Origin of the sequence: Streptomyces sp. NPDC020362, from assembly GCF_040642095.1 — a bacterium.
In the GTDB taxonomy this organism is placed as follows: Bacteria; Actinomycetota; Actinomycetes; order Streptomycetales; family Streptomycetaceae; genus Streptomyces.
This window is the reverse complement of record NZ_JBFAET010000013.1, coordinates 57,169-98,401: the sequence shown is the minus strand read 5'-3', so window position 1 is coordinate 98,401 and position 41,233 is coordinate 57,169. Positions and strand designations below refer to the sequence as shown.

Sequence of the window (41,233 nt, the reverse complement as noted above, 5' to 3'; positions counted from 1 at the left end):
CCCGCGGGGGGGGGCCCCCCCCCCCTCGGGCGCCCCCCCCGCCCCTCGCGCGCGTCCGCGCCTCCCCCGGGGCAGAATGCCGGTGTGAACGCCGACAGCAGCACGGCCCCGCCGCTGCCCCCGCAAGCCGTCCCGTACCCGGCTCCGTCCGCCTCGGTGGGGCGGCGGCTCGCCGTCCCGGCCGGGCTGATCGCGGCCGTCGCCGGGGCCTTCGCCTACGTCGGCACCGTCGATCCCAACGAGCCCGGCCACTACCCGGTGTGCCCCCTGTACCGGTTCACCGGCCTGTACTGCCCGGGCTGCGGTGGACTGCGCAGCGCGCACGCCTTCGTGCACGGAGACTTCCTCGCCGCCCTGCAGGACAACGCGGCGGGCGTGGCCGCCTACCTGGGCTTCGCCGTGCTGTGGAGCGTCTGGGTGGTCCGCGCGGTGCGGGGCAGACCGATGCGGTTCGAGCCGGGGCCGGCACAACTGTGGGCCGTCGGCGCGCTGCTGCTGGTCTTCACGGTGGTCCGGAACCTGCCGTTCGGCGGCTGGCTGCATCCCTGATCGTCCACGGAATGTCCAGGTAATGGGACCGAAATGGAGCGGATGCAGGGCCTTCGTGCAGCTCCGGATACCATCGTAGTGACCAAGGGTTTTCAAAGCCCGGAGGAACAACCGTCTGAAAGGGGGCCGCTCGCGTGAGCGTGCTCGACGAGATCATCGACGGAGTCCGTGCCGACCTCGCGGAGCGGCAGGCACGCGTCAGCCTCGACGAGCTCAAGGAGCGTGCGGCGAAGGCCCCCGCCGCCAAGGACGGGGTGGCCGCGCTCAAGGGCGACGGGGTCAAGGTGATCTGCGAGGTCAAGCGCTCCAGCCCCTCCAAGGGCGCGCTGGCCGCGATCGCCGACCCGGCCGGGCTCGCCGCGGACTACGAGGCCGGCGGCGCCGCCGTCATCTCCGTGCTCACCGAACAGCGCCGCTTCGGCGGCTCGCTGGCGGACCTTGAGGCCGTCCGTGCGCGCGTGGACATCCCGGTGCTGCGCAAGGACTTCATCGTCACGTCGTACCAGCTGTGGGAGGCCCGGGCCTACGGGGCCGACCTCGCGCTGCTGATCGTCGCCGCCCTCGACCAGCCGGCCCTGGAGTCGCTGATCGAGCGTGCGGTGTCCATCGGACTCACCCCGCTCGTCGAGGTGCACGACGAGGAGGAGGTCGAGCGGGCCGTGGACGCGGGTGCGCGGATCATCGGCGTCAACGCGCGCAACCTCAAGACGCTGGAGGTCGACCGCGGCACCTTCGAGCGGATCGCGCCCGAGATCCCCGAAAGCATCGTGAAGGTCGCGGAGTCCGGTGTGCGCGGACCGCACGACCTGATCGCCTACGCGAACGCGGGTGCGGACGCGGTCCTGGTCGGCGAATCCCTCGTCACCGGGCGCGACCCGAAGGCCGCCGTCTCCGACCTGGTCGCCGCGGGCGAGCACCCCGCGCTGCGGCACGGCCGGGGCTGACCCGCCGATAGGCTGGCCTGCGATGATGCTTCCGATCACCCCGGCGACGCGGGATCCCTATGCCCGCCTCGCCCGCGGCTGCCGGCCCCGAGGCTGCCGTGCCCCCGCACGACGGGTGCACGGGCGGCGGGTCCGCTATGTGATCGGTGACGAGCCCGGTCAGGTGAACGGCATGCGATGGCGCTGCAACGCGCGCGTGTCACCCTCGGTGAGCTGAACCGCCCCGGCCTGTGATCGCCGGTTGCCCGTGAGGAGCGACGGCAACACGTGGGGCCCGGACCGACCGGCACCGCCGGGAGGGCCACGGCCGCCCCGGCACCCGCCGACTCCGCCGTCGGAGCCGACCACCGTTTCGACGGGCGGCTCGCGACTGCCGGAGACGGAGAACCCCGAACGCCCCGAACGGGCCCACGCCCCACGCCACTTCACGAGACCCGTGGTCGCGGCGCGGCTCCTCGTTCGGCGGGATCCCTGGATTGCGGCCGCGGATTCCCGTTCGGCGGGGTGCCTGGCACACGGTCCTGGTTTCCCCGTTCGCGGGATCTCCGGGCTCGCGGCCTCGGTCCCTCGCTCGGCGGGATTCCCGGCTCGTGGTCGTGGTTCCTGGTCCGGTGGGGTTCCTGGCTCGCAGCTGTGGTCTCCCGTTCGGTGGGGTTCCTGGCTCGCAGCCGTGGTCTCCCGTTCGGTGGGGTGCCCGGCTTGCAGCTGGGGTTCCTCGCTCGGTGAGGTGCCCGGCCCGCGGTCGTGGTTTCCCCGTTCGGCGGGGTCGCCCGGCTCGCAGTCGTGGTTCCCGTTCGGCGAGGCCCTGCCCGCAGGGCCAGGGCCTCCGTGCCGGGAGGGCCATGTCCCGCCCCTGCCGACGGCAAGGGCGGGCGGGTGGGAAAGGCACTGTGAGGGCAGCACGCGCCTGTCGTATGTACCCCAAGTCCTTCAACCGGGGCCCAGCCCCTGCGAGGTATCCGTATGCCCAGCGAGTTCTTCATCCCCGACCCCACCGGTCAGGTGCCCAGCACCGAGGGCTACTTCGGCGCGTTCGGCGGAAAGTTCATCCCGGAGGCCCTCGTCGCCGCCGTGGACGAGGTCGCCGTCGAGTACGACAAGGCGAAGGCCGACCCCGAGTTCGCCCGTGAGCTCGACGACCTGCTCATGAACTACACCGGCCGGCCCAGCGCCCTCACCGAGGTGCCGAGGTTCGCCGAACACGCCGGCGGCGCCCGCGTCTTCCTCAAGCGGGAAGACCTCAACCACACCGGCTCCCACAAGATCAACAACGTCCTCGGCCAGGCCCTGCTCACCAGGCGCATGGGCAAGACCCGCGTCATCGCGGAGACCGGCGCCGGCCAGCACGGCGTCGCCACCGCCACCGCCTGCGCCCTCTTCGGCCTCGACTGCACCATCTACATGGGCGAGGTCGACACCCAGCGCCAGGCCCTGAACGTGGCCCGCATGCGCATGCTCGGCGCCGAGGTGGTCGCCGTGAAGTCCGGCAGCCGCACGCTCAAGGACGCCATCAACGAGGCGTTCCGGGACTGGGTGGCGAACGTCGACCACACCCACTACCTGTTCGGTACGGTCGCCGGCCCGCACCCCTTCCCGGCCATGGTCCGCGACTTCCACCGGGTCATCGGCGTCGAGGCGCGACGGCAGCTCCTGGAGCGCGCCGGGCGGCTTCCCGACGCCGCCGTCGCCTGCGTGGGCGGCGGCTCCAACGCCATCGGCCTCTTCCACGCCTTCATCCCCGACGAAGGCGTCCGCCTGATCGGCTGCGAACCGGCGGGCCACGGAGTGGAGACCGGCGAGCACGCGGCCACCCTGACCGCGGGCGAGCCCGGCATCCTGCACGGCTCCCGCTCCTACGTCCTGCAGGACGAGGAGGGCCAGATCACCGAGCCGTACTCCATCTCGGCCGGCCTGGACTACCCCGGCATCGGTCCGGAGCACTCCTATCTCAAGGACAGCGGCCGCGCCGAGTACCGCGCGGTCACCGACGACGCCGCCATGCAGGCCCTGCGCCTGCTGTCGCGCACCGAGGGCATCATCCCGGCCATCGAGAGCGCCCACGCCCTCGCCGGTGCCCTGGAGGTCGGCAAGGAACTGGGCAAGGACGGGTTGATCGTGATCAACCTGTCCGGCCGCGGCGACAAGGACATGGACACCGCCGCCCGCTACTTCGGCCTCTACGACACCGACGCCGAGGTGGCCGCCAACGCAGCCGACACCGCCGAGATCGAGGGGGACGCCAAGTGAACGGCGCTGCATTCATTGGTGGAAAGGGCCGGCTGCTGAGCGACACCCTCGCCGGCACGAAGGCCGAGGGGCGCTCCGCCCTCATCGCCTACCTCCCGGCCGGGTTCCCGACCGTGGACGGCGGCATCGAGGCGATCAAGGCCGCCTTCGACGGCGGCGCCGACATCGTCGAGGTCGGCCTGCCGCACAGCGACCCGGTGCTCGACGGCCCGGTCATCCAGACCGCCGACGACATCGCCCTGCGAGGCGGTGTGAAGATCGCCGACGTCATGCGCACGGTCCGCGAGGCCCACGCGGCCACCGGCAAGCCGGTGCTCGTCATGACGTACTGGAACCCCATCGACCGCTACGGCGTCGAGCGCTTCACCGCCGAGCTGGCCGAGGCCGGCGGAGCGGGCTGCATCCTGCCCGACCTGCCGGTCCAGGAGTCGGCGCTGTGGCGGGAGCACGCCGAGAAGCACGGTCTCGCGACCGTCTTCGTCGTCGCGCCCAGCAGCAAGCACGAGCGGCTCGCCCAGATCACCGCGGCGGGCAGCGGTTTCGTCTACGCGGCCTCGCTGATGGGCGTCACCGGCACCCGCGCGTCCGTCGGGGCGCAGGCCCAGGACCTGGTCGAACGCACCCGGGCCACGGGCACCCCGCTGCCGGTCTGCGTCGGGCTGGGCGTCTCCAACGCGGCCCAGGCCGCCGAGGTCGCGGGCTTCGCCGACGGTGTCATCGTCGGCTCGGCGTTCGTGAAGCGGATGCTGGACGCCCCGGACCACGCCTCCGGCCTCGAAGCGGTGCGCGGGCTCGCCGGGGAGCTGGCGAAGGGTGTTCGCGGAAAGGCGTAACCGACCGTAGTTGCACGCTCTTCTTTCGTAGTGTTTCGTGACTGTCCGTAGTTGTTCGCAACGGAAGATTCGGTCACTCGAACGAGTGGACCTCGGGCCGGGGAGGCGCGCTGCGCCTCCCCGGTTCGTTCTGGGGGTGTGAGCGAGAAGAACCGTGACGGAAAGCGCACCGCCCGGGAGCGGCTGGCGGTCGAGCGCGACAAGCAGAAGGCCGCGGACAAGCGACGGCGCACGCTGATCGTGGGCGCGAGCGTCGTCTGCGTCCTTGGCCTCGCGGCGGTGATCGGCGTGATCGCCGCGAACGCGGGCAAGGACAAGGGCGGCAGTGCGGGCCCCGTCGTGGCGCCCTCCGGAGCGCAGGGCAAGGACAGCCTCGCGATCCCGGTCGGCAAGGACGGCGCCAGGGCGACGCTCACCATCTGGGAGGACTTCCGCTGTCCGGCCTGCCAGGCCTTCGAGACGGCGTACCGGTCCACGCTCCACGAGCTGGAGGACGGGGGCAAGCTCAGAATCGAGTACCACCTGGTCCGGCTGATCGACGGCAACCTCGGCGGCACCGGCTCGCTGCGCGCGGCCAACGCCGCCGCCTGCGCCCAGGACGCCGGAAAGTTCCGCGATTTCCACGACGTGCTGTACGCGAACCAGCCCAAGGAGACCGACGACGCCTTCGCGGACAACGACAAGCTGATCCAGCTGGCCGGCAAGGTGAACGGCCTCGACACCCCCGCGTTCCGCAAGTGCGTCAATGACGGCGCCCACGACAACTGGGTGAACAAGTCGCAGAAGGCCTTCCAGTCCGGCGGCTTCACCGGCACGCCCACCGTCCTGTTCAACGGCAAGAACATCTACCAGGACCAGACGCTGACCCCGGCGAAGCTGAAGCAGCTGGTGGAGCAGGCCAACCAGGGGTAAGCGTTTCTCACGTCCCCGTTATGTACCCGTTGCCGGGCTGCTTGCCGCCCTCCCGGCCCGGCACGGTAGCGTCGACCTTGCCATGAACCTTGCCTACATTCCCAGCCCGTCGCACGGGGTGCTCTACCTCGGGCCCATTCCGCTGCGCGGTTACGCCTTCTGCATCATCATCGGCGTCTTCGTCGCCGTCTGGCTCGGCAACAAACGCTGGATCGCCCGGGGCGGGCGGACCGGCACGGTCGCCGACATCGCGGTCTGGGCCGTCCCCTTCGGCCTCGTCGGAGGCCGGCTCTACCACGTGATCACGGACTACGAGCTGTATTTCAGCGAGGGCCGTGACTGGGTGGACGCCTTCAAGGTGTGGGAGGGCGGCCTCGGAATCTGGGGCGCCATCGCCCTGGGCGCGCTCGGCGCGTGGATCGGTGCGCGGCGCCGGGGCATCCCGATGCCCGCCTACGCCGACGCCGTCGCGCCCGGCATCGCCTTCGCGCAGGCCATCGGCCGCTGGGGCAACTGGTTCAACCAGGAGCTGTACGGGCGCGAGACGCATGTGCCCTGGGCGCTGCACATCACCTCCTCCGAGGGCGGCCGGGTGCCGGGCTACTACCACCCGACGTTCCTGTACGAGTCGCTGTGGTGCATCGGCGTCGGCTTCCTGGTCATCTGGGCCGACCGTCGCTTCAAGCTGGGTCATGGCCGGGCGTTCGCCCTGTACGTCGCCGCGTACTGCGTGGGCCGCGGCTGGATCGAGTACATGCGGGTCGACGACGCCCACCACATCCTGGGCCTCCGCCTCAACGACTGGACCGCGCTGATCGTTTTCCTGCTGGCGGTGACGTACATCGTGGTGTCGTCGAAGAAGCGCCCGGGCCGGGAAGCAGTCGTCGAACCGGGTGTCTCCGACGGTCCGGCCGAGGACCGGACCGAGGCCGACGCGAAGACCGAAGCCGGCGGGGCGACGGACGCCGACGGGGCGACGGAGTCAGGCGGGGCGACGGAGGCCGACGGGAAGGCCGCGGTGGAGGAGAACGCCGGGGACAAGGCCGAGGCCGAGCCAGAGGCCGTGGAGGCGGAGGACGAGGCGGAGTCGGCGAAGAAGAGCTGACCGCCGCGCCGTACGACACCGAGGGCGCCAGGACCACGCGGCGACAGCCGCACATGGACAGGTCCGGGCGCCCTCGGTGCGTGTCCGGGGCATGGGGTGCCGACCGCGGCGAGTCCGCCACCGCCGGCCACTGCCGGCCACCGCCGGTCGTGGTGGCGGGCCGCCGCTGCGGGTGGGCAGAGGCAGGCGCTGAACCCGCGAGGTCGGCGAGGTCATTCTCTGTGTGTCGGCGACGTCATTCTCCGCGGCCGGCGAGGTCACTCTCTGCGAGCCAGCGACAAGGTCCGCCGGGCCGTCGCCACCACCGCGGCGTCGATGAAGCGACCGTCGGGGAGCGCCTGGGCGCCCTCGTTCGCCGCCGCTGCCTTGATGATCGTTTCCGCTTCCTCGATCTCCGCGGACGTGGGGAGGTACGCCTGCTGGATCACCGGGAGCTGGCGCGGGTGGATCGCCGCGCGGCCCAGGAAGCCGAGGGCGCGGCCGTGGGCGCAGGAGGCGGCGAGGCCGTCCAGGTCACGGATGTCGGGGTGGACGGACTGGGGCGGCGGGGCGAGGCCCGCCGCACGGGCGGCGACGACCACCCGGGAACGGGGCCAGTCGAGGCCCGCGTCGGCCCGGACGCCCAGGTCGGCCCGCAGATCGGCCTCGCCGAGGGAGACACCGCGCAGGGACGGGTGGGCGGTGGCGATCGCGTACGCGTGCTCGATGCCGAGGGCCGATTCCAGGAGGGCGTACAGGGGCAGCGGTGTGGCCACGGCGACCTGCCTGATCTGGTCCGCGCAGGTCACCTTCGGCAGCCGTAGCCCGGACACCCCCGGCAGTGCGGCCAGTGCCGTGAGGTCCGCGCACGCCCAGGGCCCGTCCAGTGCGTTGACGCGGACGTGGACCGGGACCGGCTGCGGCTCACGCAGGCGTTCGGCGGTGGCCGTCCGGGCGTACTCCTTGCGGTCGGGGGCGACCGCGTCCTCCAGGTCGATCACCACCACGTCGGCGCTCGCGGCCAGCGCCTTGGTCACCACCGGCGGCCGGTCGCCGGGGACGTAGAGCCAGGTGAGCGGGAACGGCGTCATACGGCGCCCTCCGCGCGCAGGGCCCGCAGACGGGCCGGGGTGAGGCCCAGCTCGGTGAGCACCGCGTCGGTGTCGGCGCCGTGCGGGCGCCCGGCCCAGCGGATCGCGCCGGGTGTGGCGGACAGCCGGAAGAGGACGTTCTGCATGCGCACCGGGCCCAGCTCCGGGTCGTCGACGGTGGTGACCGTGTCCAGGGCCTGGTACTGGGGGTCGGCCATGACGTCCCGGACGTCCTGGACCGGGGCCACCGCAGCCTCCGCCCGCTCGAAGGCCGCGAGGACCTCGGCGCGGGTGCGGGCCGCGATCCAGGAGCCCACCGCCTCGTCCAGCACGTCGGCGTGCGCGGCACGCTCCGTGCCCGTGGCGAACCACGGTTCCTCGATCAGCTCCGCACGGCCCACCAGCCGCAGCACCCGTTCCGCCACCGACTGCGCTGAGGTCGAGACGGCGACCCAGCGTCCGTCGGCGGTGCGATAGGTGTTGCGCGGGGCGTTGTTGGCGGACCGGTTGCCGGTGCGTTCCTGGACGTGTCCGAGCTGGTCGTACCAGGTGGGCTGGGGGCCGAGGACGGCGAGGATCGGCTCGATGATCGCCATGTCCACGACCTGCCCCGTGCCGGTCCGGTCACGGGCCGCCAGGGCCGTCAGCACGGCGTACGCGGTCGCCAGGCCCGCGACGGAGTCCGCGAGCCCGAAGGGCGGGAGCGTCGGCGGCGCGTCCGGTTCGCCGGTGAGCGCCGCGAAACCGCTCATCGCCTCGGCGAGCGTGCCGAAGCCGGGCCGGTGGGCATACGGGCCGAACTGGCCGAAGGCCGTGACCCGGGCCAGGACCAGCCGCGGGTTGGCGGCGGACAGCTCCGCCCAGCCCAGCTCCCACTTCTCCAGGGTGCCGGGGCGGAAGTTCTCGATCACCACGTCGGCGGTCTCCGCGAGGCGGAGCAGCACCGCGCGGCCGCCGGGCTTGGACAGGTCGACGGTGATGGCGCGCTTGTTGCGGCCGAGCACCTTCCACCACAGTCCGACGCCGTGCTTCGCCGGGCCGTGGCCCCGGGACGGGTCGGGCCGCTCCGGATGCTCCACCTTGATCACCTCGGCGCCGAAGTCACCGAGCAGGGTGGCGGCGATGGGGCCGGCGAAGAGGGTCGCCAGGTCGAGGACCCGCAGGCCGTCGAGGGCCCTGATCCCCGGGTGCGCACGCGCGGTCGTCCGCGATGGTGCCGTCGTGGGCGTCGTGGGCGTCGTGGGCGTCGTGGGCGTCGTCGTGCTCGCGCTCGTGCTCGCGCTCGTGCTCATGCGGTGTACTGCGCATCGATCTCCGAGCGGTACGGCATCGACGCCGACGCTCCCTCCCGCTGCACGGACAGGGCCGCGGCGGCGGCCGCCCAGGACAGGGCCTCCCGCACCGGCTTCTCCTCGGCGAGGGCCACCGCGAGCGCGCCGACGAAGGTGTCGCCCGCGCCGGTGGAGTCCAGGGCCTTCACCCGGGGCGCGGGCACCACCAGGCGCTCGGCGCCCCGGGCCAGGTACAGGCTGCCGGTCGCGCCGAGCGTGACGACGACCTCCGGGACCAGCTCCAGCAGGACGGCGGCCGCCTCGCCCGGGTCGGTGCGGCCGGTGAGGGTGACCGCCTCGTACTCGTTCGGGACCAACAGGTCGATGGCGGCGAGGAGTTCGGGCGGGAGCGGCTGGGCGGGGGCCGGGGTGAGGACCGTACGCACACCGTGCCGACGGGCGGCCTGCGCGCCCGCGACGACCGCGGCCAGCGGGATCTCCAGCTGGAGCAGCAGGGCGTCCGCGGAGGCGATCAGTCCCTCGTCGCCGGGGGAGAGGTGGTCGACGGTGCCGTTGGCGCCGGGGATCACGACGATGGAGTTGCCGCCCTCGTCGTCCACCACGATGTGCGCGGTGCCGGACGGACCCTCGACCGTGCGCAGGAAGTCGGTGTCCACGCCGGAGTGTTCGAGGGTGTCGCGCAGGCGCAGGCCGAAGGCGTCGTTGCCGACGGCGCCGATCACCGAGACCGTGGCGCCGGCGTGGGCCGCGGCGATCGCCTGGTTGGCGCCCTTGCCGCCGGGGATCGTACGGAACTCCCGGCCCGTCACGGTCTCGCCGCGCTGTGGGGCCTTGGTGACGTAGGTGACGAGGTCCATGTTCGTGCTGCCGAGGACGGCGATGTGGGTCATGGGCGGATCGCCTCCAGGTGGGTGAGGTGGGCGAGGGTGTCGAAGCCGGTGCCGTCGAAGTCGGCGACAGTGGTGGCGAGGCGGTTCTTCAGCGGGGCCCGCCAGCGGTCCGGGAGCGCGCGCGGGGTGCCGGCGAGGAGGCCGGAGATGCTGCCCGCGGTCGCACCGTTGGAGTCGGTGTCCCAGCCTCCCGACACCGCACGGCAGACGGAGCCGGTGAAGTCGCCGTCCGCGTGCGTGAGGGCGGCGACGACCAGGGCGGTGTTGGGCAGGGCGTGGACCCAGTGGTGGGTGGGGGAGTGGGCGGCGTGGAGTTCGTCCACGACGTCGTCGAAGTCCCGGTGCCTCGTGGCCACTCGCAGAGCGTGGTCGATCGCCTTCGCCAGGCGGGAGCGGGGCGGGACCACGGTGCGGCCGGTGCGCAGGCAGGCGTGGACGTCCTGGCTGCCCGTGGCCGCCTCGGCTAGGACGGCGGCCGTGAACATCGCCGCGTAGACGCCGTTGGCGGTGTGGGTGAGGACCGCGTCGCGGTGGGCCTGCTCGGCGGCGGCCGCCGGGTCGCCCGGGTTGGTCCAGCCGTGGATGTCGGCGCGGATCAGGGCGCCGATCCATTCCCGGAACGGGTTGCGGTGGCGGGCGGTGTGCGGGGGTTCGATGCCGGTGAGGAGGTTGCGGAAGGCGACGCGTTCGGCGGTGAAGGTGCGGCCGGGCGGGAGTTCCTCCAGCCAGAGCCTCGCCACGTCGGCGGTGGTGAAGGTCCTTCCGTGGCGCTGCAGCAGGAGGAGGTTGAGGAGGGGGTAGTTGAGGTCGTCGTCCTCGGGCATGCCGTCGATGTTCTCGGCGAGGGAGGACGGGGCCGAGCGGCGGTTCCAGGGGTAGCGGGCGAGGAGGTCCTCGGGGACACCCCGTGCCGTGAACCACGTGGACAGGGGCCAGTTGCCGGTGGACCGCGCAAGAGCGCGGATGCCGTCCAGCGGGAGCTTCTCCACGGGCTTGCCGAGCAGACAGCCGATGGCCCGGCCCAGCCAGGCCGCTTCGAGGGCGAGCGGGGCGGGCGCCGGGCGGGGGGCGCCCGGAGGCTCGGGCCAGTCGGGGCACAGCGCCCTGATCCCCGCCAGGTCCGTCGGCTCCTCCTCGGCCAGCGCGCTGGGCAGGTCGGCGAGTTCGTCCAGCAGGTCCTCCGCCAGCAGGCGCAGATAGCGGGACGCCCGTGCCGGTGAGGCGCCGGCGCGGTCCGGGGCGTCCGGACCTCCGGCCGCGCGCCACCGGGCCTCGATCCTCGACGGCTGACGGCCGTCCAGACGGGCCTGGCGGAGTTCGTGACCCAGCAGGTCCTCCGGCTGGACCCAGGTCAGTCGGAGCATGGCGTGCCTCCGAGCGCCGCGAAGGCCTGCTCGTGTGCGCGCCGGCGGTGTACGTCCCGTTCGAAGACCTCGCGCGTGACCTCCGTCAGCGTGCGGGCCGGTTCCCACAGGTCGAGACGGCTCGCCTCCGCCACCGTCTTCGCCCAGTCCTCGGGCACCGGCGAGCCCAGGGCGCCCGCGAGGGCACCGGCCATGGTGGCGATCGAGTCGCAGTCCCGGCCGTAGTTGACCGAACCCAGGACCGCCTGGCGGAAGTCGCCGCCGGTCAGCAGCACCATGCCCAGGGCGACGGGGAGTTCCTCGATGGAGTGCAGACGGGAAGGGCGGCGGGCGCCGAGGGAGGGAGCGCGGTAGTCGGGGCCGACCGTGTCGTACGGGGCCACCGCCGCGCGCAGCCGGGCCGGGGCCGACTCCAAGTCCCTGCAGCCGCGGGCCGCTTCGCAGACCTTCTCGATCGCCGTGCGCGTGCCGTCCCGCGCCAGGGACAGACAGGCGGTCACGACCGAGTGAGGGGTCGCGCCCGGTGCGCAGGCGGCGGCGACGGCCGCGGCGAAGACCCCGGCCGCCTCCCTGCCGTACGACGACTGGTGCGCGCCCGCGACGTCCAGCGCCTCGGCGTACGCGGCGGCCGGGTTGGCCGCGTTGACCAGGCCGACGGGGGCCATGTACATCGCCGCGCCGCAGTTGACGATGTTGCCGACGCCCGCTTCCCGCGGATCCACGTGACCGTAGGCCAGCCGCGCCACGAGCCACTTCTCGGCGAGGAACAGGCGCTGCAGCGGCAGCGCCTCGGCCTCCAGCTCCGGGATCCAGCGCGGGGTGGTCATCAGGTCCGGCACCAGGTGGTCGGCGACGGCGTACGCGTCCAGGTGGTCGCGGACGCGGTCGTAGACCCGCACCAGCGCGTGGGTCATCAAGGTGTCGTCGGTGACGTGGCCGTCGCCCTTGTGGTATGGGGCGATGGGGCGGGCGGTGCGCCAGGCGTCGCCGTGCCAAGGGCCGACGATCCCGTGGACCCGGCCGCCGTGACGGTCGGCGATCTGCTCGGGGGAGTAACCCTCGACGGGGCCGCCGAGCGCGTCGCCGACGGCGGCTCCGACCAGGGACCCGGTGATCCGTCCGTCGAGACCGTTCAGACCCGCTCCGCTGCTTTCTTCTCCTATGGGCGTCATGCCCCGAATCATCCTCCTGGTCGGGCCCGTTGTGCGGCTTCCAGGAGTCCGGCGAGTTCCACCAGGTCGGTGCCGGTGAGGCGGGGCAGGGCGCAGCCGGACAGGGTGCGGCAGGCGTCCCGCCAGGAGGTCGGTACGGCCGCGCCGCCGCCCAGGGCGCCGGTGAGGGCGCCCGCGAGCGCGGGGGCCGAGTCGGCGACCCGGGACAGACAGGCGGCGGCGGGGACGGCCTCGGCGATACGGCCCCGCGCTGCCGTGACCAGGGCGAGGGCGACGGGGACGGTCTCGGCGGCGGCGATGCCGTAGCTGTAGACGTGGTCGACGATCTGGTGTTCCAGGGGCGGGACGAGGGCGAAGGCCGACTCGCCCTCCTCGGCCAGGGCGAGGGCGTGGCGGGTGTTGCGGCCGATCTCCGTCCGTGCGGGGAGTTCGGCGAGAGCGGCCGCCACACAGGTGTCCGGGTCGGCTCCGGTGAGGGCGAGCGCGAGGGCCGCCGCCATCGCCCGGGCGCCGTGCACGCCGTCGCCGTCCTGGGTGTAGCGGGCGTCGAACTCGGCGAGGTCGGCGGCGCGCCCGGGGTCGCCGGGGTGGGCCACGGCGAGGACGCAGGCGCGTACGCAGGCCGCGTCGTCGAAGTAGTGCGGGTTGTCGTGGCCGGTGGCGGGTGGGCGCAGCCCGGCGGCGAGGTTGCCGAGGCCGGCCCGGACGGAGATGCGGGCGCGCAGGGGGAGGACCGCGGACTCGATCTCGGGGGCGCGGTCGGCCGCCGCGGCGACCTCCGCGGCCACGGCGGTCCATGTGAGGTCGATGGCGGTGCGCATACGGCGGTCCCGGCTCAGGTCGCCGAGTACGTCGTCGTCGCCGGCCCGCAGGACCGCCTCCGCGGCGAACGCCGCCCACTCGGCGTCGTCGGAGGGGCCCAGGCGGAGGGGCTCGGGGGGCTGGTTGAGCGCGATCGGTACGGGGAGGGTGGTGGTGGCGTTGGTCTCGGCGAACGTGTCCAGTTCGCGGGTGAGCCTGCGCGTCCACTCGGGCATGCGGGCGGCTCGGTGCCGGGCGGCGGGCCAGCCGGCGGCGTCGCCCGCGGCGAGGCCGAGGAGGAGGCCTTCGATACGACGCGTCATGAGAGGGGCTCGCTGTCCGGATGCCCGGAGTTCCCCGCACCCACCAGGGGACTCCGCCCCCTGGCCCCCCGCCCCTCCACCCACCCACCACCGGACTCGCCCGCTTGAGGGGCGGAAGCGGAGGGGGCCGGTGCCTCGGTCGGGTGAGGGGCGGGAGCGGAGGGGGCCGGTGCCTCGGTCGGGTGAGGGGCGGATGTGAGGGGGGCGGGCGTCTCGGTCTGGTGAGGGGCCGATGCGAGGAGGACGGGTGCTTCGGTCGGGCGGGAGGCAGGGCCGAGGGCAGCGGGCGCCCCGGTCGGTTGTGGGGTGGGAGGGGGTGGTGGGGTGCGCTCGGCAGGCTGGGAGGTGGGTGAGTCGGGTGAGTCGGGTGAGTCGGATGTGGTCGGCTCGGTCGGCCGGGAGGCGGGTCCGAGGAGGGCGGGCGGCTCGGCCGGTTGAGGGGCGGGTGTGAACGGGGCGGGTGTTGCGGTCGGGTGGGCGGCGGGTCCGAGGGCGGCGGGCGGCTCGGTCGATTGAAGAGTGGGCGTGAAAGGGGCGGGCGTCTCGGTCGGTTGCGAGGTGGGCTCGGGGACGGGGGGTCGCTCGGTCGGCCGGGAGGCGGGGCCGAGGAGGGCGGTCGGTGCGGCCGGTTGAGGGGCGGGTGCGAACGGGGCGGGTGCTGCGGTCGGGTGGGAGGCGGGGCCCGGGACGGCGGGTGGCTCGGTCGGGTGGGGGGTGGGCAGCAGCCCCTCCGGCAGGAACCCCGGCACCACCACGCCCGCCCCCCACTTGCCGCCCTCCTCCGGCACCAGCAGTTCCGCCACGTCCAGGATGTGGTGGCCGGCCATGGACGGCAGGCAGCGGCCCCGGGCCGGGCCGATGGCCGAGGCCCATTCCGGCGGGATGGACGCAAGGCCCTGCGTCGCGCCGGACAGGGCGCCGGCCACCGCCGCCGTCGTGTCCGCGTCGCGGCCCATGTTCACCGCCGTGAGGACCGCCTCCCGGAAGTCGCCGTCGGCCGCTGCGTACGCGCCGAAGGCTAGGGCGACCGCCTCGGGTGCCAGGTCGGTCCACGGGTAGCCGCCGATCACCACCGCGGAGCGCACCGCGCGTTCGCCGCGGTGGGCCACGGTCACCGCACGGCGCAGCGAGCGGGCCGTCCAGGAGTCGTCGGGGACGACGGCGAGGGCCGAGGCGATCACCAGCGCGGGCGAGGCGCCCGCCATCGCGGCCGCCACTCCCGCCGCGACCGCCTGGCCGCCGTAGATGCCCTCGCCCTCGTGGCTGACCGAGCCGTCGATCGCCACCAGCCGCGCCGCTTCGGCGGGGCGGCCCGCCGCGAAGACGCCGAAGGGCGCCGCCCGCATCGCCAGGCCGTCGCTCCAGGCGTGGCGGTGCTGCGCGGAGATGGGGGCCGCAAGGCCCCGGCGCAGGTTCTCCAACGTGCCGCGCTCACTGAAGCCCGCGCCGCGGAAGGGGCCCTCGGCCCGGTCGGCGATCCATTCGTGCCAGGCGGCCTCGACATGGGCGGGGGTGAGCGCCGAGCCGTGCCGGGCCAGCAGCAGACCCGAGAAGATCGCGTACTCGGTGTCGTCCGTGCCGCACGGCCGCTCGGTGACGTATCCCGTGATGCGGCCCCAGCGGGCGTGGATCTCGGAGGGCCTGAGGTTCTCCGCGGGTGCCCCGAGCGCATCGCCGACGGCCAGGCCGAGCAGTGCGCCGCGGGCCCGTTCACGGGGTCCGGCGTCGCCCCCGGGCGCCGCGAGCGGGGGAGTGCAGGCAATCGATGCCATGGGCGGCCTCTCCTTCGGGCAGGGGCCTGGGAGCCCCTTTGCGGATGTGTCCCACGGACTCGGACCGCGCGAGCCTCTGTGGGGTCCGCATCACCCGCTCGGCATGTGAGCGGTACTAATCACTAATGAGCGCCCAACGGTAAACCCGCAGGTTAGCCGAGCCTTTCCTTGCTGGCGCCGGGGAAATTATGGGCGTAGATTCTGTGATGTCGAAAAGTAGAACTCGTCCAAAGTTAGCTTTGGCTAAGCTTCCTGGGGGACCCCGCATGGCCATCATCGAAACCGAGGCCGCGCTGCACGAGGCGCACCGTGACAACCACACGCACCGCGACGTCAACGGCGGCTGGCTGCGCCCCGCCGTCTTCGGTGCGATGGACGGCCTGGTCTCCAACCTCGCCCTGATGACCGGAGTGGCCGGCGGATCCGTCAGTCACCAGACGATCGTCATCACCGGGCTCGCGGGGCTCGCCGCCGGTGCCTTCTCCATGGCGGCCGGCGAGTACACCTCGGTCGCCTCCCAGCGTGAACTCGTCGAGGCCGAACTCGACGTCGAGCGGCGCGAACTGCGCAAGCACCCGCAGGACGAGGAGGACGAGCTCGCCGCACTCTATGTGGCCCGCGGGGTCGAGCCGGAACTGGCCCGCGAGGTCGCCCGGCAGCTGTCCAGGGACCCTGAGCAGGCACTGGAGATCCACGCCCGCGAAGAGCTGGGCATCGACCCCGGTGATCTGCCCTCGCCACTGGTCGCCGCCGTGTCCTCGTTCGGGTCGTTCGCGCTCGGCGCCCTGCTGCCCCTCCTGCCCTATCTGCTGGGTGCGGCCGTCCTCTGGCCGGCCGTGCTCCTCGCACTCGCCGGGCTCTTCGGCTGCGGTGCGGTCGTGGCCAAGGTGACGGCGCGCACCTGGTGGTACAGCGGGCTCAGGCAGCTCGCGCTGGGCGGGGCGGCGGCCGGTGTGACGTACGCCCTGGGCAGCCTGTTCGGAACGGCCGTAGGATAGCGCGACGGCTACTTATGCGTTAGGCCGCATAAGCAGCCGTTACTCGCTGGTTTCGAATGCTTAACCACCGGGCATGAGCCGTAAGCGCTGTGGGCAATGACGCCTGCGGTGCATCGCGGGATGAGCGAAGCCGCTCCCCCGCCCCCCTTCGGGCCGTCGGACGCCGATCTGATCGATCTTGTCCCGTTCGGTCCCCCCAACTTTCCGCCACCCGTGTGCGGCACCGCCGTGACCCCGCGGCGCCTGTCGTCACCCGTATGGCGTCCGCATGTTGGAACGCAGTATCCGGTTCCCGGGAATGACTCCATCATGTAATCTCAACGAAATTTCGCCACATCGCAGAGGGCCAACGTCGTCCCTCGGCACCTGCCACATGCCACATGACGACGACGGGAGAGCCGATGCGTACGCCGCGCCAGCCGTCCCAGCATTCCGAGAATGGCCAGAACTGGTCGTTCATGGATGCTCGCCCTGCTGCACAGGGTATGTACGACCCCCGCAACGAGCACGACGCCTGTGGCGTCGGCTTCGTGGCCACCCTCACCGGCGAGGCGAGCCACGCGCTGGTCGAGCAGGCGCTCACGGTTCTGCGCAACCTGGAGCACCGCGGCGCCACCGGCTCCGAGCCGGACTCCGGCGACGGAGCAGGCATCCTCTCCCAGGTGCCGGACGCCTTCTTCCGTGAGGTGGCCGCATTCGAACTCCCCGCGGCGGGCTCGTACGCCGTCGGTATCGCCTTCCTCCCGGAGGACGGGACCCAGGACGCCGTCTCGAAGATCGAGACGATCGCGTCCGAGGAGGGTCTGACCGTCCTCGGCTGGCGCGAGGTCCCCGTCGCCCCGGAGCTGCTGGGCGCGACCGCCCGCTCCACCATGCCGGTCTTCCGCCAGATCTTTGTCGCCGACGGCGCCAGCGAGGGCATCGCGCTGGACCGCAAGGCCTTCGTGCTGCGCAAGCGCGCCGAGCGCGAGGCAGGCGTCTACTTCCCGTCGCTCTCCGCCCGCACGATCGTCTACAAGGGCATGCTGACCACCGGCCAGCTGGAGCCCTTCTTCCCGGACCTGTCCGACCGCCGCTTCGGCTCGGCCATCGCGCTCGTCCACTCGCGCTTCTCCACGAACACCTTCCCGTCGTGGCCGCTCGCGCACCCCTACCGCTTCGTCGCGCACAACGGTGAGATCAACACCGTCAAGGGCAACCGCAACTGGATGCGCGCCCGCGAGTCCCAGCTGGTCTCCGACCTCTTCGGCGACCGGAACCTGGAGCGGATCTTCCCGGTGTGCACGCCGGACGCCTCCGACTCGGCGTCCTTCGACGAGGTGCTCGAACTCCTGCACCTCGGCGGCCGCTCGCTGCCGCACTCCGTGCTGATGATGATCCCGGAGGCGTGGGAGAACCACGACTCCATGGACCCGGCCCGGCGCGCCTTCTACGGCTACCACTCCACGATGATGGAGCCCTGGGACGGCCCCGCCTGCGTCACCTTCACCGACGGCACCCAGGTCGGCGCAGTCCTCGACCGCAACGGTCTGCGCCCCGGCCGCTACTGGGTCACCGACGAGGGCCTGGTCGTCCTCGGCTCCGAGGTCGGCGTCCTCGACATCGACCCGGCCCGGGTCGTGCGCAAGGGTCGTCTGCAGCCCGGCAAGATGTTCCTCGTCGACACCGCCGAGCACCGCATCGTCGAGGACGACGAGATCAAGGCGGCCCTCGCCGCCGAGCAGCCCTACGCGGAGTGGCTGGAGACCGGCGAGATCGAGCTGGGCGACCTGCCCGAGCGCGAGCACATCGTCCACACCCACGCCTCGGTCACCCGCCGCCAGCAGACCTTCGGCTACACCGAGGAGGAGCTGCGCGTCATCGTCGCGCCGATGGCCAAGGCCGGCGCCGAGCCGATCGGTTCCATGGGCACCGACTCGCCGATCGCGGCCCTCTCCGAGCGCCCGCGACTGCTCTTCGACTACTTCACCCAGCTGTTCGCGCAGGTCACCAACCCGCCGCTGGACGCGATCCGCGAGGAGCTGGTCACCTCGCTGCGCTCCTCGCTCGGTCCGGAGGGCAACCTGCTGGAGCCGACCGCGGCGTCCTGCCGCAGCGTGACCCTGCCCTTCCCGGTCATCGACAACGACGAGCTGGCGAAGCTCATCCACATCAACGCCGACGGCGACATGCCCGGCTTCAAGGCCGCGACCCTGGCGGGCCTGTACCGGGTCTCCGGTGGCGGCAACTCCCTCGCCGCGCGCATCGAGGAGATCTGCGCCGAGGCCGACGCGGCCATCGAGAACGGCGCCCGCCTGATCGTCCTCTCGGACCGCCACTCCGACGCCGAGCACGCGCCGATCCCCTCGCTGCTGCTCACCGCGGCCGTCCACCACCACCTCATCCGCACCAAGCAGCGCACCCACGTGGGCCTGCTGGTCGAGGCCGGTGACGTCCGCGAGGTCCACCACGTCGCCCTGCTCATCGGCTACGGCGCCGCCGCCGTCAACCCGTACCTGGCGATGGAGTCCGTCGAGGACCTGGTCCGCGCGGGCACCTTCCTCTCGGACATCGAGCCCGAGAAGGCCATCCGCAACCTGATCTACGCCCTCGGCAAGGGCGTCCTGAAGGTCATGTCCAAGATGGGCATCTCCACCGTCGCCTCCTACCGTGGCGCCCAGGTCTTCGAGGCCGTCGGTCTCGACGACGCCTTCGTGGAGAAGTACTTCAACGGCACGGCCACCAAGATCGGCGGCGTCGGCATCGACGTCATCGCCAAGGAGGTCGCCGCCCGCCACGCCAAGGCGTACCCGGCCTCCGGCATCGCTCCCGCGCACCGCGCGCTGGAGATCGGCGGCGAGTACCAGTGGCGCCGCGAGGGCGAGCCGCACCTGTTCGACCCGGACACGGTCTTCCGCCTCCAGCACTCCACGCGCACCGGCCGCTACGACATCTTCAAGAAGTACACCGAGCGGGTGAACGAGCAGTCCGAGCGGCTGATGACGCTGCGCGGCCTGTTCGGCTTCGAGTCCGGCCGTCAGCCGATCTCCATCGACGAGGTCGAGCCGGCGAGCGAGATCGTCAAGCGCTTCTCCACCGGCGCCATGTCGTACGGCTCCATCTCCAAGGAGGCGCACGAGACCCTCGCCATCGCCATGAACCAGCTGGGCGGCAAGTCCAACACCGGTGAGGGCGGCGAGGACCCGGAGCGTCTGTACGACCCCGCGCGGCGCAGCGCCATCAAGCAGGTCGCCTCCGGCCGCTTCGGCGTGACCTCGGAGTACCTGGTCAACGCCGACGACATCCAGATCAAGATGGCCCAGGGCGCCAAGCCCGGCGAGGGCGGTCAGCTGCCCGGCCACAAGGTCTACCCGTGGGTCGCCAAGACGCGTCACTCGACGCCGGGCGTGGGCCTCATCTCCCCGCCGCCGCACCACGACATCTACTCCATCGAGGACCTGGCTCAGCTGATCCACGACCTCAAGAACGCGAACCCGCAGGCGCGGATTCACGTCAAGCTGGTCTCCGAGGTCGGCGTCGGCACGGTCGCCGCGGGTGTCTCCAAGGCGCACGCCGACGTGGTCCTGATCTCCGGTCACGACGGCGGTACGGGTGCCTCCCCGCTGACCTCCCTGAAGCACGCGGGCGGCCCCTGGGAACTGGGCCTGGCCGAGACCCAGCAGACGCTGCTGCTCAACGGCCTGCGCGACCGGATCGTGGTGCAGACCGACGGCCAGCTCAAGACCGGCCGTGACGTGGTCATCGCCGCGCTGCTCGGCGCCGAGGAGTTCGGTTTCGCGACCGCGCCGCTCGTCGTCTCCGGCTGCGTCATGATGCGTGTCTGCCACCTGGACACCTGCCCGGTCGGCATCGCCACCCAGAACCCGGTCCTGCGCGACCGCTTCGCCGGCAAGGCCGAGTACGTGGTGAACTTCTTCCGGTTCATCGCCGAGGAGGTCCGCGAGCTGCTGGCCGAGCTGGGCTTCCGCTCCATCGAGGAGGCCGTCGGCCACGCCGAGGTCCTCGACGTGGCGCGGGCCGTGGACCACTGGAAGGCGCAGGGCCTGGACCTGGAGCCGCTCTTCCACGTGCCCGAGCTGTCCGAGGGCGCGGTGCGCCACCGGATCGTCGCCCAGGACCACGGCCTGGAGAAGGCCCTGGACAACGAGCTGATCAAGCTCGCCGCGGACGCGCTGGCCGCCTCCGAGGCCACCGAGGCACAGCCGGTGCGCGCCCAGGTCGCCATCCGCAACATCAACCGCACGGTCGGCACCATGCTGGGCCACGAGGTGACGAAGAAGTTCGGTGGCGCGGGCCTGCCCGAGGACACCGTCGACATCACCTTCACCGGTTCGGCCGGCCAGTCCTTCGGGGCCTTCCTGCCGCGCGGCGTCACGCTGCGCCTGGAGGGCGACGCCAACGACTACGTCGGCAAGGGCCTGTCCGGCGGCCGGATCGTCGTCCGCCCGGACCGCGCGGCCGACCACCTCGCCGAGTACTCGACCATCGCGGGCAACACCATCGCCTACGGCGCCACCGGCGGCGAGCTGTTCCTGCGCGGCCGGACCGGCGAGCGGTTCTGCGTCCGCAACTCCGGCGCGCTGGTCGTCTCCGAGGGCGTGGGCGACCACGGCTGCGAGTACATGACCGGCGGTCGCGCGGTGGTCCTCGGCGAGACGGGCCGCAACTTCGCGGCCGGCATGTCCGGCGGTATCGCCTACGTCATCGACCTCGACCGCGACAACGTCAACGTCGGCAACGCCGAGTCGGTCGAGGCGCTGGACGACACGGACCGGCAGTGGCTGCACGACGTGGTGCGCCGCCACGCCGAGGAGACCGGTTCGACGGTCGCCGAGAAGCTGCTCGCCGACTGGGACACGGCCGTGCAGCGGTTCAGCAAGATCATCCCCAGCACCTACAAGGCAGTGCTCGCCGCCAAGGACGCCGCCGAGCGAGCGGGTCTCACCGAGACCGAGATCACCGAGAAGATGATGGAGGCGGCGATCAATGGCTGACCCGAAGGGCTTCCTGAACCACGGCCGTGAGGTCGCCACGTCCCGCCCCGTCGCCGAGCGGGTCAAGGACTGGAACGAGGTCTACGTCCCCGGCTCCCTGCTGCCGATCATCAGCAAGCAGGCCAGCCGCTGCATGGACTGCGGCATCCCGTTCTGCCACAACGGCTGTCCGCTGGGGAACCTGATCCCCGAGTGGAACGACTACGCCTACCGCGAGGACTGGGCGGCCGCCCAGGAGCGGCTGCACGCGACCAACAACTTCCCGGAGTTCACCGGTCGCCTCTGCCCGGCCCCCTGCGAGTCGGCGTGTGTGCTCGGTATCAACCAGGCGCCGGTCACCATCAAGAACGTCGAGGTCTCGATCATCGACAAGGCGTGGGAGACCGGGGACGTCGCCCCGCAGATCCCCGAGCGCCTGTCCGGCAAGACGGTCGCGGTCATCGGCTCGGGCCCGGCGGGCCTGGCCGCCGCCCAGCAGCTGACCCGGGCCGGCCACACGGTCGCCGTCTACGAGCGCGCCGACCGCGTCGGCGGCCTGCTCCGCTACGGCATCCCCGAGTTCAAGATGGAGAAGCGGCACATCAACCGCCGTATCGAGCAGATGCGCGCGGAGGGCACCCGCTTCCGCACCGGCATCGAGATCGGCCGCGACCTCAAGGCGACGGACCTGAAGAAGCGGTACGACGCCGTGGTCCTGGCCGTCGGCGCGACGACCGCCCGCGACCTGCCGGTGCCCGGCCGCGAACTCAAGGGCATCTACCAGGCGATGGAGTTCCTGCCGCTGGCCAACAAGGTCCAGGAGGGCGACTACGTCACCACCCCGATCTCGGCCGAGGGCAAGCACGTCGTCGTCATCGGCGGCGGCGACACCGGCGCCGACTGCGTGGGCACCGCCCACCGTCAGGGCGCTGCCTCCGTCACGCAGCTGGAGATCATGCCCCGTCCCAACGACGAGCGGCACGCGACCGGCCAGCCCTGGCCGACCTTCCCGATCCTCTACAAGGTCACCTCGGCCCACGAGGAGGGCGGCGAGCGCATCTACTCGGCGTCCACGACCCACTTCGAGGGCGACGAGGACGGCAACGTCCAGTGGCTGCACCTGGCCGAGGTCGAGTTCGTCGACGGCAAGCTGACCCAGAAGCCGGGCACCGAGCGGAAGATCCCGGCCCAGCTGGTCACCCTCGCCATGGGCTTCACCGGCACCGACCGGGAGAACGGCCTGGTCGAGCAGTTCGGCCTGGAGCTGGACGAGCGCGGTAACATCGCCCGCGACGCCGACTTCCAGACCAACGTGCCGGGTGTGTTCGTCGCCGGTGACGCCGGCCGCGGACAGTCCCTGATCGTGTGGGCGATCGCGGAGGGCCGCTCGGCCGCCCGCGGTGTCGACCGCCGCCTGAGCGGAGCCAGCGACCTGCCGGCACCGATCCGCCCGACGGACCGCGCGCTGGCGGTCTGACGGGTCACCCACAGACGTCCCGTACAAAGGCGTACGGAACACAGACGGCGCCTGCCCACCAAGTCCCCGACCGGACGGATGGGCAGGCGCCGTTGCACGTCCGGCCCCGCTGCGCGGTCGATCCGGTACCACTCGCCGTGGGCGACGCCCTCGGGCAGGCAGCCCGCCGGCACGGTGCCCAGCACGTCGAACCGGTACTCGACCGAGGGGCAGGGCGGCTGATCATCTACGCTCGGCCCGGGGACACGGGAGACGAGGGGGAGCCGGGCATGGCTGCAATCAGTCTGCGCAAGGTGGAGGAGACCGCGCCCGCGCTCGCCGGGCCGTACCGGGAGGCAGGGGTCTGCCTGCGCAAGCACGGCCTGGACGGACTGCGGGCCGCCGTGTACCTGGTGGTCGACTACTCGGGTTCGATGAAGCCGTACTACAAGGACGGCAGCGTGCAGGCGCTCGCCGACCGGGTGCTGGGCCTGTCCGCGCATCTGGACGACGACGGCCGGGTACCGGTGGTCTTCTTCTCCACGGACGTCGACGCGGTCACCGACATCGCCCTCGACGGCCACGAGGGCCGGATCGAGCAGATCGCGGCCGGGCTCGGGCACATGGGCAAGACCAGCTACCACCTGGCGATGGACGCCGTCATCGACCACTACCTGGACAGCGGCGCCACGGACCCCGCGCTGGTCGTCTTCCAGACCGACGGCGGCCCCATCAACAAGCTCGCCGCGGAGCGCTACCTGTGCAAGGCGGCCAAACTGCCGCTGTTCTGGCAGTTCGTCGGCTTCGGCGACCCGGAGAGCCGGCAGTTCGAGTTCCTGCGGAAACTGGACGAGCTGGCGGTGCCCGGCAGGCGCATCGTGGACAACGCCGGCTTCTTCCACGCGGGCCAGGACCCACGGCGGGTCTCCGACACCGACCTGTACGACCGTCTCGTCGGCGAGTTCCCCCACTGGCTGGCGGCGGCACGCGCCGCGGGCGTCGTACGGCCGGCCTGAGCCATGCGCCGACGCCGTCCCCGATCCGCCTGAACTGATCCTCGGTGAGGGAGGGTTCGAGGGCGCCGACGTTCTCCGCCGGATGGGCGGGTGAGGAGCAGGGTCTGCTCGTCGCCGGCCGCACTCCCGGCGGCCGGCGCGTGTACGACGGCGGGGCGCCCGCGACCGTACGCCCCTTCCGCACCCTCCTGGAGGCGGGACTGCCCACCCGGGTGATCCGGGAGGTGCCGGACTGCGTGCGCGGCAGCGAGGCGGAAGCCGAGCCCTGTCCGACGCCGATGCTGCTGGAGCAGGTGCAGGGTCCCGAGGACCGCATCGCCCGGCTGGAGGGCGCGCGGACCTCGCTCACCAGGCTCCCCTGGTCTACTCGCCTCCCGGTCCGGTCGCGTCGTCGAGAACCACGTCCCGGCACTCCTCCGGCGTGCCCCACGCCGTGCGCAGGGCGCGGGCCCTGGTCAGCCACAGGGACAGGTCGTACTCCGTCGTGTACCCGATCGCGCCGTGCAGCTGCAGCGCCGCGCGCGCGGTCGCGTACGCCGCCTCGCACGCCGTCAGCTTGGCGGCGGCCGCATCCGCGGGACGCAGGGACACCGCCGCCCCGAAGAGCAGCGGGCGGGCGAACTCCAGGGCGGTCTTCGCGTCGGCGAGGCGGTGCTTGACCGCCTGGAAGGAGCCGATGGGCACGCCGAACTGCGTGCGCTGCTTCACGTACGCCACCGTCCGGTCGAGCAGGGCGAGGCCCACACCGAGGGCCTGCGCGGCGGTGGCGAGGCGGGCCCAGGTGAGGGCATGGGCGTTCGGCGGGCCGGGGGCGAGGAGTTCCCCGCCGGGGGCCAGCGCGGTCAGACGGCGGGCGGGGTCGAGACCGGGGCGGACCGGGCCGGGGCCCGGGGACAGGTACAGGCCCTCGCCGGTCGGGGCGAGGTGGAGCGTGGCCGCATCGCCGTCCAGGGCGTAACCGCTGGGTGCCGCCACGGTCGCCAGGGTGTCGCCCGCCGCGAGAGAAGGCAGGAACCGCTTGGCCGCCCGGTCCTCGCCGAGCAGCACGGCCGCCGCGACCGTCTCCACCAGCGGCCCCGGCACCGCATGTCTGCCCAGCTCCACGAAGGCGACGGCCAGTTCCACCGGGTGCGGCCCCAGCCCCTCGTACTCCTGCGGCACCGCGAGAGCGAACACCCCCGCCGCTGCGACACGGCGCCACAGCGCACGGCCGCTCGCATGGTCGCCGCGGCTCCAGTCCCGGATCACCGCCGGGGTGTCCGCCGCCGTCAGCATCGCGTTCAGCGAGCCGGCGAAGGCGCGCTGCTCGGCGTCGAGGAGGAAGCGCATCAGCGGCGTCCCTTCGGCAGGCCGAGCAGTCGCTCGGCGACGATGTCGCGCTGGATCTCGTTGGTGCCGGCGTAGATGGGTCCGGCGAGGGAGAAGACGTACCCCTCCGTCCAGGCCGTGTCCGCCAACTCACCCTCCTTGCCCAGCAGATCGAGCGCCGTCTCGTGCAGCGCGAGGTCGTACTCGGACCAGAACACCTTGTTCATGCTGGACTCCGGGCCGAGCGAGGCGCCGTCCAGGAAGCGGGAGGCGGCCGCATAGGTGAACAGCTGGTAGGCACGGGCGCCGATCACCGCGTCGGCCACCCGGGCACGCGCCTGCCCGGGGCGGCCCCGCGCCGTCCACAGCTCGAGCAGCCGGGCGGCGGAGGCGAGGAAGCGGCCGGGGGAGCGCAGGGTGAGGCCACGCTCGTTGCCCGCCGTGGACATCGCGATCCGCCAGCCCTGCCCGGGCTCGCCGATCACGTCCTCGTCCGGCACGAACACCTCGTCCAGGAACAGCTCCGCGAAGGCCGGTTTCCCGTCCAGGCGGCCGATCGGGCGGACGGTGACGCCGGGGGCGCGCAGATCGAACATGAGGTAGGTGAGCCCCTGGTGGGGCTTCGCGGTGCCGGGGTCGGTGCGGAACAGGCCGAAGGCCCGGTCGGCGAAGGCCGCCCGCGAGGACCAGGTCTTCTGCCCGGTCAGCAGCCAGCCGCCGTCCGTCCGTACGGCCCTGGAGGTGAGCGAGGCCAGGTCGGAGCCCGCCTCCGGCTCGGACCAGGCCTGCGCCCAGACCACCTCGCCGGAGGCCATCGGGGGCAGCACCCGCGCGCGCTGCTCCGCGGTGCCGTGGTCTAAGAGGGTCGGGGCGAGGAGGCTGACGCCGTTCTGGCCCACCCGGCCGGGCGCCCCCGCCGACCAGTACTCCTCCTCGAAGACCAGCCACCCGATGAGGGAGGCCGCACGGCCGCCGTACTCCTCGGGCCAGGACACCACCGACCAGCGGTCCGCGGCCAGTTCCGCCTCCCACGCGCGGTGTGCCGCGAAGCCCTCCGCGGTCTCCAGGGAGGGCAGCGGGGTGCGGGGCACGTGTTCCTGCAGCCAGGTGCGGGCCTCGGCGCGGAACTCCTCGTCGGCCGGAGCATGGGTCAGGTCCACGGTCGCCGTCACCAACCTTCCCTAACAAGTGTTTGGTAGATTAGCGTGGCCCTATGACAAGCGTCGAGAGTCCGGCGTACGAGCCCGGGCACGGACTGTTGCAGGGCCGCACGGCCGTCGTCACCGCGGCGGCCGGCGCGGGCATCGGCGGGGCGACCGCGCGCCGCTTCCTGGAGGAGGGCGCCGGGGTGCTGATCAGCGACGCCCACACACGCCGCCTGAAGGAGCACGAGGCCCGGCTGGGCCGGGAGTTCCCCGGCGCGGTGACGGCGCTGCCCTGCGACGTCACCGACGAGGCCCAGGTGCGGGCGCTGTTCGAGGCGGCCGTACAGGAACACGGAAGACTCGACATCGTCGTCAACAATGCGGGGCTGGGCGGGACTTCGGACCTCGTCGACATGACCGACGAGCAGTGGTCCCGCGTCCTGGACGTCACCCTGAACGGCACCTTCCGCTGCACCCGGGCGGCTCTGCGCGTCATGCGGGACACCGGCGGCGGGGTGATCGTCAACAACGCCTCGGTGGTCGGCTGGCGCGCCCAGGCCGGGCAGGCCCACTACGCCGCAGCGAAGGCCGGGGTGATGGCGCTGACCCGGTGCGCCGCGATCGAGGCGGCCGCCTACGGGGTGCGGGTCAACGCGGTGGCGCCCAGCCTCGCCATGCACCCGCACCTGGCGAAGGTCACCTCGGCCGAACTGCTCCGGGAACTGACCGGGCGGGAGGCCTTCGGGCGGTACGCCGAGCCCTGGGAGGTGGCCAACGTGATCGTGTTCCTCGCCTCCGGCTACTCCTCGTACCTCACCGGCGAGGTCGTCGCCGTCAGCAGCCAGCATCCCTGACGACGGGCAGACCACAATGGGTTCGTGCCGACCAAGAAGAAGCCCCAGGTGACCGCCCCGAAGAAGCCCACGGCGGCCGCCGCCCAGGCGCGCCGCAGCGAACTCCTCGACACCGCGGCCGAGGTTTTCGCCGAACAGGGCTACAACGCCACCACCGTCCGGACCATCGCCGACCACGCCGGGATGCTCGCGGGCAGCCTCTACTACCACTTCGATTCCAAGGAGTCGATGCTGGAGGAGATCCTGCGCACCTTCCTGGACGAGCTGTGGGACGGCTACGACACCGTCCTGGCCTCCGGACTCGGACCCCGCGAGACCCTTCGGGCCCTGGTCACCGAGTCCTTCCGGGAGATCGACCGGCACCGCGCCGCCGTCGCGATCTACCAGAAGGAGAGCAAGCAGCTCGTGGCGCAGGACCGCTTCGCCTTCCTCGCCGACTCGCAGCGCCGGTTCGAGAAGGCGTGGCTGTCCACGCTGGAACGCGGAGTCGCCGAGCGCGTCTTCCGCGCCGACCTGGACGTCCGGCTCACCTACCGGTTCGTCAGGGACACGGTGTGGGTCGCCGCGTCCTGGTACCGGCCCGGCGGACAGCACAGCCCGGAGGAGATCGCCCGGCAGTACCTGTCGATGGTGCTGGACGGGATCGCCGTACGCGAATGACATCACGCTCAACACCCCTTTTCCTGTGAGGGAGTCGCCATGGCCGAGGCCTACATCGTCGAAGCGGTCCGCACGCCCGTCGGGCGGCGCGGGGGAGGGCTCGGCCGGGTCCATCCGGCCGACCTGGGCGCGCACGTGCTCAAGGCGCTCGTGCAGCGGGCCGGGATCGACCCGGCCGCCGTGGAGGACGTCGTCTTCGGCTGCCTGGACGCGGTCGGGCCCCAGGCCGGGGACATCGCCCGCACCTGCTGGCTGGCCGCGGGTCTGCCCGAGGAGGTGCCGGGCGTCACCGTCGACCGGCAGTGCGGCTCCTCCCAGCAGGCCGTGCACTTCGCCGCACAGGCCGTGCTCTCCGGCACTCAGGACCTGGTGGTCGCGGGCGGGGTGCAGAACATGTCCCAGATCCCCATCGCCTTCGCCTCCCGGCAGGCCGCCGCTCCCCTCGGCCTGACCGACGGCCCCTTCCTCGGCAGCACCGGCTGGCGTGGCCGCTACGGCGACCAGCCCGTCAACCAGTTCGCCGGTGCCGAGATGATCGCCGCCAAGTGGGGCATCAGCCGCGAGGACCAGGAGGAGTTCGCCCTGCGTTCGCACCGGCGGGCGGTGTGGGCCGTGGACTCGGGCCGCTTCGAGCGCGAGACCGTCCCCTACGGCGAGGTCAGCGTCGACGAGGGCCCGCGCCGGGACACCTCCCTGGAGAGGATGGCCGCGCTGAAACCCGTCCTCGACGGCGGCACCATCACCGCGGCCTGCTCCTCCCAGGTCTCCGACGGGGCCGCGGCCATGCTGCTCGCCTCCGAGCGGGCGGTACGGGACCACGGGCTGCGCCCACGCGCCCGTGTCCACCATCTCTCCGTGCGTGGCGAGGACCCCATCCGCATGCTCTCCGCGCCCATCCCGGCCACCGCGCACGCCCTGAAGAAGACCGGCCTGGCCATCGACGCCATCGACCTCGTGGAGATCAACGAGGCCTTCGCACCGGTCGTCCTCGCCTGGCTGAAGGAGACCGGAGCGGACCCGGAGAAGGTCAACGTCAACGGCGGAGCGATCGCCCTCGGCCATCCGCTCGGCGCGACCGGCGTCCGGCTGATGACGACCCTGCTGCACGAACTGGAGCGCACCGGAGGCCGGTTCGGCCTCCAGACCATGTGCGAGGGCGGCGGCCAGGCGAACGTGACGATCATCGAACGCGTGTGACCGGAACGGCGACAAGCGGGGCCACCCACTTCGGCGGACGGAGTCCGGCGCAGGCTCCCGAAGCCTGGGAGGCCCCCTGGGGCCGGGCAGTGCGAGGAGGGGACGTCGGGGAGGACGGTGCCGTGTGCGAGGGCGGCGGCCGGGCGCACGTGACGATCACCGAACGCGTCTGAGCCCCTCCAGCCCCGCCAGCACCTCCTCCGCCTCCTTCACGATCCGCTCCACCAGTTCCGCGCACGACGGCAGGTCGTCGATGACCCCGGCGACCTGCCCGGAGGCCATCACACCGAGGTCCGTACGGCCGTCTACCATCGCCGACTTCAGCAGCATCGGCGTGTTCGCGGCCAGCAGCACCTGGCTCCAGGACAGCTCCTTGCCGTGGCGCAGGGCCAGCCCGTCGCGGACCATCTGCTGCCAGGTGAGCCCGGACAGCCGCCGGAAGCCCGCCGCCCGCCGCACGGCGTGGACCAGGGCCGGTATCCGTCCGGACCGCTCCAGGGCGTCCACCAGTTCCGTGCGCAGCATCCGGTGGGGCAGCCCGTCCACCGCCCGGGTGACCGTGACGTCCCGGACCGTCGCCGCCAGATACCTCGCCTTCACCGCGTCGGGCACCGTCGAGTCCGAGGTGAGCAGGAACCGCGTCCCCATCGCCACTCCGGCCGCCCCGTACGCCAGCGCCGCGACCAGGCCCCGTCCGTCGAAGAAGCCGCCCGCCGCCACGACCGGTATCGGCACGGCGTCCACCACCTGCGGCAGCAGTACGGACGTCGCCACCTCGCCGGTGTGCCCGCCGCCCTCGCCGCCCTGCACGATCACCGCGTCCGCACCCCACGCGGCCACTTTCTCGGCATGGCGCCGCGCCCCGACGGACGGGATGACCACCACACCGGCCTCCTTGAGCCGGGCGATCAGCTCGGCCGAGGGGGCCAGTGCGAACGAGGCCACCCTGACGCCCTCGTCCAGCATGATCTGCACGCGATCGCTCGCATCGGCCGCGTCGGCCCGCAGATTCACCCCGAACGGAGCGTCCGTGCGCGACCGGACCTCCCGTATCGCGGCCCGCAGCCGGTCGGGGGACATCGTCGCGGAGGCCAGGATGCCGAGGGCCCCCGCGTTCGCCGCCGCCGAGACCAGCCGCGGGCCGGCCACCCAGCCCATCCCGGTCTGCACGACCGGATGGCGGATCCCGGTGAGCCGGGTCAGCGCGGTCTCCATCACCGGCTCGCCCCCTCGGGCACCTCACGCGTGCGGGCCCCGTCCGGATCCAGCTCCTCACGGATCAGCCGCAGCTCCTGCGCGGTGGGCTCCCGGGTGCAGGGCACCTCGTCCGGCTCGGTGAGCATGAAGCCGGTCGCCTCCCGCACCTGCTCCACACCCACCCCCGGATGCAGCGAGGCCAGCCGCATCGAGCGGTCGGGGGTGGCGAAGTCGAAGACACCGAGATCGGAGACGACCCGGGGGATGCGGTGGAAACGGGCCGTGCTCCCCAGCCGGGCCGCCCGGTCGTACCCCACCCCGCACACCATGTCGACCCGCTCCACGAACACCCGCCGGGAGTGCCTCGGGATCCAGTAACTCGTCGGATTGTTCAGCGTGTTGAGCGGCGCTCCGCGCACCCCGAGCAACTGCCGCCCGGGCCGTTCCCAGTCGCCGATGCAGGAGATGTTCTGGTTGCCGTGACGGTCGATCTGGCTCGCGCCCATCATCACGTGCCGCCGCCCGCCCGCGACCAGGGTCAGATGCTGCCGGTAGGGGAGCCAGCCCTCGGGGGTGCCGTCCGGGCGGACCAGCAGTGCCTCGCCGTCGGTGAGCAGCAGGTCCGGCGCGAAGGTGAGCCGGGCCAGCCGCGCGCCCAGCGAAGGGATCAGACCCATCGGGCTCGCCAGGATCTCCCCGGCGCCGCGCCAGGCGTCGGCGCAGGCGATCACGCAGTACTCGGCGCGGGTGGGCGGGAGATGAGGTGTGCGGGTGGGCGGGAGATGAGGTGTGCGGGTGGGCGGGAGATGAGGGGGGTCGGTGGGGAGGGAATCGCTCATTGGTCTCGCTCCTTCTGCCAGGCCCGCACCGAGGACCGGTACGCCTCCTCGTCCCCGGACAGGAACCGCTCGGCGAACTTCGGCCAGGGCGTGGACGTGTACAGCCGCTGGAACGCCTCGTCCCGGCCGTAGTCCGGCGCGCAGGAGGTGAAGTGCGCGCCGTTCGGTGCCTCGACCACGCCGGTCACCGCGAGCCGCTTCAGGAGCAGCGACTGCGGGGCCGTCTCCTTGGTCAACTCGGCCGTGTCGACGATCCGTTCACAGGAGACGTAGGCCGCGTCCGCCGCCTCGCAGAACAGGTCGTCGAAGTACGGGTCCGGGCCCAGGTACTGCCCGTTGCCCAGCCGGTCGGCGCGGTTGACGTGCACCAGGACGGCGTCCATCCGCAGGGCGGGCATGGCCACGAACGTCTCCCCGTCCTCGTACGGCGAAGTGACCGTCCTCAGGTCCGGGTTGACCCGCATGACGTCCGAGCCGGTACCTGCCCGCACCGGCAGGAAGGGCAGCCGTTGGGCGGCCGCGTGCAGCCCCCACATGAACATCCCCTCGTCCACCTCCGTCAGCTCGAAGTCCCCGCGCTCGCGAGCCGCCCGGTAGTGCGGTTCGAGCGGGATCGAGTCGAGGGTGACGAAGGCGGTGACCAGCTTGCGGATCCGGCCGGCCGCGGCCAGCATGCCGATGTCCGGGCCGCCGTAGGAGACGACCGTGAGGTCCCCGATCCCGGCTCGCAGCAGGGCTCTGACCAGCGCCATCGGCTTGCGTCGTGAGCCCCAGCCGCCGATGCCCAGGGTCATGCCGCTGGAGAGCCGGGAGACCGCCTCCTCGGCGGTCATCGTCTTGTCGCCCACCTAAGCACCCTCCTTCCCGAACGTGTCGCGGACCCGGTCGGCCAGTCCGCTGAGGTTGGCCTCGAACGTGAAGCCCTGTTCGAAGCGGTAACTGCGGCGCACGTCGACGGGATCGATCCCGTTGATGGCGGCCTTGGCCATGCGCAGCAGCCGCCCGTCCTTGACGGCGATCTCGCGGGCCAGCTCCAGCGCGGCCGTCCGCAGCTGTGCGCGCGGCACCACCCGCCACACCGAGCCGTGCGCGTGCAGCTCGGCGGCGCTCGCCGTGCGTGACGTGTAGTACAGCGTGCGCATCAGGTGCTGCGGGACCAGCCGGGCCAGATGCGTGGCGGCGCCCAGCGCGCCCCGGTCCAGCTCCGGCAGTCCGAAGGCGGCGTCCTCGCTCGCCACGATCGCATCCGCGTTCCCCGCCAGGCCTATCCCGCCGCCCAGGCAGAATCCCTGGACTGCGGCTATCAGCGGTGTCTCGCACTCGTAGACCGCGGCGAAGGCCTCCGCGCAGCCCTGGTTGGCGCCGATCAGGGCCTCCTGCCCGCGCGCCTGTATCTCCTTGATGTCCACGCCCGCGTTGAACCCGCGCCCCTCGGCGGCCAGCACCACGCACCGCACGTCGGGGTCGCGGCCCGCCGCGCGCACGGCCCCGGCCAGCTCGAACCAGCCCTGGACCGGCAGTGCGTTCACCGGCGGATAGTCGACGGTGACTACGGAAATCCCCTTTTCCGGGACCGACATGGAGACACCCATGGACGCATCAGCTACCTTCGCACTCAACGCCTTTCCACCAAACATTTGTTAGGTGTGAGGCTTCGAAGCTAGCAGTCGCCGAAGACGAGCGGGAGGTCCTGTGGAAAACTCCGCACGCTCCGCAGGCGGGCCTGTGGAGGACTCCGCACGCTGCGCGGACGGGCCTGTGGACGACGCGCTGCGCGGCAGAACCGTCGTCGTCACCGGTGGCACCCGGGGAGTCGGGGCGGGCATCGCACGGGCCTTCGCCGCATCCGGCGCCCAGGTGCTGGCCTGCGCCCGACGTCCTCCCGAACAGCCTCTCGACGGCGTGGAGTTCGTCCCCCTCGACCTGCGCGATGCGCCCGCGGTCCGCGCCTTCTTCGGGGCGCTTCCCCGGCTCGACGTGCTCGTCAACAACGCCGGCGGCACCCCGTACCGGCGGCTGGCCGACGCGGACGCCGAGCGGCATGCCCGGGTCATCGAGCTGAACCTTGTCACCCCGCTGACCGCCTCGCTGGCAGCCCACGAGCACCTGCGCCGCGCCCGGGGCTCGGTCGTGATGGTCGGCAGCGTCAGTGGCGGACGACCCTCGCCCGGCTCGGCCGCCTACGGAGCGGCCAAGGCGGGTCTGGAGAACCTGGCGGCCTCCATGGCCGTGGAGTGGGCCCCGGAGGTCCGCGTCAACACACTGGTCGTCGGCATGGTCCGCACCGAGCTGTCCCCTCTGCACTACGGCGGCGAGGACGGCCTCGCCGCCGTCTCCCGCACCGTCCCGCTCGGACGGCTGGCCACCCCCGCGGACGTCGGCACGGCCGCCGTCTTCCTCGCCTCCGACGCGGCCGCATACATCAGCGGGGCGAGCCTGCTCGTGCACGGGGGCGGGGAGCGGCCCGCGTTCCTGGACGCCGCAACCGCCAACAGGGAAGACGACCGTCAAGGAGGCCTGGGATGAGCGGAATCTGTGCAGGGCGGGTGGTCGTCGTCACCGGCGCCGGACGGGGGCTGGGCCGCGCCCACGCCCTTGCCTTCGCCGCCGAGGGTGCCCGGGTCGTCGTCAACGACCTGGGCGTCGGACTGGACGGGGTTCCGGGGCCCGGAAGTCCGGCGGGGGCCGTCGTCGCCCGGATCCGGGACGCGGGCGGGGAAGCCGTCGCGCACGGCGGCGACATCGCGACCACCGAGGGGGCCGCCTCGCTCGTCCGGACCGCCGTCGAGACGTACGGCCGGCTCGACACCCTCGTCAACAACGCCGGTTTCCTGCGCGACCGCATGCTCGTCAACCTCGACGAGGACGACTGGGACGCTGTGCTCCGGGTCCACCTCAAGGGCCACTTCCTGCCCCTCAGGCACGCCGCCGCGCACTGGCGGGCCGAGACCAAGGCCGGGCGCACCCCGGTGGCCCGGATCGTCAACACCAGCAGTGGGGCGGGTCTGCTGGGGTCGGTCGGGCAGGGGAACTACAGCGCCGCCAAGGCCGGGATCATCGGGCTGACCCTCGTCGCGGCGGCCGAACTGGCCCGCTACGGCGTCCAGGTCAACGCCGTCGCCCCGGCCGCCCGTACCCGCATGACGGAACGCACCTTCGCCGAGACCATGGCGGCCCCGGCCGCCGGCTTCGACGTCATGGCTCCCGAGAACGTCTCCCCGCTCGTCGTCTGGCTCGGCTCCGCCGCGAGCGAGGGGGTGACCGGCCGGGTCTTCGAGGCGGAGGGCGGCCGGATCACCGTCATGGAGGGCTGGCGCCCGGGCCCCGCCATCGATCGCGGCGCGCGCTGGACACCGGCCGGGGCAGGGGACGCTGCGCTGAAACTGCTGGCCGAGGCGGAGGTGCCGGGGGCGGTGTACGGGGCCTAGCCCCGGCAGGGCCACCCGCCCGGCCCGCCAGAGCCGCCTGCCCGGCCCGGCAAGCCACCCGCCCGGCCCGCCAGAGCCACCCGCCCGGCCAGGCAAGCCACCAGCCCGGCCCGCCAGAGCCACCCGACCGACCCGCCTGCCCGGCCTGCCCGACCGGCCGCACAGGCCCTGGAGGCCGGGGAGTTCAGCCGGTCAGGCGGGTTGCGGCCGCGCGCTGACGCTCGCTCATGACGGACAGGAAGCGGATGACGGTGTTCAGCTCGTCCGTGCTGAACTCCTCGCAGGCCTCGACGACGTCGCGTGCCCAGTCCTCGAAGAACACGGCCAGTTCGGCGATCTTCTCCTGGTTCAGCTCGACGAGCACCCGGCGCTTGTCCGTCGGGTGCTTGACCCTGCGCACAAATCCCTTGCCCTCCAGCCGGTCCAGCAGGCCGGTGACGGAGGCGGGGGCGAGTCCGGTCAGCTCGGCCAGTTCCTTGGCGGTGAGCGGTCCGCCGCGCTGGAGGTAGTCGAGGGTCTTCTCCTCCGTGGCGTTCAGTCCCTGCTTGGCGGCGATCGCCGAGTGGAACATGACCGTCACGGCACTGTGGTTCCGCCCGACGTCCATGAGGTGCCGCAATGTCTCGGCGCGCTTGCCGTCTGCCTCGGTCATGGAGCCAGGCTAACAAATATTTCGTTCGGTCGAACAAAGGACTTGCGATCACATCCGTCCCGGTGGAAGTCTTTCGTTAGTCCGAACGAAATAAATCTGGAGCAGGGGAGACGTCCGTGTCCACGATCCTCACCGCACACCCGCCCACCACGCAGGAGCCGAACCCGCGCCGCTGGGCCGCCGCCGTCGTGATGATGATCGCGGCGCTGATGGACCTGTTGGACGGCACGATCGTCAACGTGGCGGTCCCGTCCGTCGGCCGCGATCTGCACGCGTCGCCGAGCGATCTGCAGTGGCTGGTCTCCGCCTATCTGCTCGGCTTCGCCGCGGCCCTGATCGTCTCCGGTCACCTCGGCGACCGCTTCGGCCGCCGCCCGCTCTTCCTCGTCGGTACGGCCGGCTTCGGACTGGCCAGTCTGGCCTGCGGTATCGCCCAGACGCCGGGACAGCTGATCGCCGCGCGGGCGGTGCAGGGGGTGCTGGCCGCGGTGCTGGTGCCGCAGGTGCTCGGTTCCTTCCGCACGCTGTTCCGGGGCAAGGAGCGCGGGGCCGCCTTCGGGATGTACGGAGCCGTCGCCGGCTTCGCCTCCGCGGTCGGGCTGCTGCTCGGCGGGGTGCTCACCGATGCCGACCTGTTCGGCTGGGGCTGGCGCTCGGTGTTCCTGGTGAACGTCCCGGTGGCGGTGGGGACTTTCGTGGGTGGCCTGCTGCTGGTGCCGGCCACGCGGGAGCGGTCGGCGGGTCGGCCGGACGTGCTGGGCAGCCTGTTGCTGGCCGGCGGGCTGGTCGCGATCGTGCTGCCGCTGGTGCAGGGGCGGGAGAACGACTGGCCGCTGTGGGGCTGGGCCTGCCTCGCCGCCGGAGTGGCCGCGGTCGTCGGGCTCGGACGGTACGAGGCGCGACGGCACCGGCCGGGGACGGTGCCGCTGCTGCCCGCGCGTGCCTTCGGGCTCCCGGCGTTCTCGGTGGGCGTGGTGGTCCAGTTGCTGTTCTCCGTCGGCATGCAGGGGTTCTTCCTGGTCTTCGCGCTCTGGCTGCAGGGCGGTGAGGGGTACACCCCGATGCAGGCCGGGCTGGTGACCGTGGCCTTCTCGGCCGGAGGGTTCCTGACCGCGCCCGCGGCGGACGGTCTTGCCGTGCGGTTCGGGCGGACGGTGCTGGGAGCCGGGGCGCTGATGATGGCGGGCGGCTTCGGCTGGGTGTGGGCGGCGGTGGACGCCTCGCCGGCCGTGCACACCGGGGCGTGGCCGCTGGCGCCGGGGCTGCTGATCGCCGGGGCGGGCCTCGGGTTCCTGGTGGTGCCGCTGGTGAACGTGGTGCTGTCGGCCGTGCCGGGCGAGCTGGCCGGCGGGGCGTCCGGGATCTTCTCCACGGCTCAGCAGTTCGGGGGAGCGCTGGGAGCCGCTGTGGTCGGGACGGTGTTCTTCGGGCACGCGGGGGAGGGCCCGAGCCGGGCACTCGCGGCCGCGATGCCGTGGGTGGTGGGGGTGTTCGTGGTGTGCGGGGTGCTGTGTGCGGGACTGCCCCGGCGTGCGGTGGCGGGGCATGCGGGCGGGCCCGAGGTGCCCGGTCCCGATGTGGCCGGCTGTGATGCCCCCCGATGCGGCCGGCCGGGGTGTGCCCGGTGTGCGAGGTGATGTCCCGGGTGTGCGGGGCTAGGGCGGGGCCGCCCAGCGCCCGCGGCAGCGGGCAGGAGCACGCTTGCACTCTTCGGGGGGACTGCTGAGCTCGTGCAGGCGTCTTCCGGTGGCTGGAGCTGGACAGGCAAGGGCGCCGATGGAGCATCCGGCACTGCCGTCGACGGGGCGTGTTACGCGACCGCGGAAGAAGCAGCGGCCCATGCGGGCGCATTCCTCAAAGAACACGCCCTCGGTACTGTCGGCCAGTCCTGGTGGAGCTTCTCTCGTTGGTCATCTGCGGGCCCGGACGAGGATGGCCGTGAGGTGGAGTGCACCCTCGTGGGTGAGGGTCGGTTTGTCGGTGCGCATGACCGGGCCCCGCCACTGTTTCCAGCGGTCGATGCATCGCTCGACGGTGTTGCGCTGTTTGTACGCCTCGGGACCGAAGCCCGGCGGCCGACCACCCCGCGTGCCGCGCCGCAGCCGGTGGCGCACCTGATCCACCGGCTGCGGGATGGCCGCTCGGATGTGCCGTTCACGCGGATGAGAGCGGATCGCACGGGAGGAGTGGGCGCCATCCGCGATCACCTCATCCGGCCGGGTACGCGGACGGCCGGGGCCGGTGCGTGGCACGCGGAGCGCGGCCATCACGGCGGTGAACGTCGGTGCGTCCCCGGGTTGTCCGCCCGTCAGGGTGATCGCCAAGGGGCGCGCTCAAGCGTCGCCGGCCAGGTGAACCTGGGTGAACGGACACGTCCGATCAACTGCTCGGCCCGTCAAAGAGACGCGCCCTAGGTGTCGCACTCCAGCACCGTCCGGCACAGGCCGCACCGGGCGCGGACCCGCCCCCGTACCGGCACCCTGATCCTCTGGTGGCAGGTGGGGCACGGGAAGGACACCCGGAGGCGGCCGCCGGGGCCGGGGTCGGCGGTGAAGGTGTAGGCCCCGGCGGGCTGCACCGCGGGCGCACGGCGGCGGTCGTGGGCGTAACGGCGGCGCCCCGCCCAGCCGGCCGCGGTCAGCGGCGGCTGCTGCTCGTCCCGCCGGGCCCGGGCCATGCCCGCGGCGTAGGCCGTGTACGCCTGCGGGCTGGTGAACCACACGGAGGGATCCTCATGGAAGAGCAGGGCCCGTTTGGCGAGGACGTAACCGAACTCCTCCGGCGTGAGATAGCCCAGCTTCTGGGAGGAGTCCCGGTCCTCGCGGTAGGCGTCCAGCAGCAGCCAGCCCGCCCCCAGGTAGGTCGTCGCCGTGTCCGTCAGGATCTCGTTCTCCGCCGTGGTCGGGAAGGAGAGGTCGAGGCGGTGCAGATAGACGTGCATCACCTCGTGGGCGAGGGCCGCGCCGATGTCCCTGCGGTGGGTGCGAAAGCGGTCGTTCAGCTCCACGAAGTACTCGGGTCCCGCCACCAGTTCGACGTTCGCCGCATGGGTCATCTCCCGGAAGCCGACGATCAGCCGGGCGTCCGGCAGCCGGAAGTGCCGCACGATCTCCCGGGCCACCCGCTGCGCCCCCAGATGCAGGTCGTCCGTGTCGCAGAAGGCCACGTCGGCGGGGACCAAGCTGGTCGAGAAGGTCTGGACGGTGTCGTACGACAGCCGCCTGTACAGCGCGGTGATGGCGGCCCGCACCGTCTCCAGATGCGGGTATCCGTGCTCGACCGGTCCGCCGTTCGCCACGTCCGACCCCCAAAGACGCCCGGAACTCCCCTCCACTCTATGCGGGGCGAGCTCCCGGCGCGGTGTGTGTTCCAGCCTTGCCCTGCACACCGTGCCGGGACCTCCGTACACCGCTCACCACGGCTGCAGGCGGGGTGCGGACGCGTCCCCTGGCACCGGCGCCGGCGCGGTGCGGACGCGTCCCCTCGCACCGGCCGCAGACGCGGTGCGGACACGCCCCTCACACCGGCCGCAGACGCGGTGCGGACGCGTTTCTGCCCGGCCCCGCGTCCTGGAGCTCCAGTACCCACACCTCGTTCTCGCCCTCCCGCAGTGCCGGACCGGGGACGTACAGGGACCGCTGGGGTCCCACGGACCAGTAGCGGCCGAGGCCGAAGCCGTTCACCCAGGCGAAGCCCCGCGTCCAGCCCGGCAGTTCCAGCCGTGCGTCACCGGCGCCGCGGACCGTGACGGTGCCCCGGTACAGCCCCGGTGTGCCGTCCCCGGGCGGCACACCGAACGGCACCGCCTCCACACCGTCGGCGAAGGCGTCCAGATCCAGCCCACGCGCGCGTACCCCGTGCAGATACTGCCGCTCGTGCAGGACGCCCCCGGTGACGCCCTTCGCCTCGCCGCAGCGCGGGCCGTAGGTGACCCTCCCCAGGGACTCCACCCACAGCTCCACGCGCGCGGGACCCGCGACGGGTTCCTTCAGCCGGGGCTCGTCCTCGGTGAGCACCCCGGCCCGCTCTCCGTCGACGTACACCACCGCGAGATCCCTGAGTCCGCGGACCGACAGCGGGTACGGCTGCCGTGGCCCGGGCACGGCGACCTCGTAGCGCACCAGGCCCCGGCCGATGCCCAGTTCCTCGAACGTCGGCGGAACGGGCGTGTCGGTCTGCGTGCCGCCGAGCGCCTCCAGGACGTCACCGAGAGGAGCCCATCCACGGAGCGCCACGTCCGCAGGAGAACCCAACCGAGCAGGTGGCGCCGGGGGTTCGGGCAGAGGGCCGGGGTGGTACTCGGTGAGTACCCGACGGAAGCGCCAGAACTTCTCCGTGGGGCGCCCGTACTCGTCGACGGGGGCGTCGTAGTCGTAGGAGGTCACATCCGGCTCCAGGGGACCCTCGTGCAGCTCGCCGCCGCCCCGGTTGGCGCCCGCCCAGCCCGCGAAACTCGTGCCGCCGTGGGCCATGTACACGTTCACCGAGGCCCCGCACTCCAGGATCTCCCGCAGGGCCCCGGCCGCCTCCCCCGGGTCCCGTACGACGTGGGCGCCGCCCCAGTGGTCGAACCAGCCGCACCAGAACTCCATGCACATCAGCGGGCCCTTCGGGCGGTGCCGGCGCAGGGTCTCGAAGGCCGCGCGCGCGTGCGAGCCGAAGTTCACCGTGGCGAGCACTCCCGGCAGCGAGCCGCCGGTGAGCATGTGGTCCTCGGGGCCGTCGGAGGTGCACAGCGGGACCGTGACCCCCTTGACCCGCAGCAACTCGGCCAGCTGCTCGAGGTAGTCGGCGTCCGAGCCGTAGCTGCCGTACTCGTTCTCGACCTGCACCATGATCACCGGTCCGCCCCGGTCGGTCTGCCGGGGCACGATCTCGCGCAGCAGGTGGTGGAACCAGTTCCGCACGTGGAACAGGAAGCGCTCGTCGCGGGTACGCGCGCGCGTACCCACCTCGCCCGTCACCCAGTGCGGCAGCCCGCCGTTCTCCCACTCGGCGCAGATGTACGGCCCCGGCCGCACGATCGCCCACAGGCCGGCCGCACGGACCGCGTCCAGGAACCGCCCGACCGCCTGCACGTCCCGGAACCGTCCCGGGTCCGGCTGGTGCAGGTTCCACGGGACGTACGTCTCCACGCAGTTGAGGCCCATGGCCCGCAGGGTCTCCAGCCGGTGTCGCCAGTGACCCTCGTGCACCCGGAAGTAGTGCAGCGCGCCGGACAGCAGCCGTACCGGGCGCCCGTCCAGCAGGAAGCCCGATTCCCCCACCGTGAACTCGCTCATGCGGCCAAGCCTCGGCCCTGGCGGAGCTGCGCACCATGGACGAAGATCGGCGCTGCTTGGACAAAAGTCCGCCGCCGACGCCGGGGGGAGCGCCGATGTACCACACCTGGATGCGGTTCTTCAGCCCCGGCCCGGCCCACCACCGCCTCGGCCTGGTCTGCCTCGGCGTCGGACTCCAGTACGGCGCGCTGCCCACGGTCGGGCCCCGCACCCTCGACCATCACGTGGCCGTCGTGATCAGCACGGGCGGCGGGTGGTACCGGGGCGCCGACGGCCGCCGTTCGGCCGTCACCGCGCCCGCGCTGCTGTGGCTCACCCCCGGCGTGCCGCACCACTACGGGCCCGACCCGGACACGGGCTGGGACGAGGGCTTCGTCGACTTCGCGGGGCCCGCCGCCGCGACCTACACCGAACTCGGCTACATCGAGCCCGAGCGGCCCGTCGTCCCGCTCTCGGACGCGACCGGACCGCGCGCGGTCGTCGCCCGCATCGCCCGAGCCGCCCGCCGTGGCAACCCGCTGCTGGAGGTGGAGACCGGCGCCGCCGTCCACGAGCTGCTCGTCGCCCTGCGCCGCGCCCGCGCCGACCTTGCACCCGACGGCGACCAGGTGCTCCAGGCCCTCGCCCGGGACGCCTGCCGGCCGATGAGCGTCGCCGACCACGCCGCCCGGCACGGGATGACCCCCGCCGAGCTGCGCAGCGCCGTGCGCCGTGCTGCCGGCTGCAGCCCCAAGGACTACCTCCTCGGCATCCGCCTCGGCCGCGCCAAGGAACTCCTCGCCGCCACCGAACTGCCGGTCGCGGCCGTCGCCCGGCGCGTCGGCTACGACGACCCCGCCTACTTCTCCCGCCTGTTCACCCGCCGGGTGGGCCTCGCCCCGGTCCGCTTCCGCGCCCAGCAGGGGCGCAGCGTCCCCGGCGGCTGGAGCGACCGGATCCCGGACCCGGACGACC

At 72.6% G+C, this 41,233-nt stretch carries 33 protein-coding genes and 1 pseudogene (1 of these 34 cut by a window edge); 17 read left to right on the top strand and 17 right to left on the bottom strand.

Annotation, left to right across the window (positions count from 1 at the left end; all coding sequences use genetic code 11):
- Positions 1–114: 114 nt before the first annotated feature.
- The 6 genes from AB0H32_RS08695 (at position 115) to lgt (ending at position 6,590) form a co-directional block, all read left to right on the top strand.
- Entirely contained in the window at positions 115–549 is a 435-nt protein-coding gene (locus AB0H32_RS08695; RefSeq protein WP_361116361.1) for a DUF2752 domain-containing protein, read from the top strand.
- Positions 550–683: 134 nt separating this feature from the next.
- Complete coding sequence (gene trpC, locus AB0H32_RS08690; protein ID WP_361116335.1) at positions 684–1,493, top strand: indole-3-glycerol phosphate synthase TrpC; 810 nt, start codon at positions 684–686, stop codon at positions 1,491–1,493.
- A gap of 963 nt (positions 1,494–2,456) precedes the next feature.
- Positions 2,457–3,740, top strand: a complete 1,284-nt coding sequence (trpB, locus tag AB0H32_RS08685; protein ID WP_361116332.1) for a tryptophan synthase subunit beta — start codon at positions 2,457–2,459, stop codon at positions 3,738–3,740.
- Positions 3,741–3,754: 14 nt separating this feature from the next.
- Entirely contained in the window at positions 3,755–4,573 is an 819-nt protein-coding gene (trpA, locus tag AB0H32_RS08680; protein WP_361116358.1) for a tryptophan synthase subunit alpha, read from the top strand.
- Between the two features lie 138 nt (positions 4,574–4,711).
- Positions 4,712–5,485 (top strand): thioredoxin domain-containing protein, encoded by a 774-nt coding sequence (locus AB0H32_RS08675; protein WP_361116329.1) that lies wholly within the window; start codon positions 4,712–4,714, stop codon positions 5,483–5,485.
- A gap of 82 nt (positions 5,486–5,567) precedes the next feature.
- A complete protein-coding gene (gene lgt / locus AB0H32_RS08670) occupies positions 5,568–6,590 on the top strand; it encodes a prolipoprotein diacylglyceryl transferase (protein WP_361116326.1) in 1,023 nt (340 codons plus the stop codon).
- Positions 6,591–6,847: 257 nt separating this feature from the next.
- Here the strand turns inward: lgt and AB0H32_RS08665 are convergent, their stop codons facing one another.
- The 7 genes from AB0H32_RS08665 to AB0H32_RS08635 are packed head-to-tail and all read right to left on the bottom strand — an operon-like array spanning position 6,848 to position 15,274.
- Entirely contained in the window at positions 6,848–7,660 is an 813-nt protein-coding gene (locus tag AB0H32_RS08665) for a CoA ester lyase (protein ID WP_361116323.1), read from the bottom strand.
- Positions 7,657–8,952 carry a CoA transferase gene (locus tag AB0H32_RS08660; RefSeq protein ID WP_361116320.1) on the bottom strand — a complete coding sequence of 432 codons (1,296 nt, stop codon included), beginning with the start codon at positions 8,950–8,952 and terminating at the stop codon, positions 7,657–7,659. Before AB0H32_RS08660 ends, AB0H32_RS08665 begins: the two co-directional genes overlap by 4 nt.
- Positions 8,949–9,842: a ribokinase gene (rbsK, locus tag AB0H32_RS08655; RefSeq protein ID WP_361116318.1), complete on the bottom strand. Its 894-nt coding sequence runs from the start codon at positions 9,840–9,842 to the stop codon at positions 8,949–8,951. Before rbsK ends, AB0H32_RS08660 begins: the two co-directional genes overlap by 4 nt.
- The gene (locus AB0H32_RS08650) at positions 9,839–11,206 is read right to left on the bottom strand and encodes an ADP-ribosylglycohydrolase family protein (RefSeq protein ID WP_361116315.1); all 1,368 of its coding nucleotides are present in this window, start codon (positions 11,204–11,206) and stop codon (positions 9,839–9,841) included. Before AB0H32_RS08650 ends, rbsK begins: the two co-directional genes overlap by 4 nt.
- Positions 11,194–12,378, bottom strand: a complete 1,185-nt coding sequence (locus AB0H32_RS08645; RefSeq protein WP_361116312.1) for an ADP-ribosylglycohydrolase family protein — start codon at positions 12,376–12,378, stop codon at positions 11,194–11,196. Before AB0H32_RS08645 ends, AB0H32_RS08650 begins: the two co-directional genes overlap by 13 nt.
- An 8-nt stretch (positions 12,379–12,386) precedes the next feature.
- The gene (locus tag AB0H32_RS08640) at positions 12,387–13,586 is read right to left on the bottom strand and encodes an ADP-ribosylglycohydrolase family protein (RefSeq protein ID WP_361116309.1); all 1,200 of its coding nucleotides are present in this window, start codon (positions 13,584–13,586) and stop codon (positions 12,387–12,389) included.
- A complete protein-coding gene (locus AB0H32_RS08635) occupies positions 13,499–15,274 on the bottom strand; it encodes an ADP-ribosylglycohydrolase family protein (protein WP_361116306.1) in 1,776 nt (591 codons plus the stop codon). The genes AB0H32_RS08640 and AB0H32_RS08635 overlap by 88 nt, the downstream gene beginning before the upstream one ends.
- Positions 15,275–15,540: 266 nt before the next feature.
- On the opposite strand from AB0H32_RS08635, the gene AB0H32_RS08630 reads away from it, so the two are divergent.
- The 4 genes from AB0H32_RS08630 (at position 15,541) to AB0H32_RS08615 (ending at position 23,717) form a co-directional block, all read left to right on the top strand.
- The gene (locus AB0H32_RS08630) at positions 15,541–16,272 is read left to right on the top strand and encodes a VIT1/CCC1 transporter family protein (RefSeq protein ID WP_361116303.1); all 732 of its coding nucleotides are present in this window, start codon (positions 15,541–15,543) and stop codon (positions 16,270–16,272) included.
- Positions 16,273–16,673: 401 nt separating this feature from the next.
- Entirely contained in the window at positions 16,674–21,266 is a 4,593-nt protein-coding gene (gene gltB / locus AB0H32_RS08625) for a glutamate synthase large subunit (RefSeq protein ID WP_361116355.1), read from the top strand.
- A complete protein-coding gene (locus AB0H32_RS08620; protein ID WP_361116300.1) occupies positions 21,259–22,722 on the top strand; it encodes a glutamate synthase subunit beta in 1,464 nt (487 codons plus the stop codon). The genes gltB and AB0H32_RS08620 overlap by 8 nt, the downstream gene beginning before the upstream one ends.
- A 269-nt stretch (positions 22,723–22,991) precedes the next feature.
- Positions 22,992–23,717: a VWA domain-containing protein gene (locus AB0H32_RS08615; RefSeq protein WP_361116297.1), complete on the top strand. Its 726-nt coding sequence runs from the start codon at positions 22,992–22,994 to the stop codon at positions 23,715–23,717.
- A 363-nt stretch (positions 23,718–24,080) separates the two neighbouring features.
- On the opposite strand, the gene AB0H32_RS08610 is transcribed toward AB0H32_RS08615, so the two are convergent.
- Positions 24,081–25,046: an acyl-CoA dehydrogenase family protein gene (locus AB0H32_RS08610; RefSeq protein WP_361116294.1), complete on the bottom strand. Its 966-nt coding sequence runs from the start codon at positions 25,044–25,046 to the stop codon at positions 24,081–24,083.
- Positions 25,046–26,185 carry an acyl-CoA dehydrogenase family protein gene (locus tag AB0H32_RS08605; protein WP_361116352.1) on the bottom strand — a complete coding sequence of 380 codons (1,140 nt, stop codon included), beginning with the start codon at positions 26,183–26,185 and terminating at the stop codon, positions 25,046–25,048. The genes AB0H32_RS08610 and AB0H32_RS08605 overlap by 1 nt, the downstream gene beginning before the upstream one ends.
- Before the next feature lie 53 nt (positions 26,186–26,238).
- Between AB0H32_RS08605 and AB0H32_RS08600 the strand changes: the two genes are divergently transcribed.
- From AB0H32_RS08600 to AB0H32_RS08590, 3 genes are read left to right on the top strand one after another with little or no spacing between them, the layout of a single operon-like run.
- A complete protein-coding gene (locus tag AB0H32_RS08600; RefSeq protein WP_361116291.1) occupies positions 26,239–27,024 on the top strand; it encodes an SDR family oxidoreductase in 786 nt (261 codons plus the stop codon).
- 24 nt (positions 27,025–27,048) lie between these two features.
- On the top strand, positions 27,049–27,684 hold the full coding sequence (locus AB0H32_RS08595) for a TetR/AcrR family transcriptional regulator (protein ID WP_361116288.1): 636 nt from the start codon (positions 27,049–27,051) through the stop codon (positions 27,682–27,684).
- Positions 27,685–27,723: 39 nt separating this feature from the next.
- Complete coding sequence (locus tag AB0H32_RS08590) at positions 27,724–28,881, top strand: acetyl-CoA C-acetyltransferase (RefSeq protein WP_361116286.1); 1,158 nt, start codon at positions 27,724–27,726, stop codon at positions 28,879–28,881.
- 156 nt (positions 28,882–29,037) lie between these two features.
- On the opposite strand, the gene AB0H32_RS08585 is transcribed toward AB0H32_RS08590, so the two are convergent.
- Genes AB0H32_RS08585 through AB0H32_RS08570 form a run of 4 tightly spaced genes read right to left on the bottom strand, consistent with a single transcriptional unit; the run spans position 29,038 to position 32,509 of the window.
- Positions 29,038–30,096 (bottom strand): nitronate monooxygenase, encoded by a 1,059-nt coding sequence (locus AB0H32_RS08585; protein WP_361116350.1) that lies wholly within the window; start codon positions 30,094–30,096, stop codon positions 29,038–29,040.
- The gene (locus AB0H32_RS08580; RefSeq protein WP_361116283.1) at positions 30,096–30,917 is read right to left on the bottom strand and encodes a CoA-transferase; all 822 of its coding nucleotides are present in this window, start codon (positions 30,915–30,917) and stop codon (positions 30,096–30,098) included. Before AB0H32_RS08580 ends, AB0H32_RS08585 begins: the two co-directional genes overlap by 1 nt.
- Complete coding sequence (locus AB0H32_RS08575) at positions 30,914–31,765, bottom strand: CoA-transferase (RefSeq protein ID WP_361116280.1); 852 nt, start codon at positions 31,763–31,765, stop codon at positions 30,914–30,916. The genes AB0H32_RS08580 and AB0H32_RS08575 overlap by 4 nt, the downstream gene beginning before the upstream one ends.
- Positions 31,766–32,509 (bottom strand): enoyl-CoA hydratase family protein, encoded by a 744-nt coding sequence (locus AB0H32_RS08570; protein WP_361116277.1) that lies wholly within the window; start codon positions 32,507–32,509, stop codon positions 31,766–31,768.
- Between the two features lie 178 nt (positions 32,510–32,687).
- Between AB0H32_RS08570 and AB0H32_RS08565 the strand changes: the two genes are divergently transcribed.
- A complete protein-coding gene (locus AB0H32_RS08565) occupies positions 32,688–33,443 on the top strand; it encodes an SDR family oxidoreductase (RefSeq protein WP_361116347.1) in 756 nt (251 codons plus the stop codon).
- The gene (locus AB0H32_RS08560; RefSeq protein ID WP_361116274.1) at positions 33,440–34,345 is read left to right on the top strand and encodes an SDR family oxidoreductase; all 906 of its coding nucleotides are present in this window, start codon (positions 33,440–33,442) and stop codon (positions 34,343–34,345) included. Before AB0H32_RS08565 ends, AB0H32_RS08560 begins: the two co-directional genes overlap by 4 nt.
- 184 nt (positions 34,346–34,529) lie before the next feature.
- Here the strand turns inward: AB0H32_RS08560 and AB0H32_RS08555 are convergent, their stop codons facing one another.
- Positions 34,530–34,997 carry a MarR family transcriptional regulator gene (locus tag AB0H32_RS08555; RefSeq protein ID WP_361116271.1) on the bottom strand — a complete coding sequence of 156 codons (468 nt, stop codon included), beginning with the start codon at positions 34,995–34,997 and terminating at the stop codon, positions 34,530–34,532.
- Between the two features lie 116 nt (positions 34,998–35,113).
- Here AB0H32_RS08555 and AB0H32_RS08550 point away from each other — a divergent pair, with 116 nt between their 5' ends.
- Positions 35,114–36,634, top strand: a complete 1,521-nt coding sequence (locus AB0H32_RS08550) for an MFS transporter (protein ID WP_361116268.1) — start codon at positions 35,114–35,116, stop codon at positions 36,632–36,634.
- A gap of 273 nt (positions 36,635–36,907) precedes the next feature.
- Here AB0H32_RS08550 and AB0H32_RS08545 read toward each other — a convergent pair.
- The 3 genes and pseudogenes from AB0H32_RS08545 to AB0H32_RS08535 form a co-directional block, all read right to left on the bottom strand.
- Positions 36,908–37,360 (bottom strand): annotated as a pseudogene (locus tag AB0H32_RS08545) (transposase); the annotation flags it as partial.
- Between the two features lie 47 nt (positions 37,361–37,407).
- Positions 37,408–38,295: a hypothetical protein gene (locus tag AB0H32_RS08540; protein WP_361116265.1), complete on the bottom strand. Its 888-nt coding sequence runs from the start codon at positions 38,293–38,295 to the stop codon at positions 37,408–37,410.
- Between the two features lie 220 nt (positions 38,296–38,515).
- Positions 38,516–40,279 carry a beta-galactosidase family protein gene (locus AB0H32_RS08535; RefSeq protein ID WP_361116262.1) on the bottom strand — a complete coding sequence of 588 codons (1,764 nt, stop codon included), beginning with the start codon at positions 40,277–40,279 and terminating at the stop codon, positions 38,516–38,518.
- 95 nt (positions 40,280–40,374) lie between these two features.
- On the opposite strand from AB0H32_RS08535, the gene AB0H32_RS08530 reads away from it, so the two are divergent.
- Positions 40,375–41,233 carry the 5' portion of an AraC family transcriptional regulator gene (locus tag AB0H32_RS08530; protein ID WP_361116259.1) on the top strand. It continues 20 nt past the right edge of the window, so only the first 859 of its 879 coding nucleotides appear in the window; the start codon lies at positions 40,375–40,377; its stop codon lies off the right edge, out of view.

What these genes read in the sequence shown, in the direction of transcription:
- AB0H32_RS08630 (WP_361116303.1), top strand. Translation starts at nt 15,541, where the DNA reads ATGGCCATCATCGAAACCGAGGCCGCGCTGCACGAGGCGCACCGTGAC.
- gltB (WP_361116355.1), top strand. Translation starts at nt 16,674, where the DNA reads ATGCGTACGCCGCGCCAGCCGTCCCAGCATTCCGAGAATGGCCAGAAC.
- AB0H32_RS08665 (WP_361116323.1), bottom strand. Translation starts at nt 7,660, where the DNA reads ATGACGCCGTTCCCGCTCACCTGGCTCTACGTCCCCGGCGACCGGCCG.
- trpB (WP_361116332.1), top strand. Translation starts at nt 2,457, where the DNA reads ATGCCCAGCGAGTTCTTCATCCCCGACCCCACCGGTCAGGTGCCCAGC.
- AB0H32_RS08570 (WP_361116277.1), bottom strand. Translation starts at nt 32,509, where the DNA reads ATGGGTGTCTCCATGTCGGTCCCGGAAAAGGGGATTTCCGTAGTCACC.
- AB0H32_RS08620 (WP_361116300.1), top strand. Translation starts at nt 21,259, where the DNA reads ATGGCTGACCCGAAGGGCTTCCTGAACCACGGCCGTGAGGTCGCCACG.
- rbsK (WP_361116318.1), bottom strand. Translation starts at nt 9,842, where the DNA reads ATGACCCACATCGCCGTCCTCGGCAGCACGAACATGGACCTCGTCACC.
- AB0H32_RS08610 (WP_361116294.1), bottom strand. Translation starts at nt 25,046, where the DNA reads ATGCGCTTCCTCCTCGACGCCGAGCAGCGCGCCTTCGCCGGCTCGCTG.
- AB0H32_RS08535 (WP_361116262.1), bottom strand. Translation starts at nt 40,279, where the DNA reads ATGAGCGAGTTCACGGTGGGGGAATCGGGCTTCCTGCTGGACGGGCGC.
- AB0H32_RS08660 (WP_361116320.1), bottom strand. Translation starts at nt 8,952, where the DNA reads ATGAGCACGAGCGCGAGCACGAGCGCGAGCACGACGACGCCCACGACG.
- AB0H32_RS08590 (WP_361116286.1), top strand. Translation starts at nt 27,724, where the DNA reads ATGGCCGAGGCCTACATCGTCGAAGCGGTCCGCACGCCCGTCGGGCGG.
- AB0H32_RS08585 (WP_361116350.1), bottom strand. Translation starts at nt 30,096, where the DNA reads ATGGAGACCGCGCTGACCCGGCTCACCGGGATCCGCCATCCGGTCGTG.
- AB0H32_RS08600 (WP_361116291.1), top strand. Translation starts at nt 26,239, where the DNA reads ATGACAAGCGTCGAGAGTCCGGCGTACGAGCCCGGGCACGGACTGTTG.
- AB0H32_RS08650 (WP_361116315.1), bottom strand. Translation starts at nt 11,206, where the DNA reads ATGCTCCGACTGACCTGGGTCCAGCCGGAGGACCTGCTGGGTCACGAA.
- AB0H32_RS08645 (WP_361116312.1), bottom strand. Translation starts at nt 12,378, where the DNA reads ATGACGCCCATAGGAGAAGAAAGCAGCGGAGCGGGTCTGAACGGTCTC.
- lgt (WP_361116326.1), top strand. Translation starts at nt 5,568, where the DNA reads ATGAACCTTGCCTACATTCCCAGCCCGTCGCACGGGGTGCTCTACCTC.
- AB0H32_RS08635 (WP_361116306.1), bottom strand. Translation starts at nt 15,274, where the DNA reads ATGGCATCGATTGCCTGCACTCCCCCGCTCGCGGCGCCCGGGGGCGAC.
- AB0H32_RS08615 (WP_361116297.1), top strand. Translation starts at nt 22,992, where the DNA reads ATGGCTGCAATCAGTCTGCGCAAGGTGGAGGAGACCGCGCCCGCGCTC.
- AB0H32_RS08555 (WP_361116271.1), bottom strand. Translation starts at nt 34,997, where the DNA reads ATGACCGAGGCAGACGGCAAGCGCGCCGAGACATTGCGGCACCTCATG.
- AB0H32_RS08580 (WP_361116283.1), bottom strand. Translation starts at nt 30,917, where the DNA reads ATGAGCGATTCCCTCCCCACCGACCCCCCTCATCTCCCGCCCACCCGC.
- AB0H32_RS08560 (WP_361116274.1), top strand. Translation starts at nt 33,440, where the DNA reads ATGAGCGGAATCTGTGCAGGGCGGGTGGTCGTCGTCACCGGCGCCGGA.